This is a genomic window from Neorhizobium lilium, assembly GCF_004053875.1.
Classification (GTDB): Bacteria; Pseudomonadota; Alphaproteobacteria; order Rhizobiales; family Rhizobiaceae; genus Neorhizobium; species Neorhizobium lilii.
Map to the genome: position 1 here is coordinate 172,805 of NZ_SBIP01000005.1, position 55,864 is coordinate 228,668.

Here is a 55,864-nt window from a genome sequence, read left to right on the forward strand (position 1 = left end):
CCGCAAAGGGGTCGTAACCCGCTTCGCCGAGCATGCGCACGCCAATCACATCGGCCTGCAATTCCTGCTGGCGCGAGAAGGCGGCGAGACGCAGCTTGCCGCGCGCCAGCGCCTGCTTGCCGGCCAGATCGCTGGAGAGAACCTCTGCTACCACCCGGCTGGCGATGACTTCCGCTTCCTCGCGGCGCTGCCGCTCGATGCCATGGTTGGCGGTGACGTGTCCCATTTCGTGGGACAGCACAGCCGCCACTTCGGAGGCGTCGTTGGCAAGCGCCAGGAGACCACGGGTGACGTAAAGATAGCCGCCGGGCAGTGCGAAGGCGTTGATGGCTGGAGAATTCAGAATGGTGATGCGGAACGACTGGTTCGGATTTTCCGAAACGGCCGTCAGCGCACCTGCGATGCGGGCCACGAGCCGTTCCGTCTTCGGATCCTTGTACTCGCCGCCATAGCTCGCGACGATACGGGGATGTTCTCTCGCACCCATCTGCGCGCGGGGATCGTTCTTCTGGACTTCGTCGACGATCTGCGGCGAATCGGACGGTGCGACATTGGGCGTATAGGCTTGGTCGAATACGGACTGGCAGCCCGAGAGCAGAATGCCGATCAGAGACGCGGCAGCAGCCATGCGAAGGCGCGCGGTAGGGCGGCGGCCTGTCGGGAATCCCCGCGGCTTGCCCTCAGCTCTCCTCGTATCTCGCTCCATCATCTGTCGGCCTGCTTCCGGCATCGGTGAGGGTTTCTCCGCCGGCTTCATGCCTGCGTCTTGTCGGCTTAGCGATATTTGCGTCTGATGCACAGATAGTCTTACCGAAATATGTATTACCGTGCCGTTTGCCAAATGCCTTGAGGCAGACTTCCGCGATGCCATTCCGGAACGTCCAAATTGTGGCACGGAAAAGCGCGCCGGGTGGGCGGCAATGGCCGGGAGCAGGCGCCGCAGTCTACTCGTGATGGAACTGGGTGAGAGCGGGCATGTCCCGCTTGAGCAGGAAGTCGCTCTTCGTCCCCTGCCATGCGATCTGGCCGGCCTCGACAAAGATCACGTCGTCAGCAAGCCGCGCGACTTCGTGCGGATCGTGGCTGACGATCAGCACCGTATTGCCGGTCTCACGGTGAAGGTCGAGCAGGAGGTTGGACATGGAAAGTCGCAGACCCGGATCGAGCGCGGCGAAAGGTTCGTCCAGAAGCAGGACAGGTTTGTTGCGAACCAAAGCGCGGGCGAAAGCCACGCGCTGACGCTCGCCACCCGAGAGGGTGCCCGGCTTGCGCTTCTCGAAGCCTTCGAGCCCAATCCGGGCCAAAGCTCGAGTGATCGCCTGCCGGTCCGCAGTTGAAAGCCTGAGCGAAGGTGAGATGCCCAGGCCGACATTGGTGAAGACGTCGAGATGGGCGAAGAGATTGTTGTCCTGGAACACCAGCGATAGCGGCCGCTCCGACGGGTGACGTCCGGAAACGTCCTGTCCAGCGATCAGGATCCGGCCTTCGTCCGGGGTTTCGAAGCCAGCGACGAGGTTGAGCAGCGTCGATTTGCCGGCACCGGATGGGCCGATCAACGCCGTAATCGCTGCAGCAGGCGCTTCGCAATGAAACTCGAAAGCGTGGCTGCCCAGCCTCAGCTTGACGTTCTCGATGCCGATCCCGCTAGTCATGTCCCACCTCGCGCCGCCCCACTGTTCCGAGGATCGCCAAGCTCAGGCAGAGCATGGCAAGCAGCAAGGCCAGCCCATCGGCGTCATGGCTGCGGTAGCTCGACAGGCGGCTGTAGACAAGCCAGGGCAGGGTTGTCAGTTCGTTTGAACCGAACAGGGCCACTGCGCCCAGATCCCCCAGCGATAGCGCTATGGCGAACGATGTTGCGGTGAGAAGCGGTCTTGCGAGAACCGGCAGGTCGATTCGCCAGAGGCGCGCGAGACCGGAGATGCCAAGGCTTTCAGAAAGACGCGCCGTCCTCCGTCTATGTGTCTCAATGGCAGGCGCCAGCACCCTCATGACGAAGGGGAGCGCCATCAACGCATTGATGATGGCCACTAGTACCGGCGCAAAAGGGGCAACATCACCCCATGGCCGCAGAACAAGAAACCACCCGGTGCCGAGAACGACCGGTGGCACGAGCAGCACGAGAGCCGATGTTGCGGAAAGAGCAGCGGAGAAGCTGCGGGCAAGGGAACCCGGCCGCTTCATATCCGCCACGGCCTCCCGCCCGGTCAGAATGGCCAGAGACGCAGTGACCGCCAGCAGGGCTGCGATGGCTGCGATCTTCAGACTGGTCCACAGGGCCTTGAGGAAGGCCGGGCTCGTTACCAGCGTCCAGAGGTTCGCTTTGAAGCCGGCGGCGGCGATGGAGGCTAGCGGCAAGATCAGAAATATGGTGGCGAGCAGGATGGTGATGCCGTCGCCGGATCTCGCGGCCCAACCCTGCCCATCCAGACGCCGGACGCTCCGTCCCGCGGTCATGCCGGTTTCTTCGGGTGCTGGAAGAAAGGACATAGCCGCAAGGATCAGGCCGGTGACGCCGATCTGCAGAAAGGCAAGTGCGATGGCGCGGGGCGGGTCGAAGTCGAAGCGCAGCGACTGATAGATCGCCACTTCCAGCGTGGTTGCCGCCGGGCCGCCGCCCAGCACGAGGACGAGCGTGAAGCTGGTGGCGCAGAGCATGAAGATCAGCCCTGCAATACCCGGCGCCACCTGCCGTAGCGCCGGCCATTCCAAGAAACGGAAAACCGACAGGCGGCGCATGCCAAGCCCGCAGGACAGCAGCCAGTATTCCGCCGGCAGCCGCTCGAGCGCGGCGAGCATCAGCCGGGCGGCAAGCGGCATGTTGAAGAAGACATGCGCAAGCAGGATCCCGGACAGGCCGTAGATGCTGATCGGCGCGGCCCCCCCAGCCATTGCAAGCATGTCATTGATCAACCCCTGACGCCCCCAGATGCCAAGCAATCCCAACGCGCCGATCAGGACAGGCAGCCCCATTGGCACCGCCATCAGGCGGACGATCCAGACGCGGCCGGGAAAGCGCGGCTGTCGGGCCAGAGCCAGCGCAAGGAGAATGGCGAAAAGAACGGACAGGCCGGTGGACAAAAAAGCCTGCAGCAGAGTGAAGCGAAGGACGCGGGCGGTATAGGCGCTGAAGAGCCTCGCTTTCGTATCGCCTGCATCCCATGCCAACAGCGCCAGAACGGCCACGGCGACGAACAATGTCACGCCAAAAAGCGTGATGGCGCCGTAACTGAGGCCCCGCCGTCGTTCAGCCGCCGTCAGCATGCGCTATTTCGCGCTCATTGCGCTCAGCCATTCGTCGATCCAGGCCTGGCGGTTCTTCGCCACTTCGTCCGAGCCCATCAGGAAGGTGTTGGCCGGCTGGACCAGCTTGCCGAAAGCCTCCGGCAGGGCTTGCGAGGTCTTGGTCGCCGGCATCATCCAGTTCGTCGTCGGGATGATGTCCTGGAAGGCAGGCGACACCATGAAGGTGAGAAACTGGCGTGCCAGATCCTTGTCATGCGCGCTCTTCAGCATTCCGGCCACTTCGATCTGGATGTAATGGCCTTCGGAGAAGGAGGCAGCCTGATAGCGATCCGTCTTTTCCTCCACCATATGGTAGGCTGGCGAGGTGGTGTAGGAAAACACCATGGGCACTTCACCCTTGGTGAACAGGCCATAGGCTTCCGACCAGCCTGGCGTCACCGTCAGGATATGCTTGCTGAGCTTGGCCCAGGCTTCCGGTGCCTTGTCGCCGTAGACGGATTTTACCCATAGCAGAAGGCCGAGGCCCGGCGTCGATGTGCGCGGGTCTTCGATGGCGATCTTCTGGGACGGGTCGCCGTCCACGAGGTCCTTGAGGCTCTTCGGCGGGTTTTTCACGACCTGCGTGTCATAGATGACGGCAAAATGCGCGTAGTCGAACGGGATGAAGGTGTCGTCGCTGTAGTTTCCCGGCACCTTTATCGCCGCGGTGTCGATGCCGGATGCCTGAAACAGTCCGGTTGCCTTGGCTTCGGAAATCAGGTTGGTGTCCAGACCTAGAGCCACATCCGCTTTGGTATTGTCGCCTTCCAGCTTCAGCCGCGTCAGCAGGGCCACGCCATCCTCCACGCTGACGAAATTGAGCGTGCAGCCACAGGTCTTTTCGAATGCTTCCTTCACCTTGGGGCCGGGGCCCCATTCCGAGGTGAAGCTCTCATAGGTGTAGACGGTCAGCGTCTTCTGCTCGGCGCTTGCCGAAGATGCGAGGGAGAATGCGGCTAATGCCGCCAGAATGGAAATGATGGTGTTGCGCATCGGCGCTTCCTCTGTCGTGTTGCACGGGGAATAGGCGCTGATGAAGAGCCGTCTAATCCCTCCGCCGGTGTTAACCGGATCAGGTTCCGCGGGTTGGCGTTACGCCTCTCAGCTAAGCTTAAGAGCGTGTCAGGATCGAAAAGGAGCAATTCTCCCATCCACCTGACGCGCTTGAAGCAAAGCACCCCGTTAGATCGACTTGAGATGTAGCGGCCCTATGACGGGCTGGCAAGAGCCTCGTGTTCAAGCGTGGTTGTGCCGGAATACCCGCAGTTCCCGCGGGACAATCGCCATGCCGCCAAGCCGGTTTGCAATGGCATAGTCGATGGTCTTTTCCACGACCTGCGGCATGACCGGCTTGGTGAGGACACCGAGCAAACCTTCTACGCCGTCTTCCACGTCTTCCGGATTGGCGGTCATGAAGATCACGGTCACGCCGTACTGTTCCGCAAGCTCACGGCCGATCTCCGGGCCGGTGCGCCCATCGGACAGGTTGACGTCGACAAGAGCGATATCGGCAACGGCGCCGAGCGCAAGCGCATGTTTCCGGGCGCTGGCAAAACCTGCCACCTTCAGGCCCATGCTTTCGATCGTTTCCGCGACATCGAGGGCGATCAGAAACTCGTCCTCCACGATCAGCACTCGTTGATCCATCGCTTCACTGGCCAGCCGACGACGCATTACATTGGTCAGCATTGGACGCCCCTATTGATTGATCGGTTCCGAGCCGGCCGTTTCAGTCAAGCAGACATGTCGACCGTTATTTCCCCTCCGAACGACCCGTGGGACAGAATTGTTCCGGTTCGCGACAAATAAAATTGTGCATAACTATTTGTTAAGGTTAGCAAAATCTTAAAGTTAACCTTCTATCTCCTCTCGCAGCATTTCAAGCTCAAGCCACTCCTCTTCCATCTTGGCTATACTTGCGCGCAGCTTTTCCATCTCGGCGGCGAGCTTGTTGAAACCGGCAGGGTCTTTGGCGAAGAAATTGGGATCGGCCATCTTCTTCTCACGAATGGCGATTTCGGCCTCGGCCTTGGCCATCTCCTTTGGCAGGTTTTCGAGCGCGAACGTCTGCTTGTAGGAAAGCTTGCCTTTCCTCTTCGGCGCGTCGGCTGCAGGAGCGCCGGTGTCGCTCCTCGTCTTCTCGGCTTTTTCAACGCGGCGGCGTTCGTCGGCCGCACCCTTGCGCTGTGCAAGCATGTCCGTATAGCCGCCGGCATATTCGATCCAGCGTCCGTCGGGCGCATCCGGATTGGCGGGCGCGATGGTCGAGGTCACCGTGCGATCGAGAAAGTCGCGGTCATGGCTGACGAGGATGACGGTGCCGTTATAGCCGGCCACGATCTCCTGCAGCAGATCGAGCGTCTCGATGTCAAGATCGTTGGTCGGTTCGTCCAGGATCAGCAGGTTGGATGGCTTGGCCATCATGCGGGCCAGCATCAGCCGGGCGCGCTCGCCGCCGGACAGGTTCTTGATCGGCGTGCGGATCTGTTCCGGCTGGAACAGGAAGTCCTTCATATAGCCCGCGACATGCCGCTGCTCGCCGTTGACCAGCAGCGTCTCGCCCCGACCATCCGTCAGATAATGGGACAGCGTATCTTCCGGGTCGAGATCCTCGCGCTTCTGATCGAGGGTGGCGATTTCAAGATTGGTGCCGAGCTTGATCATGCCGGAATCCGGTACGAGTTGACCCGTCAGCATCTTCAGCAGCGTCGTCTTGCCGGCGCCATTCGGGCCGACCAGACCGATGCGGTCACCACGATGGACCCGGATGGAGAAGGGCGCCACGATGGCGCGGTCCTCGTAACTCTTGGTGATGTTTTCCGCCTCGACCACAAGCTTGCCGGACTCCCGGCCCTCGGTGGCTTGCGCCTGGATCGTACCCTGTGGCCCCTTGTGGCCGCGGTAGCTGGAGCGCATGGTGTGCAGATCGCCGAGGCGGCGCATATTGCGCTTGCGCCGCGCGGTGACACCATAACGCAGCCAATGCTCCTCGCGCTCGATCGCCTTGCCAAGCTTGTGCTGCTCCAGCTCTTCCGCTTCCAGCACCTCGTCCCGCCAGACTTCGAAGTGACCGAAGCCCCGATCCAGCCGGCGCGACGTGCCGCGGTCGAGCCAGACGGTGGCATTGGACACTTTCTCCAGGAAGCGTCGGTCATGGGAAATGACCACGAGCGCGCTGCGCGACTTGCGCAATTCGTCTTCCAGCCACTCGATAGTGGGAAGGTCCAGGTGGTTGGTCGGCTCGTCCAGCATCAGGATATCGGGTTCCGGCGCCATGACCCGCGCCAGCGCAGCACGGCGGGCTTCTCCGCCCGACAGGGTGTTCGGGTCTTCCTCTCCGGTCAGGCCGAGATGCTCCAGGAGGTAAGTGACACGGTATGGGTCGTCGCCCGGTCCGAGCCCCGATTCCGCATAGGCCTGCACCGTGGAATAGCTGCCGAAATCCGGCGCCTGCTCCAGGTAACGGATCGTCGCATTCGGATGTCGGAAGACTTCGCCGGACTGCGGCTCCACCATGCCGGCGGCGATCTTCATCAGCGTCGATTTGCCGGACCCGTTGCGGCCGACGAGGGAGATGCGGTCGCCCGGCTCCACCTGCAGGCCGGCGCCTGCGAGAAGGGGAGGGCCGCCGAAGCTCAGGAAGATGTCGTCGAGTTTCAAAATGGGAGGCGCCAAGGTCAAGCTCCGGAAAAGTCGTAAGGGCGGGCAAGCAGCATGGCTTTGCCGCTTTTCAAATGGATCTCCACCGGGCCTTCCGCAACGTTCGATACGGTGCGCGAAGAGCCGAAGGGAAGGTGGAAGTCGTTCAGCGGATAGCGTGCCCCAAGGATGTCGAGGCCTTCCAGCGCCGAGAAGCCGACGATCGAGAACAAGGACCCCTGGGGAAGGTCAAGTCTCACATGGCCGGGCAGTAGCGGCACCGCCTCCTCGTCTCCCGAGGTCAGAAGCACGTCCAGCCCTTTCATGGCGAGGCTGATCGCATGGAACAGATGCTGCAGCGCGTGATCGCTGCGTTCTCCGCCCAGGGCGCCTGCGAAAATCAACCGGTCAGCTCCGCGTGCAATCGCTTCGGCGGTCGCGATCTCGCCGTCGGTTTCGTTCTTGGCGGGCGGGTAGGGCTGGCGCGGCACGTCCGGCCATCGGGCAAGAAGCTCGCCGTCGGTGGAATCGAAATCCCCTACCCAGAGCTCGGGCACGGCGCCAAGCGCCGCCGCATGCCGCATGCCGCCGTCTGCGGCAATGAAGCGGCTGCCGGCAACGGCCTTTTCAAGGCGTTCGGTCAGGCGAAGCGCGCCGCCGAGAAGGATGGTGTAGGTCGATCGGATCATGGGCCCTGCCAATAGCGCAAAGCGGGGCCAAAGGGAAAGCATGGCTTTCACCCTCTCAAGGTTCCGGATGATTTTGCTGCCATTGACCTCTCGGGGAGCAAGGCTTATTTCTCTCCTCGTGAATTCCGTGGTGATTTGGCCGGCCGGCTTGCAGCCACGTAAAAAAAGTCGCTAAAGGGCCGCGAGAAGACGCCTTCCCACGGACCTGTCGCGATTTTTTGCCGGCGGTCTTTTCTTTGTTGGGTTGTGCCATGCCGATCAAGATTCCCGATACCCTGCCTGCCTTCAGCACCCTTGTGCAGGAAGGTGTGCGCGTGATGACCGAGACCGCCGCCGTGCGGCAGGACATCCGTCCGCTGCAGATCGGCCTTCTCAATCTCATGCCCAACAAGATCAAGACCGAACTGCAGATGGCGCGGCTGGTGGGGGCGACGCCTCTGCAGGTCGAATTGTCCCTCGTGCGGATCGGGGCCCACAAGGCCAAGAACACCTCGGAAGAACATCTGCTCTCCTTCTACGAGACCTGGGAAGAGGTGAAGCACCGCAAGTTCGACGGCTTCATCATCACCGGCGCGCCGATCGAGACGCTTCCCTATGAGGAGGTGAGCTACTGGGAGGAAATGAAGCAGATCTTCGAGTGGACGCAGACGAATGTCCATTCGGCGATGAATGTGTGCTGGGGCGCCATGGCGGCGATCTACCATTTTCATGGCGTGCCGAAATACGAACTGAGGGAAAAAGCCTTCGGCGTCTATCGCCACCGCAATCTTGCGCCCTCGTCCATCTACCTCAACGGCTTCTCAGACGATTTCCAGGTCCCTGTATCGCGCTGGACCGAAGTGCGGCGCGAGGACGTGGAAAAGCGCCCGGAACTTGAGATCCTGATGGAGTCGGACGAGATGGGTCTTTGCCTCGTCCACGAGAAGAAGGGCCGTCGCCTCTACATGTTCAACCATGTGGAATACGACTCCACGTCGCTGGCGGACGAGTATTTCCGCGACGTGAACGCCGGTATTCCGATCAAGATGCCGCATGATTATTTCCCGCACAACGACGATACGCTGACGCCGCTCAACCGCTGGCGCGGGCATGCCCATCTGCTGTTCGGCAACTGGATCAACGAGATCTACCAGACCACGCCTTACGACCTCGACAAGATCGGCACCGAAAGCGCCGCCTGAAACCGTGCTCCGAGAGCTTGCGAAATTTCAGCCGGCGCCGTTGCAGCTTGCCGGTAAATCGCGCAGTGTCCGCCGGTCATTTGGCGGAGGATTCTCATGGCGCATCAGGATTTCGAGGTTTTTGGCCGAACGGGCGAGGGCGAGCCGGTCTACCGCGTCGCCATTGCCGGAGGCGGGCTTACGGCCAAGGTCATCACCTGGGGCGCGATCATCCAGGATCTGCGGCTGGACGGCCACCAGCCGCCGCTGGTCCTGGGCTTCGAGACATTCGACGCCTATCCCGTGCATTCGCCCTTCTTCGGAGCGACGCCCGGCCGCTGCGCCAACCGCATCGGCGATGGCCGCTTTACCCTGGACGGCAAGGCCCACCAGCTGGAACTGAACGAAAACGGCGTGACCCATCTGCATGGCGGTGTGACAGGGCTTGGCCGCAGCAACTGGACTATTGTCGAACATGCGGCGGACACGGTCGTGCTTCGCATTACCGATCCGGACGGACGGGCCGGTTATCCCGGAAATTGTACCGTGACGGCAACCTACCGGCTTCTGGAAGGGGGCGTGCTTTCGGTGGTTTATGAATCAACGACCGATGCACCCACGCTCTGCAATGTCTGTCAGCACACCTATTTCAACCTCGACGGTCGCGAAGATGCACTCGGCCATGACATCATGATCGCAGCCGATCACCTCGTCACCGTGGACGAGCGGCAGATACCGACCGGTGAGCTCATGGCTGTAGCGGGTACGCCTTTCGATCTTCGGGAAATGGGTCCGATGAACCGCGTCCACGATGGCGAACAGGTTCTGTTCGACCATAATTACTGCCTGTCAACCGAGCGCGTCGCGAAACGGCCCGTGGCGCTGGCGCGCAGCGTTTATTCCGGCGTCTCGCTTGAAGTGCGCACGACGGAGCCGGGGCTGCAGCTCTATTCCGGCTTCAAGATGAATGTCCCGGTCGCTGGGCTGGAAGGGCGCCACTATCCGCCATTCGCGGGTTTCTGTCTGGAAACGCAAATCTGGCCGGATGCGATCAACCATCCCGGTTTCCCCAATGCCGTGCTGCGCCCCGGCGAAGTCCTGCGCCAGGAAACGGATTACCTGTTTTCAAAGGCTTGAAGCTTGAAGCTTGAAGCTTGAGGCTTAGGAGATGGCGGGGTCGGCCGGTGGGTTGCGCCTCGCGCCTCGCTTGAAGAGACAGCGGACCCATCGGCGACGCCGCTGCTGCTTCTCGGCAGCCTGAAAATCAGATTATTTCTGGAATTTGGAGCGGGCGAAGGGATTCGAACCCTCGACCCCAACCTTGGCAAGGTTGTGCTCTACCCCTGAGCTACGCCCGCTCATAAATCCACCGGTCCGGGGTAGTTCGCTGAACCGTGGGGTCAGTGGCTCGTTGCCGCCGACGGGCGCTATATGGCCCAGAGTTTTTTCAAATGCAACAGGGAAATGACGACGTGGCTGAAGAAAGTTTCCCACCGCGCCAGCGGCGTCCAGAGCGGGAGACCGTGCCTTGCCTCTCAGGGGGCAAAGCCGGCTGCGGGCCGATACAGGTCCTGTGGTTGCATCGGGTCTCACGATGTCGCAGCGCTGCCTTGGCCACCTAGGCCAATCTCTCTATAGTCCGGCCGCCATTCACCGGATCCCTTGATTGCCATGACCTCTCATCCCAAGACGCCTGCCGACCTCTTTGCCTTTCTCGACAGCCTTGAAATACCGCACGCGACAAAGACGCATCCGCCGGTCTTCACGGTTGCGGAATCGGAAAGCCTGCGCGACGAAATCCCCGGCGGCCATACCAAGAACCTGTTCGTCAAGGACAAGAAGGACCAGTATTTCGTGCTGACCGTGGAGGAACGGGCCAGCGTGGACCTGAAGACGGTCCATAAGATCATCGGCGCGTCGAGCCGCGTTTCCTTTGGCAAGCCGGAAAAAATGCTGGAATATCTCGGCGTCATGCCCGGCTCCGTCACCGTTTTCGGCGCGTTCAACGATATCGGGAACAATGTCACCTTCGTGCTCGACGAAGACCTGATGAAGCACGATATCATCAACGGTCATCCGCTTTCCAATGATGCCACCACCTCGATTGCCCGCGACGATCTCATCCGCTTCCTGGAAGCGACGGGGCACAGGCCGCTTGTCTTGAAAGTGACAGACTGACATACGATCTGTGAGCGAGATTTAGAACACGAACACCAAGCGATCCGGGAGAACATTCATGAGCGGTAGCGACAATCCTTATGGCGGCTCCTATGGCGGGCAGATGACGGCGTCCGCGAGTTTCGGTGCTGCGCCCGCCGCTCCCGGTTCGGCACCTGCCCCCGGTGGCACTTATGTGTCGGACACCAGCACGGCAGGATTTGCAAAGGACGTGCTCGAAGAGTCGCGTCGCCAGCCAGTGCTCGTGGATTTCTGGGCGCCCTGGTGCGGTCCGTGCAAGCAGCTGACGCCGGTTCTGGAAAAGGTGGTCAACGAAAGCGGCGGACGGGTCAAGCTCGTCAAGATGAACATAGACGACCATCCGACGATCCCCGGCCAGCTCGGCATTCAGTCCATCCCGGCAGTCATTGCCTTCCTTGACGGCCGCCCGATGGACGGCTTCATGGGCGCGGTGCCGGAAAGCCAGGTGCGGGAGTTCATCGACAAGGTCGCAGGGCCCGCCGGGGCCGATCAGGCGGCGGAAATCGAGTCGGTGCTGGTGGAGGCCGAGGCCTTGCTTGGCGGCGATGATGTTCAGGGGGCGGCGCAGCTTTACGGCGCGGTGCTGCAGGCGGATCCGGAAAATGCAAAAGCGGCTGCCGGGATGATGCAATGCCTGATCGCGCTCGGCGATACGGGCCGCGCCAGCCAGATGCTGGCTTCGCTTCCAGAGGATCTCGCCAAGGATCCGGCGATCCAGAGCGTCGCCCGCAAGATCGAGCAGATCGAGGAGGCGCGCAAGCTGGGTGATCCGGTTGCGCTCGAGCAGCAGCTCGCGCTCGACCCGGACGATCACGAGGCCCGCATGAAGCTCGCCAAGATCCTTAATGTCCAGGGTCGGCGCGAAGAGGCGGCCGAGCATCTGCTGATGATCATGCGCAAGGACCGCAGCTTCGACGATGACGGCGCCCGCCGCCAGCTTCTGGAGTTCTTCGAGGTCTGGGGTCCGAAGGATACGGCAACGATTTCCGCGCGCCGCCGGCTGTCCTCGATCTTGTTCTCTTAGAAGCGCTCTGGGTTTATCGCGCGGATAACCTTGCGTTCTTCGGCCGTTGCCCCACATAATCCGGAGCGGCGGATAAGCCGATTTTTGATCATGGTCTGGGAGGTGTCGGACCAATGAATGTGGGAAATGCCCGGTATCTGAAGCGGGAAGATATTCCGGAAATCGTGCCTGTTTTTCCTCTGACAGGAGCGCTGCTTCTGCCAGGGGGGCAGTTGCCCCTGAATATATTCGAGCCGCGCTATCTGGCGATGTTCGATGCGGCCCTTTCCGGCAACAGGCTGATCGGCGTCGTGCAACCATCGTTGACCGAAAGCGAAGACCAGCAGGATGCGTCGCGTCCGGCGCTCGCACCGGTCGGCTGCATCGGGCGCATCACATCCTTTGCCGAAACCGGGGACGGGCGCTACATTGCCTCGATCAGCGGCGTCTGCCGTGTCCGCCTGATGGAAGAGGTGGGAGCAGGGCATCCGTACCGGACCTTCAAGATTGCACCCTTCATGTCCGACCTCTCAGAAGACGACGATGAAGAAACGGTCAACCGGAACGAACTGCTGCGCGTCTTCCGCGCCTATCTCGACGCCAATAAACTGGAGGCAGACTGGGAAAGCGTCGAGCGCGCCGGCAACCGCACTCTCGTCAACTCCCTGTCGATGATGTCGCCGTTCGGCCCGGCGGAAAAGCAGGCCCTGCTGGAAGCGCCGGATTTGAAGACGCGGGCCGATACGCTTGTTGCCATTACCGAGATCTTTCTGGCGCGCGGCACCAACGATGCCGACACTATTCTTCAGTAAGGGGCCGGCATGGACGAGAGGTTGAGCAATGTCGATCCGAAGCTTCTCGACCTTCTCGTCTGCCCTCTGAGCAAGGGCCGGCTGTCTCTGGACCGGCAGACGAACGAACTGGTGTCGGAGAGCGCCAGGCTCGCCTATCCTATCCGTGACGGCATTCCGATCATGCTTGTGTCCGAAGCCCGCAAGATAGAGGATTGAACCCGCAAGGCTGCCCCATCCACTTCAGATGGCCTGTCCTGCCAGAAGCTTCGGTGCATCATCGTTTGCCTTGCCGGCGGCCTGATCGATGAAGAAGCTCTTTAGCTTCGGCATACGCTCCACAAGGCCCAGGCCGAAATCGCGAGCAATACGCACCGGCGTGATGTCGTTGGAAAAAAGCCGGTTCAGGACGTCGGTCGTCACGCCCATCCGGAAGGTGTCGAAGCGCCTCCAGGTCTGGTAGCGCTCCAGCACGTTGAGCGCGCCGATATCCAGACCCAGCCGGTCTGCTTCTACCACGGTTTCCGCCAGCGCCGCGACATCCTTGAAGCCGAGGTTGAGGCCTTGGCCCGAAATCGGGTGAATTCCGTGCGCAGCGTCTCCCGCCAATGCCAGGCGAGGGGCGACGAAGGCGCGCGCCAGGGTCAGCCCGAGCGGGAAGGCGCGCTTGGAGCCGACAACGCGCAGGTCCCCCAGCCTGTTGCCGAAACGGCGCTGCAACTCCTCCTCGAAGACAAGATCGTCGGATGCCACCAGCCGGTCTGCGTCTGCGGTCCGTTCCGTCCAGACGAGCGAGGAACGGTTGTCGGTCAGCGGCAGGATGGCGAAGGGGCCGGAGGGCAGGAAATGCTCTTCCGCAACGCCGTCATGCGGCCGCTCATGCGCTACGGTGGTGACGATGCCGGACTGGCCGTAATTCCAGGTGACCGTGCGGATGCCCGCCAGGTCACGAAGTTTCGATCGAACCCCGTCGCAGGCGACCAGAAGCCGCGTCTCGATGGTTGAACCGTCCGAAAGCGAGACAGTGGAGCGGGTGCTGCCCGTCTGGAAGGCTGTGGCCGAGAGGCCATGGCGGATGGCGATGCCGAGCCGCTCGGCTGCGCCGCGCAGGGCGCGGACCATGTCCACGTTCATCACCATATGCGCGAAAGGCTGGCCTTCCTCCGCTTCGCCGCCAAAGGTCAGGAAGACCGGCCGCACCGGATCCGAAGTCCGGCTGTCCGTAACGATCATCCTGTTGATCGGCTGTGCATTGGCCGCAATCTCGTCCCAGACGCCGAGGACGCTAAGCATGCGGCTTGCCGCCGCGATAATGGCGGAGGCGCGCTCGTCCTTCTCCCAGACACCGGCAGGCGCAGCTTCCACGACCTCCACCTGCAGATGCGGAGCGGCTTGCTTGACCGCGACCGCAGCCGCGAGCCCCACATATCCGCCCCCTACAACCAGCATGTCCAGCATATGCCTAAGCTCCCGTGAGACTTGAGAATGTCAGGTCACCCATATAGATCATCCAGCACCCGCTTCCTATCACCGGAGTTCGTCATAATGTCGCGCCCGCCCGAATCTTCAACGGCCATGGAAGACTTGCTTGCGATCCTCGATCTCGAAAAGCTCGAGGAAAACCTCTATCGCGGCACCAGTTCGCAGGTTGGTTGGCAGAGGGTCTTCGGCGGACAGGTGGTGGCGCAGGCGCTCGTCGCGGCACAGCGGACCGTGGATCCGAACCGCTTCGTGCATTCGCTGCACGCCTATTTCGTCCGCCCCGGAGACCCTTCGGTGCCGATCCTTTATCAGGTGGATCACATTCGGGATGGGTCGAGCTTTACCACCCGTCAGGTGCTCGCCATCCAGCACGGCAAGGCGATTTTCACTTTGTCCGCCTCTTTCCAGGTGGAAGAGGAAGGCTATGACCACCAGATTGCCATGCCCAATGTGACCGCTCCCGAAAAGCTGATGAGCGAACAGGAGTTCAAACAAGCTTTTCTGCAGCAGGCGCCTGAGGCCGTGCGTCGTTATTTCATGCGAGAGCGCCCGGTTGAAATGCGCCCGACCTCGCTTGTGCATTACATGACGAAGGACAAGCTGGAGCCGCGGCAGGATGTCTGGGTGCGCACGCTGGGTGAGGTGCCTGGCGACCGGCATATCCAGGCGGCGGTGCTCGCCTATATCTCCGACATGACGCTGCTCGACGCTTCGCTGTACCCGCACGGGACCTCGATCTTCGACCCGTCGATACAGGCTGCCAGCCTCGACCACGCAATGTGGTTTCATCGCCCGGCCGATCTGGCCGATTGGCTTCTCTACACCCAGGACAGTCCAAGTGCGTCCGGATCTCGCGGCATGACCCGCGGAAGCATCTATTCCCGTGCTGGAGAGCTTATCGCCTCGGTCGCCCAGGAGGGTCTGATTCGTAAAAAGGCAGATGAACGATAATTGTGCAAAAATTTCAATTTGCCCTTTATTTATTCATTTAAGGCGGGCCTTGGTGCCCGTTTTTTGATGCCTATCAGTTAAATCTTTTGTTTTCAGGGAGTTGCGGCGTTCATCCAATCTGGCACGGCCTTTGAATGTATCCGGCTAGTCGTTGTCATGATCCGGCGGCGATAAGGAGAGTCGGCTTTGGCCGAGACAATCAAAGGATGGGAAGCCAGATGAAAATCGTGATGGCCATTATCAAGCCGTTCAAGCTGGATGAGGTGCGCGAAGCCCTCACGGCGGTCGGCATCCAGGGCCTGACCGTGACCGAAGTCAAAGGTTACGGGCGCCAGAAGGGACATACGGAAATCTATCGCGGCACGGAATATGCGGTGAGCTTTCTGCCCAAGCTGAAAATCGAGATCGCCGTTCCGACGGACCTGGTGGAGAAGGCCGTCGAAGCCATCGCATCCGCTGCCAAGACCGGCCAGATCGGCGACGGCAAGATTTTTGTCTATTCGATCGAGCAGGCCGTGCGCATCCGTACCGGCGAAACCAACACTGAAGCGCTTTAAGCACGGCTGACAGGGGAGTCTTCAAACTATGCAATCCACTAAATTTTCCACTCTGGGACGGATCGGCGCCGCTGCTGCGGCCCTGCTCGCGCCCGTTGCCGCCTTTGCGCAGGATGCTGCCGCACCGGCGGCCGCGGCTGCAGCCCCGGCCATGACCATGGACAAGGGCGACAACACCTGGATGATGGTTTCCACCGTCCTCGTGCTGTTCATGACCATTCCCGGACTGGCCCTCTTCTATGGCGGTCTCGTGCGCGCCAAGAACATGCTCTCCGTGCTGATGCAGGTCTTCATGATCACCTGCGTCGTGATGATCATCTGGGTTACCTACGGCTATTCGCTCGCCTTCACCGACGGCGGCTCGCTGAACAGCTTCGTCGGCGGCCTATCCAAGATGTTCCTGGCCGGCGTCAACACCACGAGCCTTGCCGAAAGCTTTACCAAGGGCGTGGCCATTCCCGAACTCACCTTCATCTGCTTCCAGATGACCTTCGCCTGCATCACGCCGGCCCTGATCGTCGGCGCCTTCGCCGAACGCATCAAGTTCTCGGCGGTCATGCTGTTCGTCATCCTGTGGGTTACCTTCGTCTACTTCCCGATGGCTCACATGGTCTGGTTCTGGGGCGGCCCGAGCGCTTATAGCGGTCCGAGCGGCCTGATCTTCTCCTACGGCGCGATCGACTTCGCCGGCGGCACAGTTGTTCACATCAATGCCGGTATTGCGGGCCTTGTCGGCGCGATCATGCTGGGCAAGCGCACCGGCTACAAGAAGGACATCATGGCGCCCCACTCCATGACGCTGACCATGGTCGGCGCTTCCATGCTGTGGGTCGGCTGGTTCGGCTTCAACGCCGGATCGAACCTCGAAGCGAATTCCTATGCTTCGCTGGCGATGATCAACACCTTCGTCGCAACCGCCGCCGCCGCCGTCGCATGGTGCCTGGTCGAGACCTTCTCTCGTGGCAAGGCCTCCATGCTCGGCGCCGCCTCGGGTGCCGTTGCCGGCCTGGTTGCCGTCACTCCGGCTGCCGGCTTTGCCGGTCCGATGGGCTCGATCGTTCTTGGCCTCATCGTTTCCCCGGTCTGCTATTTCTTCGTGGACGTCGTGAAGAACAAGTTCAACTATGACGACTCGCTCGATGTCTTCGGCATCCATTGCGTTGGCGGCATCATCGGCGCCCTCGGCACCGGCATCCTCGTCAACCCGGCTCTGGGCGGTGCGGGCATCGTCGATTACTCGACACCGGACTTCGCGGCTTCCTATGCCGGCACTGCAACCCAGGTCTGGGCGCAGGCCAAGGGCGTCCTGACCACCATCCTATGGTCGGGCATCGGTTCGGCGATCCTCTACAAGGTCGTCGATGTCATCGTCGGTCTGCGTGTCACGGTTGAGGCCGAGCGCGAAGGCCTCGATCTGGCAACCCACGGCGAAGCCGCCTATCACTCCTCGTAATAGAGGCGGCGCCCCGGCGCCGTCTTCATGTTCAGGTTGTATCGTGAAGCCCGGATTTCGATCCGGGCTTTTCTTTTGTCAAATGCAGGGCCTGCTGGGCTCTTGTGGTTAAAGCGGTATTAACCATCGTCACGGTAGTTTTCGATCTGACGTGCGCGAGCAACCGGCAGCTGCCGATTCGCGCCGGATCTTGCGTTTCAGAAACGGCGGGCAGACACGATGGGCAGAAGCAGTTCGGCGGCGATGGCACACCATTCGACCCGCTTGGCACTCACCGCGTTTCTCTGGCGCCAGGCGCTTGCGCTTGGAGGCTTCGCCGTCTTCATCGCCCTTGCGCTTGCCGTTGCGGCCCTGGCGACCTGGAATGTCGCCGATCCCAGCTTTTCCTATGCCACAGACAATCCGCCGACCAATATTCTCGGCCATCCCGGAGCCGTCTTCGCAGACCTGGTGATGCAGTTCCTGGGGCTTGCCAGCGTTTTTGCGCTTCTGCCGGTGCTGGCGCTATCCCTGGCGCTGATTGCCGGGCGCCGCTATGACCGTATTCCGGCCCGGCTTGCGGCCTGGGGCGGCGGCACTTTGCTGGCCTCGGCAACCTTGGGATGCTTTCCTGCCCCGCAAACCTGGCCGATTCCCAACGGTATCGGCGGCGTCATAGGCGATATGATCCTGCGGTTTCCGGCGCTCTTCGTCGGCGCCTATCCGACCGGCATCGTTGCTATGGTGCTGGGCTGCATCTTCACCATCCCTTGCGTCTGGCTGATGCTGTTTGCATCGGGTCTCGTGGGGGAAGCTTTTCAGGACGAGTCCGAGGATGACGACCAGCCGGTCGCAGCGGCAAAGGGGCGCTCACGGCGCGACGAGGTCGAGGAAGAGGACGACGAGGACGGGCTACTCGCCCGTCTGTCCAACCTCCTGGCATTCGGTGCCATCACCCATTACTGGTATATCGCTCAGGCGCGTATGCGCCGGCTTGCGGGCATCAAGCCGCAGGCCCGGATCGGTTTCGACCAGCCCTATGATTTCAACGACGACGAATTCGGCACGCTGAACGAGCCGTCGCGTCCCAAGGCCGCGCCTTCGGGCCGGCGTATGGAACCCTCGCTCGATGGGCCGGCCGAGCAGCCTGTCGCGTCGCGCCGTGTCGTTGCGGCACCGCCTATCGCCGGCGGCGACTTCGACGATGACGATCCGCCCTTTGACATGGAGCGCCCGGCTGGAATTCTATCCGACGACGACGAGGATGCCCCCTTCGTCACCTCCCGTGTTCCGCCGTCTGCCGGTGGCGCCCGTAGCCAGCCGCGGGTGATACCAGCTGCCGCGCCGCCCAAGCCCAGCGCCCGCGTCGCCCGCGATGCACAGACTTCTCTGCTGTCGCCGGATGGCTTCCAGCTTCCGCCCATCCATTTGCTTGCCGAGCCGAAAGCGGTGGCGCGCGACACCTCGCTTTCCGCCGACGCACTGGAACAGAACGCCCGCATGCTCGAGGGCGTGCTGGAAGACTTCGGCGTCAAGGGCGAGATCATTCATGTTCGTCCGGGCCCGGTTGTCACGCTTTACGAACTGGAGCCGGCGCCGGGCATCAAGTCCTCCCGCGTCATCGGCCTTGCCGACGACATCGCCCGCTCGATGAGCGCGATCGCAGCCCGTGTCGCGGTCGTGCCGGGGCGCAATGCGATCGGCATCGAACTTCCGAACCGGACGCGCGAAACGGTCTATCTGCGCGAGATGATCGGCTCCAAGGATTTCGAAGGCAGCAAAGCCAAGCTCGCCATGGCGCTCGGCAAGACGATCGGCGGCGAGCCCGTGGTCGCAGACCTTGCCAAAATGCCTCATCTTCTCGTTGCCGGTACGACCGGTTCGGGCAAGTCGGTCGCCATCAACACCATGATCCTGTCGCTTCTCTACCGCTACACGCCGGAGAAGTGCCGCTTGATCATGATCGACCCGAAAATGCTCGAACTCTCCGTCTATGACGGCATTCCGCATCTGCTTTCGCCTGTCGTCACCGATCCCAAGAAGGCGGTGGTGGCGCTGAAGTGGACCGTGCGCGAGATGGAAGAGCGCTACAAGAAGATGTCGAAGATCGGCGTGCGCAATATCGACGGCTTCAACAGCCGCGTGGAGCAGGCGATCGAACGGGGCGAGGTGCTGACCCGTACCGTACAGACCGGTTTCGACCGCCAGACCGGCGAGGCGGTCTACGAGACGGAGGAGTTCGACCTCCAGCCGATCCCCTATATCGTCGTCATCATCGACGAAATGGCCGACCTGATGATGGTCGCCGGCAAGGATATCGAAGGCGCCGTCCAGCGTCTGGCGCAGATGGCGCGCGCGGCCGGTATCCATGTCATCATGGCGACGCAGCGCCCTTCGGTCGATGTCATCACCGGCACGATCAAGGCCAATTTCCCGACCCGCATCTCCTTCCAGGTCACCTCGAAGATCGACAGCCGCACTATCCTTGGCGAGCAGGGTGCGGAACAGCTGCTCGGCATGGGGGACATGCTCTACATGGCCGGCGGCGGGCGCATCCAGCGCGTCCACGGACCCTTCGTCTCGGATATCGAAGTGGAGGAGATCGTCGCCTACTTGAAAACTCAGGGGTCGCCCCAATATCTCGAAGCGATCACGGCCGATGAAGACGAGGATGGCGACGGCGCCGGACCGGCAGGAACCGTCAACCTCTCGGATTCGGAAGACCCATACGATCAGGCAGTGGCGATCGTGCTGCGCGACGGCAAGGCATCCACGTCCTATATCCAGCGCCGTCTCGGCATAGGCTACAATCGTGCAGCCTCGCTGATCGAACGCATGGAGAAGGAAGGGCTGATCGGGCCTGCCAACCATGCGGGAAAGCGCGAAATCCTCGTGCCGACCGAGGCGGATGTTCTGGAACGGTAAGAGCTTCGTGATCGAGCGCGGCTGTCATCAAGGCGCCGCGTTTCGTCGTCAAGAAGCAGGGAAGGAGACCTGAATGAAGAACCAGATACCTACCCTTTCCCTCGCCATTGGGCGCCGGCAGTTTGCGCTGGGCCTCGCAGGTCTTGCTGCGGCGTCGCTGGCGCCGACGCTGGGCCTTGCCCAGGGCGTCGACGGCGCTGCGGCACAGAAGATCGCCGACCATTTTTCTTCTGTAAAGACCATGATGGGCGAATTCGTGCAGTTCGGCCCGCGCGGCGAGCAGACCGGTGGCAAGTTCTTCATCGAGCGCCCCGGCAAGCTGCGTTTCAATTTCGAGGATCCTTCGCCGGTACGCGTGATTGCCGATGGCAACAATGTCGCGATCGGCAATACCAAGCTGAAGACCTGGGATCTCTATCCGCTCTCCAAGACGCCGCTCAGCCTGCTCCTGTCGAGCAAGATCGATCTCAGCAACCAGATGGTCCGCGACGTGAAGCAGGAAAGCGATCTGACGACGATCGTTCTCGGCAACAAGAGCGTGTTCGGCGATTCCACCATTACCATGATGTTCGACTCCAAGACCTTCGATCTGCGCCAGTGGACGATCACGGATGCGCAGAACAAAGATACGTCGGTGATGGTCTACAATGTCCGGGAGGGCGTGAGCATGGACGGCAAGGTCTTCGCCATCCCTTACGACGAGATTCGCAAGCCCGGCTGAGGATGATGCCGGTCAGGATTGAACTTTTCGCTTCTCATGCGGCATATAGTTTTTTAGAACCTCGGCGCTACAGCCGAGGTAAAGCATGACTTTCTCCATAACGACCTGGAACATCAACTCCGTTCGGCTGCGTATGCCGATCGTCGCGCAGTTCCTGGTTCGTCACAAGCCGGACATTCTCTGCCTGCAGGAAATCAAGTGCCAGGAGCACGAATTTCCCCTGCAGCCGCTGAAGGATCTGGGCTACCAGCACATCATCATTCACGGCCAGAAGGGCTATCACGGAGTGGCGATCGCTTCGAAGGTGCCGCTTCTTGAGGATCACCGCCAGAACTACTGCGGCGTCGGCGATGCGAGGCATATCTCGGCGATTTTCGAGCGTGGTTCGCGGCGCATACGCCTGCACAATTTCTATGTGCCGGCCGGCGGGGACGAACCCGATCGCAGCGTCAATCCGAAGTTCGGGCACAAGCTCGATTTCGTGGAGGAGATGAAGGCCCTGAAGGCGGACATGCCGGGTGTTTCTTCCATCCTCGTCGGCGACCTGAACATCGCTCCTCTGGAAAATGACGTCTGGTCGCACAAGCAATTGCTCAAGATCGTCAGCCATACCCCGGTGGAGACGGAAGGCATGAAGGACATCATCGCCAGAGGCGGCTGGCTGGACCTGATGCGGCACCATACGCCGGAACCCGCCAAGATCTACACCTGGTGGAGCTACAGGGCCAAGGACTGGGAAGCCGCCGATAAAGGACGTCGTCTCGACCATATCTGGTCGTCGCCGGATCTCGGGCCGTTTCTCGAGCGCATCGACATCCTGAAGGAGGCGCGGGGCTGGAACCAGCCATCGGACCACGTTCCGGTCACCGCCGTCTTCAAATTCTGAAGCTGGCTTGAAGATACAGCCGCTTATCGGAAGCGGTAGCCCATAGCCGCTGCGGCTTTCGCCAGATTGGAAATGTTGTCGCGGATGCGGCTTTCGATCAGGCGACCCACCTGCGGATATTCTTCCAGCAGGCGCTGAAAGAGCGAGCGGCTGATCTTCAAGGCTTCAGAGTCCTCGACCGCGATTGCCGTGAACTTGCGTTCCACCATGGTCACCAGCGCGAGCTCGGAGAGAAGCGTTCCAGGCCCGACCTCTTTTTCGGACCTGACGTTTCCCTCGCGATCCGTCACGTAAAGCTCAAAACGCCCCTTGGTGACGATGAAGGCTGCTTCGGCCGGCGAGCGCTCCCGGAACAGCTCCTGACCGGCGCCAACAACGCGGCGTTCGGCGCCGAACGCGATCAGCCGCAGTTGGTCGGCGTCCAACTCCTTGAAGAGCGGCACCTGCGACAGCAGCCTGATATCGTCATTGAGCGCCATGGGCCTGACTTACGGTACGATCTTGTAGCCGCCGTTCTCCGTGACGAGGATCTCGGCGCTGGATGGGTCGCGCTCGATCTTCTGGCGGAGGCGGTAGACATGGGTTTCGAGCGTATGGGTCGTTACGCCGGAGTTATAGCCCCAAACTTCTTCCAGCAGGACATCACGCGTCACTACTTTCTGGCCCGCACGGTAGAGATAGCGGATAATGGCCGCTTCCTTTTCCGTCAGGCGGATCTTCTTGCCGTCGTCGGTGGTGAGAAGCTTCTGGCTCGGCTTGAAGATATAAGGCCCGACCGTGAAGGTGGCGTCCTCGCTCTGCTCGAACTGGCGAAGCTGCGCACGGATGCGGGCGAGCAGCACCGCAAAACGGAAAGGCTTCGTCACATAGTCGTTGGCGCCGGCTTCCAGCCCAAGAACCGTATCGGAATCGGTATCGTGACCGGTGAGCATGATGATCGGCGCCTTGAAGCCGTTCTTGCGCATGATCTTGACGGCCTCGCGACCGTCCATGTCCGGCAGGCCGACGTCCATGATCAGGAGATCGACCTGAGCCGTCTTGGTCGTCTGCATGGCCTTTGCCGCATTCGGCTCCTGAAGGATCGAAAACTCGTCGTAGAACAGAAGCTGTTCCACCAGCGTCTCGCGCAGGTCCTCGTCGTCATCCACCAGGAGTATCGTACGCGCCATGCCGTTATCGCCTTTCATCTGTCGGTTTCAAGAGCCGAAACCTTGCACTCCTTCGAGCGCGCCAGGGCCTTCGACCTCATGTCTACAACATGGCCTGCGAAATCGAAACGGATTTCGAAAAGGTCCCGGTGTCGATCCACGTCTTGCGAAGGCCGCATCGGAATGGCGACGCGGGAACTTCCATCGTGCTATGGAATCAAACAAAATCACACTCAAAGCAAAAACATGTGAGGCCAATGCAGCATTCGCGTGACAGTCAGGTGAAGGGCAAAAGCATTGTCACTGTGAGAACGGCGCCGCGAGACCGATGCCGGGCCATCGTCAGCATCGGGGGCGTCACCCTAGTCGCCGCGCTCGGGCGCTCGGGTATCTCGGCCTTCAAGCGGGAAGGGGACGGTGCAACACCGATCGCGTCCATGCGCTTGCTTCACGGCTTCACCCGCGGGGAAAGGGTGCGCCTGCCGCACACGCCGCTCAGCATCCGGCGCATCGCCAAGCATATGCTCTGGTGCGACCAGCCCGAGCATCCGGCCTATAACCGGCTGGTCCGGGCGCCCTTCCGTCCCAGCCACGAGGAGATGATGCGTTCCGACGGGCTCTACGACATCTGTCTCGTGCTGGACTGGAACATCACCTCGCGAAAGCGACATGGCGGGTCGGCCATCTTCTTCCATATCGCCAAACCGGGCTACGAGCCGACCGCCGGCTGCATAGCCGTCAGCCTGCGCGACATGAAGCGCCTGCTGCCATTTCTGAAGCGCGGGACCATGGTCCGGGTTCTGGGGTAGATGTGGCGATCCCCCTCACTTGCGATTTCTAACACTTAGCTGAAGCTAAGATGTTGAAATCACTTTCTCTCCCACAAGGGGAGAGATGACCCGAGGCGAGCTCGGCGCCGCACCTCTCCCCTTGTGGGAGAGGTGACAAAATCATGATCTTAGCTTTAGCTAAGTCATAGATTTTGTTAGTGAGGGGATCGTTGATGCGCTACGCACCCGTCACTTCCACTCGCGGATATCGACGAAGTGGCCGGCGACCGCGGCTGCGGCGGCCATGGCCGGCGAAACCAGATGGGTACGGCCCTTGTAGCCCTGGCGGCCTTCGAAATTGCGGTTGGACGTGGAGGCGCAGCGCTCGCCGGGCTTCAGCCGGTCGTCGTTCATCGCCAGGCACATGGAGCAGCCCGGCTCACGCCATTCGAAACCGGCGTCCTTGAAGATCCTGTCAAGACCTTCGGCTTCCGCCTGTTCCTTGACGAGGCCGGAGCCCGGAACGATCATCGCGGAGACGGTCGGCGCGACAGTGCGGCCCTCGACTACCGCGGCGGCGGCCCGCAGGTCTTCGATACGGCCATTGGTGCAGGAGCCGATAAACACGCGGTCGATGGCGATATCGGTGATCTTCGTGCCCGGCTGCAGGCCCATATAGTCGAGCGCGCGCCATTTGGAGGTGCGCTTGTTCTCGTCCTGGATCTCGTCCGGGTTTGGCACGATGCCTTCGACGGAGATCACGTCTTCCGGCGAGGAGCCCCATGAAACGATCGGCGGCAGGTTGGCAGCGTCCAGCACCACGACCTTGTCGAAATGCGCGCCTTCGTCGGTCTGGAGTGTCTTCCAGTAGTCGAGTGCCATGTCCCAGGCGGCACCCTTCGGCGTGCGGGGCTTGTCCTTGATATAGGCGAAGGTGGTCTCGTCAGGGGCGATCAGTCCGGCGCGGGCGCCACCCTCGATCGTCATGTTGCAGATCGTCATGCGGCCTTCCATCGACAGCGCGCGGATGGCTTCGCCCGCAAATTCGATGACGTGGCCGGTGCCGCCGGCGGTGCCGATCTCGCCGATGATGGCAAGGATGATGTCCTTGGCGGTAACGCCCGGCGGCAACTGGCCATCGACGCGCACCAGCATGTTCTTCGCCTTCTTCTGGACGAGGGTCTGTGTTGCCAGAACGTGCTCGACTTCGGACGTGCCGATGCCGTGCGCCAAGGCCCCGAAGGCCCCGTGGGTGGAGGTATGGCTGTCGCCGCAGACGATGGTCATGCCGGGCAAGGTAAAGCCCTGCTCGGGGCCGACGATATGGACGATGCCCTGGCGAACGTCCTTCTCGGAATAGTATTCGACGCCGAAGTCATGCGCGTTCTGGGCCAGCGCTTCCACCTGGATGCGGCTTTCCTCGTTCTTGATGCCTTCGTAGCGATCCATTGTGGTTGGCACATTGTGATCGACGACCGCCAGCGTCTTTTGCGGCGCGCGAACCTTGCGGCCGGCGATGCGCAGACCTTCGAAGGCCTGCGGGCTCGTCACCTCGTGCACGAGGTGGCGGTCGATATAGAGAAGACAGGTATCGTTTTCGTCCTGGCTGACGACGTGGTCGTCCCAGATCTTGTCGTACAGGGTCCGAGGGGCAGAGTGCTGTGCGCTCATGGCTGCTATCCGTAAAGCTGAATGAAATTAGGAGAGGAGTTCGGCAGTCAAAGCTGCCACAGGCTGAACGGGTTCAGCGAAGTCGGTCGCAAAGCGCTCCAGATACACGCGCGAAAAATCGTGCCGGCAGACGCTTGTGGTCCTGCAGCACGATGAACTGGTTCGCGAGGCATCCGAATTTCGATCCCATGAATGGCTATATAGCATTTGCCGCGCAAAACGGCAATCGTCCAGATCGTGTCGCATGCTTGTCATAAAGCTTTTGCGCAAACATGCTTCATCTGGAAACACAAATGGAGAACTGCACGATGTCCGAACCCATGGAAGACCAGCTCAGCCGCATCAAGGAGGAAATCGCCGACAGTTTCGACGAAGAGTTGGAATTGCAGATGGAGGAGGACCGGCTGGACGATCTCGTCGCCGAGGGCATGTCCCAGCCCGCCGAAACGACGATCGACCGCCGCATCTATTTCCGCGAACTGTTCCGCCTGCAGCACGAGCTGGTTCGCCTGCAGGATTGGGTGCAGTACAAGAAGCTGAAAGTGGTCATTCTCTTCGAAGGCCGCGACTCGGCCGGCAAGGGTGGCGCCATCAAGCGCGTCACCCAGCGCCTCAATCCGCGCGTCGCCCGCGTCGTCGCGCTGCCGGCGCCGACCGAGCGCGAACGGAACCAATGGTATTTCCAGCGGTATGTGCCCCATCTGCCGACGTCAGGCGAAATGGTGATGTTCGACCGCTCCTGGTACAATCGCGCCGGTGTCGAACGGGTCATGGGTTTCTCCACGCCTGACCAGGTGGAGGAATTCTTTCGCGACGTGCCGGAATTCGAACGCATGCTGGTCCGTTCCGGCATCATCCTGCTCAAGTACTGGTTCTCGATCACCGACGACGAGCAGGAATTCCGCTTCAAGATGCGCATCCACGATCCGCTGAAACAGTGGAAACTCTCGCCGATGGACCTCGAAAGCCGTATTCATTGGGAAGACTACACCCGCGCCAAGGAAGAGATGCTGGACCGCACCCATATCCCGGAAGCGCCGTGGTGGGTCGTCCAGGCCGTCGACAAGAAGAGAGCGCGGCTCAACATGATCGCTCATCTGTTGGCACAGATCCCCTACGAGACCGTGCCGAAGGAACCGATCGTGCTGCCGGAACGCGTCCGCCACGCCGATTACATTCGCCATCCGGTGCCGCCGGAAATGTATGTGCCGGAAGTTTACTGAGGCAACACTGCACCTCGGCATGTCAGCCGAGGTGCTTTTGAAGTGCGGATGTGTTATTCCGCAGAAAGCTGAATAATCCACATTCGGTTGACTTTTTCGCATGCTTGCTGTTTAAGCCCCGCAATCTGCTGACAAGTCGAGAACTTGAAGCCGCCGACCGGGACCCGTCAAGGTATAAACAGATCCCGGAGGTCAACACCCGACAGCGCGTTGCGCCCTCGGGTGCTTTTTGGCTTTGCGCGTCTTTGGGTGCCTTGTTTTTGTCGCGGAAAGACCCGACGTTTCGGACGATCCCCCTCAAGGGAGATCCGAAGCGCGAGAAGGATGAAACGATGTTTGAGAACCTCCAGGACCGTCTTGGCTCCATTCTGAATGGACTGACAGGCCGTGGCGCATTGAGCGAAGCGGATGTAACCGCCGCCCTGCGCGAGGTTCGCCGCGCCTTGCTTGAGGCCGACGTGTCGCTGGAAGTTGTCCGATCCTTCACCGACAAGGTGCGCGAGAAAGCGGTCGGCGCGGACGTCGTAAAGTCGATCAAGCCCGGCCAGATGGTCGTCAAGATCGTTCATGACGAACTGGTTGAGATGCTCGGCTCCGAAGGCGTCGGCATCGATCTGCGCGCGGCCGCACCCGTCGTCATCATGATGGTCGGCCTGCAGGGCTCGGGCAAGACGACGACGTCCGGCAAGATCGCGCTGAGGCTGACCTCGCGCGACAAGAAAAAGGTGCTGATGGCCTCGCTCGATACGCGGCGCCCGGCAGCCCAGGAACAGCTGAGACAGCTTGGTGTCCAGACCGGCGTCGATACGCTGCCGGTCATCGCCGGGCAGTCGCCGACCGATATCGCAGCGCGCGCCGTGCAGGCGGCAAAGCTCGGCGGCCATGATGTCGTCATCCTCGATACGGCCGGCCGTACGCATATCGACGAGCCGCTGATGCAGGAAATGGCGGAGATCAAGCGCCGGTCCAATCCGCACGAGATCCTGCTTGTCGCGGATTCGCTGACCGGCCAGGACGCGGTGAACCTTGCCCGCAATTTCGATGAGCGCGTCGGTATTACCGGCCTGGTGCTGACCCGCATGGATGGCGATGGCCGCGGTGGCGCCGCCCTTTCGATGCGCGCCGTCACCGGCAAGCCGATCAAGCTGATCGGCGTCGGCGAAAAGATGACGGAGTTGGAGGAATTCCATCCCCGCCGCATCGCCGACCGTATTCTCGGCATGGGCGACATCGTCTCGCTCGTGGAAAAGGCCGTGGAGAATATCGACGCCGACAAGGCGCGCGCCATGGCTGAGAAGATGGCCAAGGGCAAGTTCGACCTCAACGATCTTGCCGATCAACTGCGCCAGATGAAGTCGCTCGGCGGCATGGGCGGGATCATGGGCATGATGCCGGGCATGGCCGGCATGAAGGACAAGCTCGCCGCCTCCGGCATGAGCGACAAGGTGTTCGACCGGCAGATCGCCATCATCTCCTCGATGACCAAGGCTGAGCGCGCCAATCCGGACATGCTCAAGCATTCGCGCAAGAAGCGCATCGCGGCCGGCTCCGGCACGGACGCTGCCGAAATCAACAAGCTGCTGAAAATGCACCGCCAGATGGCCGACATGATGAAAGCCATGGGCGGCAAGGGCAAGGGCGGCATGATGAAGCAGATGATGGGCGGGCTTGCCTCCAAGATGGGGTTGGGTGGCATGGGCGGCGGAATGGGGGGGATGGGCGGCATGCCGGACCTTTCCAAGCTGGACCCGAAGCAGCTCGAAGCCCTTCAGAAGCAGGCGGAAGCCGCGGGCCTCAAGCCGGGCTCGATGCCGGGCTTGCCCGGCGGCATGGGCGGAATGCCCGGTCTCGGCGGCAGGCTGCCGGGTGGTTTGCCGGGTCTGGGCGGCGGTTTTCCGGGGCTTCCCGGCATCCCGAAGAAGAAGTGATGGAGATGGTTCGTGGTTGATCCTGAGGTCAAAACCCAGCTTTCGAGCTACCGCCAGTCGATCGACAATATCGACGCCGCACTCGTGCATATGCTTGCGGAGCGTTTCCGCTGCACCAAGGAAGTGGGCATCCTGAAAGCCAAATACGATCTGCCGCCGGCCGACCCGGCGCGCGAGGAATACCAGATCGAGCGCCTCCGCCGCCTGGCGAAGGATGCTCATCTGGATCCGGATTTCGCCGAGAAGTTCCTGAACTTCGTCATCACGGAAGTTATCCGGCATCATGAAGCCATCGCCGCCGAACATGGCGGTACGAAAGAAACAGCATGACCGAGACCGCTTGACAGCGGCCTCAAACCAGAACCCGGACCACCGGATAGTGGCCCGCAGAAACCCAAGGAGTAATGCAATGTCCCTGAAGATTCGTCTCGCCCGTGGCGGTTCCAAGAAGCGTCCCTACTACACTGTCGTCGTTGCCGACGCCCGTTCGCCCCGCGACGGCCGCTTCCTCGAAAAGCTCGGCTCCTGGAACCCGATGCTTGCCAAGGACGATGCCAAGCGCGTCGAACTGAACGAAGAGCGCATCAAGCACTGGATCGCCAATGGCGCCCAGCCGACCGACCGCGTTCTGCGTTTCCTGGCGGAAGCCAACATCGCTACCCGCGATGTAAAGAACAACCCGAACAAGGCAAAGCCAGGCAAGAAGGCTCAGGAACGCGTTGCCGAACGTGCCCAGAAGGCTGCCGAGGTCGATGCCGCTGCTGCTGCGGAATAATTTATCATAGTTTTGTGAAACGGGCGGTGCGGCGACGCATCGCCCGTTTTGCTGTTTCCATGGGGCGAGAAACGCTCTAAATGAGCCCCGAAAGCAACTGGGATGGCCGCATGAGCAAGCTCAAAAACCCCATTCTGATGGCGACGATCGGAGCCGCTCAAGGGCTCAGGGGCGAAGTGCGCGTCCGCTCCTATACGGACGATCCTTCGGCGCTTGGCGAGTACGGCAATCTCCACAGCAATGACGGCCGCATTTTCGAGATCCTCGAAATTCGCGAAGCGAAAAACGTCGTCATCGTGCGCTTTCGAGGTGTCAACGACCGTGATGCCGCCGAAGCGCTGGCCGGGCTGGAGCTCTTCATCGAGCGCGACAACCTGCCGGACGACGAGCTCGACGACGACGAATTCTATTATGCCGATCTGGAAGGTCTCGATGCGGTCGATCCGGACGGCAAGAGCTATGGCACGGTAAGCGGCGTCTTCGATTTCGGTGCCGGCGATTTGCTGGAGCTGAAGGGGCCGGGACGCCGGCCGGCGCTCATTCCGTTTTCCGAGGCCGCGGTGCTGGAGATCGACCTCGAAAACGGCCGCATCATAATCGATCCTGTGGCGGCGGGTCTTCTGGACGACGAGGACGACAACGGTTTTGCGTCGGACTCGCCGGCGGACCCCAAGTGAGCATCGCGGCTTTCCGGGCGACTGTCCTTACGCTCTATCCTGACATGTTTCCGGGCCATCTCGGCGCCTCCCTTGCCGGCAAGGCGATGGAAAGGGGTGACTGGAGCCTCGATACGGTGCAGATCCGCGACTTCGCGACAGACAGGCACCGCACGGTGGACGATACGCCGGCCGGCGGCGGTGCCGGAATGGTGCTGAAACCCGATGTTCTCGCACGCGCGATCGATTCCGTCGCCGCCGATACCCGGCCTCGTCTGCTGATGAGCCCGCGGGGTCGGCCGCTGACGCAGAAGCGGGTGCGCGAACTGGCAGAAGGCGAGGGGCTTGTCATCGTTTGCGGCCGCTTCGAGGGGGTCGATCAGCGGGTTATCGACGCGCGCGGCCTCGAGGAAGTCTCGATCGGCGACTATATTCTTTCCGGCGGAGAGCCGGCGGCGCTCATCCTGCTCGATGCCATCGTGCGTATCATCCCCGGTGTCATGGGCAACGCATCCTCCGGCCTCAACGAGAGTTTCGAGCACGGGCTGCTGGAGCATCCGCACTATACCCGGCCGCAGGTCTTCGAAGGCGCCGAAATCCCTGCTGTCCTGACATCGGGCAACCATGCTGCAATCGAGAGATGGCGGATGGAGGAAGCGTTACGCCTGACCCAGGAACGCCGGCCGGATCTGCTGAGCCGGGATTAGGTTTTACGCGGTCACGAAGTAATAGATCGTCAGGGCCGTGCCTACAGCCACCACGCACCAGCGCAGCACCGCCTGCGGCACACGGCGCGCCATCCATACCCCGGAATAGCCTCCCGCCGCGCCCGCCGGGATCATCACCAGCGCCTGCGGCCAGGCGACCACGCCGCCGCTGATGAAGACGACGATCGCCACGGCTGCGATCAGCATGGCGAAGAGGTTCTTCATGGCGTTCAGCTGATGATAGGAGCCGCGCGTCGTCAGCCCCAGCACGGCCAGCATCATGATACCCATGCCGGCACCGAAGAAGCCGCCATAGATGGCGTTCAGGAACTGGGCGATGATGCTGGCAACCGATTTTTCCTCATGTTCGTCCGTCGCTTTCGGCTTCAGCCATGGCCCGGCTGCGAAAATGGCCGTCGCGGCTGCCAGCAGCCAGGGAACCAGCGCCCGGAAGGACGGATTGTCGAGCGAAAGCAGGATCAGCGAACCGACCAGGGCTCCGAATATGGAGACGATACCGAGCACCACGCAGGAGCGCCAATGCGTCGAAATCTCGTCGCGGTAGGCCAGCGTCGAGGTGACATAGCCGGGGAACTGGACGATGGAGGAGGTGGCGTTGGCGGAAATCGGCGGCAGACCGGCCAGCGTCATGGCGCCGAAAGTCAGGAAGGTGCCGCCACCGGCAATGGCATTGACCGCGCCCGACAGGAAGCCTGCCACAGCCAGAAGCACGATCATCGGGATCGTCATGAATTCCTCCCCAGGATTGCGGTGCCGTCATAGCCGTGGCATCGGGTTATGCGCAAGCGCCGATCTACTCTGGATCCTGCACCCTCGGCCCATAAAATTGCAGCCGATGGGATGACAAGCAGCGTGCTTTCGTGTATTGGCGCAGCCGGAAATGGGAAAATTTCCCGTCCACCAGCAAGAAAGAATGGCGAATCCGCTCTGCCCAAGGCTGGTCCCGAGGTTGATCCAAAGGACTATCGAGCGCTCTGGCTGTTTCAGAAGAACGAAGGTTAGAGACGATGAACATCATTCAGCAGCTTGAGGCCGAACAGGTCGCCAAGATCGAAGCCAAGCGCAAGCTTCCCGATTTCTCTCCGGGCGACACCCTCCGCGTCAACGTCCGCGTGACGGAAGGTACCCGTACCCGTGTGCAGGCCTATGAAGGCGTTTGCATTGCCCGTTCCGGCGGCGGCATCAACGAGAGCTTCACGGTTCGCAAGATTTCCTACGGCGAAGGCGTCGAGCGCGTATTCCCGGTTTGCTCGCCGATGGTCGAAGGCGTCGATATCGTTCGCCGCGGCAAGGTCCGTCGCGCCAAGCTCTACTACCTGCGCGATCTGCGCGGCAAGGCTGCCCGTATCGTTGAGAATACCGGCACGCGCGCCCGCAAGCTGAACGACTCCGAGCGCCAGGCCGTTGTCGAAGAAAAGGCACGTCTGGAAGCCGAAAAGGTCGCTGCTGCACAGGCTCTCGCCGCTGAAAAGGCCGCAGCAGAAGCCGCAGAAGCCAAGGCCGCTGCAGAAGCAGCCGAAGCCGCAGACGCTGCCAAGGCTGCAGAAGCTTCCGCAGAATAAGCCTCACGGCATACTAATCGAAGAAAAGGCGGCCTTGCTCGGGCCGCCTTTTTTGTTGCTTGGTTTTTGGCTCAGGGCTTCATTTCAGCGCCGGCCGACCGCCGAATTGGCCTGCGTCTTCTTGGCCAGGATCTGCCCGACAATGATGACGAGCACACCGGCCGTTGCCAGGCAGGCCGCCAGGAAGAACATCGGATAGGTGTTGCTGCCAGTCTTGTCGTGTATCCACGGCACGACGTTCTGCGCAACAAAGCCGCCCAGATTGCCGACCGAGTTGATGGCTGCGAGACCGGCTGCGGCTCCAGCCCCCTTCAGGAACCGGGACGGAAGGCTCCAGAACACGGGCTGGCCAGCGAAGATGCCGGCTGCGGCGGCGCACAGGAAGGCGAACTGCAGCACGGGCGAGGTCATGAGCACCGAGAGCACGAGGCAGATCGCCCCGACAAAGGCCGGAACCACGATATAAGGCGTCTTGTTTTCCGTCTTGTCGGCGGCGGATGGGACAACCCAGAGGGCGATCCCGACCGCGATCCACGGAAGGATGTTGATGAAGCCGTTCACCGTGTTGGAAACGCCGAAGCCCTTGACGATGGTGGGCAGCCAATAGCTGAGCCCGTAGGCGGCAAGCGGGAAGCCGACATAGCAGAGCGCCATCAGCATGACCGTCGGATTGATCAACGCTTTGAACCCGTTGTCGGAATGCTCGTCCATGCCGGCGTTTTCCCGCGCCAGCCTATCGGCCAGCCAGCGCTTTTCCTCCTCGGTGAGGAAATTTGCCTTTTGCGGCGTGTCGTTCAGATAAAAGAGGGTGATGATGCCGGCGATCACGGCCGGAATACCGGTCGCCAGAAATACCCATTCCCAGCCGGCCAGGCCCAGCAGCCCGTCGAGATCCAGCAGTGAGCCGCCGATCGGGGCGCCGATCGCATTGGCAATAGCGCTGAAGATCATGAACAGACCCACCATACGCCCGCGGTAATCCTTCGGGAACCACAGCGTCAGGAGGTAGAGAACACCCGGAAAGAAGCCTGCCTCGGCGACACCCAGCAGGAAGCGCAGGATGTAGAACATCGTCGCGTTCTGGGTGAAGGCGAGGGCGATCGTCACGAAGCCCCAGGATATCAGGATACGCGCGAACCAACGGCTGGCACCGAAGCGTTCGAGAAAGAGATTGCTCGGCACTTCGAACAGGAAATAGCCGATGAAGAACAGCGAGGCGCCCAGCCCATAGGCATATTCGCTCATGTTCAGCGCGCCGACCATCTGCAGCTTCGCGAAGCTGACATTCTGCCGGTCGATATAAGCAATAAGGTAAAGGATGCCGAGGAAAGGCATCATTCGCCAGGTAATCTTGGAAATCAATTTCTGTTCGGAAATCACATTCGTTCTCCCGGCCCAGTTAGGCCATCAAAGCGGACTTGAGTGAGAATTAGGTTTTTGCGAGGTGGAGGCAAGTGGGCCACCTGCTCCACGGCGGTCGGTAATGAATGTTTGACAGCCGGATCGGGAGGTTTGATATGCTTGTCGTCATGGATATCGACACCAAACTGCAGCCACAAACCCGCATCCAGCGGCTCAAGGCCTCGACCGATGGAACGCACCGGCAGCTGGACCAGCGCATCATGGGCGCCGATCCCTTCGCCAGCCGCGAGCGTTACGGCCTGTTTCTGCGGGTCCAGCACCAGTTTCATGCGGATGTCGCGCCGCTTTACCGCTCTACCGATCTCAACCGCATGCTGCCCGGACTTGGCGAGCGCTGCCGGCTGGAGGCACTGCGGCAGGATCTTGCCGATATCACCGGCAATGAAGCGGACTCCTTGGAAGGTCAGGCGGATGCGCTCGATCTGCCTAAAGCGCTGGGCTGGGTCTATGTGGCGGAAGGCTCCAATCTCGGAGCCGCCTTCCTGCTGAAGGAAGCGGAAAAGCTTGGGCTTTCGGAAGAGTTCGGCGCACGCCATCTTGCGGGCCATCCGGCGGGACGCGGGCTGCACTGGCGCAATTTCGTCGCGTCCTTCAATGCACTACCCTTGTCGGAGGCCGAGGAAACCGAGGCTGCGGAAGGAGCCAGGGCCGCTTTCCGCCGGGTGCATGGTCTGGTGGACGACATTTTCGGCTGACGTAGCAAGGTCCTCTCGCCGGGCAGACGCCCGGCGGCTGGATCCCGGCTCAGGGCCGGGATGACGGAGGAGAGGGCGGCCCGGGTGTTGGTGGCTCAGGAGCGGGTGGCTCAGGAAGAGGCGGCGGTGGAGGCAGGCCACTGGTAATTGGAGCCACTTTCGGCCATATACGCCAGAGACCAGGGCGTCAGCCCGCAGAACGGATCGGTGCCATGGCAGAGCAGGTCGAATTCGCGAAGATGAACGGGCTTGGCAACAAGATCCTCGTTGTCGATATGCGCGGCCGGCCTGACAAGGTGACGCCGGAGGCGGCGGTCGCGCTCAATGCTGATCCGGCAACGCAGTTCGATCAGATCATGGCGATCCACGATCCCAAGGCGCAAGGGACGGATGCCTGGATCGATATCCTCAACTCGGACGGATCCAAGGCGCAGGCCTGCGGCAATGGCACGCGTTGCGTGGTGCAGGCGCTCAGTTCGGAAACCGGGCGCAAGACCTTCACCTTCCAGACCGTTGCCGGCATCCTGAACGCCGAGGAGCATGAAGACGGCACGATCTCGGTCGATATGGGCCGCCCGGTGTTTGCCTGGGACAAGATCCCGCTTGCCGAAGAGTTCTTCGATACAAGCCGTATCGAGCTGCAGATAGGTCCCATCGATGCACCTGTGCTGCATTCGCCGGCGGCCATGTCCATGGGCAATCCGCATGCCGTCTTCTGGGTGGATCGGGACCCGATGGCGTTCGATCTGGAGCGCTTCGGCCCCATGCTCGAAAATCATCCGATGTTTCCGGAAAAGGCCAATATCACGCTGGCGCAGGTCACCTCGCCATCGTCATTGCGCACCCGCACATGGGAGCGTGGCGCCGGACTGACGCTTGCCTGCGGTTCTGCGGCTTGCGCTGCTGCGGTTTCCGCCGCGCGCACCGGCCGCACGGGCCGTACGGTCACCATCGACGTCGCCTCCGCGCCCAGCCGCCAGCCGCTGACCATCGACTGGCGGGCCGACGATCATGTCGTGATGACCGGTCCTGCCGAATGGGAATGGTCCGGCAAGCTCTATCCGCAGACGGGGTCTTTCGTTCGCGACGAAGAGCTTCGGCATGGGGATCAGGGAGCTCGCGCAAGGTGAGCGGCGTCGAGGTCATCACCTTCGGATGCCGGCTCAACACCTACGAGTCGGAAGTCATGCGGGCGCAGGCCGAAAGGGCCGGGCTCAACAATGCCGTGCTGGTCAATACCTGCGCCGTCACTGGCGAAGCCGTGCGCCAGGCCCGCCAGGCGATCCGGCGGGCGCGGCGCGACAATCCCCATGCCCGCATCATTGTCACAGGCTGCGCGGCGCAAACCGAAGCTCAGGTCTTCGCCGACATGCCGGAAGTGGACGCCGTGCTCGGCAATGAGGAGAAACTGCGCAGCGCCTCCTACCGGGCGCTGCCGGACTTCGGCGTTTCGGCGGAAGAGAAGCTGCGCGTCAACGACATCATGAGCGTGCGCACCACAGCCCCGCAAATGGTCAAGCATATCGACGGGCATGTGCGCGCCTTCATCCAGGTGCAGAACGGCTGCGATCACCGCTGTACCTTCTGCATCATCCCCTATGGCCGTGGAAACTCCCGCTCGGTGCCCATGGGGGCAGTGGTGGAGCAGGCGCGGAAGCTCGTCCAGAGCGGCTACCGCGAGATCGTTCTGACCGGGGTGGATGCCACCAGCTACGGCGCCGATCTTCCCGGCCAGCCGTCGCTTGGCACGCTTGCCAAGACGCTGCTGCGGCAGGTGCCCGAGATCCTGCGGCTGAGGCTGTCCTCCATCGACGGCATCGAGGCGGACAGGCATTTATGGGACCTGATCGCCGACGAGCCACGCTTCATGCCGCATCTGCACCTGTCGCTGCAGCATGGTGACGACCTCATCCTCAAGCGGATGAAGCGGCGCCATGCCCGCGCCGATGCACTCGCCTTCGTCGAGCAGGCGCGGCGCCTGCGGCCCGACATCGCCTTCGGGGCGGACATGATCGCAGGTTTTCCGACAGAGACGGACGACATGGCCGAAAATGCCGCCACGCTTGCGGAAGAAGCCGGCATAGCGTTCCTGCATGTCTTTCCTTATAGCCCCCGTCCCGGCACGCCGGCCGCCCGCATGCCGCAGTTGGACCGGACGGTGGTCAAGGAACGTGCCGCCAGACTGCGCGTGCGGGGCGAAGCGCTGCACCGCTTGCATCTAGACCGGATGGTCGGCAGCGAGCAGACCGTCATCGTCGAGATGAACGGCATGGCGCATACGGAAAACTTTTCACTGGTTGCCGCACCCGGGCTTATTCCCCGGGAGATGCAGCGCGTTATCATTACCGGCCATAACGGCAGGCATCTCGACATGCGGGTTGCTGCCGCTCAGCCTTCGCGGGCAGCATAACCGGAACGGATTTTTCATGGCATTGAGTTTCATCAAGCGCGTCTTTACCTTCGACAAGCCCGCCGGCGAGGCGGAGCAGGACGCATTGCGGCGTCATGAGGCTTCCGTAGTCGACGCGGAGCTTGAGCCGAAATCCCGCCTTGAGGACCTGCCCGTTGCGCCGGTCGATCCGGTATCTCTGCCGGAAATTGAGACCGCTGGCGGCCCTGCCGATGATGCCGTCATCGAAACGTCGGAGCCCCTCAGGCCCGTCGTAGCCGAGAGCCCGCTTGCCGAAGAGGAGGCGCCAGCCATCCTTCCGGGGGTGGAAGAGACCGCCGAGCTTGGCGTCGTGCCTTTGTCCTTGCTGCAAGCCGAGGCGGCGGCCGAGGTGGAAGAAAACACCCCCCCTGACCTGCCGGTCATCCCCCCCACAGGTGGGGGGACGGGCAAGGCGTTAACTCCCGGCCAACAAAGTCAGGCAGAGACTTCCGAAAGGGCCTCGACGATAGGGGAATCGGCTTCTCATCCGCTCCCAACAGCAGACGGAGCCGAAGACGGTGCCACAGGTCTCCCCCCACCTGTGGGGGGGATGGCCAGCAGGCCAGGGGGGGTATCTGTTCCCGTCGAGCCCGTCCTCCCCAAGGGCTTCTCGACCGCTCGAGCGGCGCCGGAAACCGTCACCATCGTGCCGCCGGCGCCGCTTTCCTGGTTCCAGCGGCTTCGCGCGGGCCTCGCCCGTACGTCATCCCAGTTGACGGGCCAGATCACGGCGCTGTTTACCAAGCGCAAACTGGACGACGAAACCCTGGAAGAACTGGAAGACCTGCTGATCCAGGCGGATCTGGGCGTCGAGACTGCCATGCGCATCACCGGCGCGCTCTCTTCCGAGCGTTACGGCAAGGACGTGTCCGGAGACGACGTATCGCGCATCATGTCGGGTGAGATCACCAAGGTGCTTGCACCCGTCGCGAAGCCCCTGGCGCTGGATCTCAACCACAAGCCGCATGTGATCCTGGTGGTTGGCGTCAACGGCACCGGCAAGACGACGACGATCGGCAAGCTGGCGGCGAAGCTTTCGGGCGCCGGGCTGAAGGTGATGCTGGCCGCCGGCGACACCTTCCGTGCCGCCGCCATCGAGCAGCTGAAGATCTGGGCGGACCGCACCGGCTCGCAATTCATCGGCACCAAGCTCGGCGCCGATGCGGCTGGCCTTGCCTATGACGCTTTCGAGCAGGCGCGGGAGAACAAGTCCGACGTGCTGATCATCGACACGGCCGGCCGGCTGCAAAACCGCACCGAGCTTATGGCCGAACTTGAAAAGATCGTGCGGGTGCTCGGCAAGCTCGACCCGGACGCGCCGCATACGGTGCTGCAGACACTCGATGCGACGACTGGCCAGAACGCCCTGCAACAGGTGGAGATCTTCCGCAATGTGGCGGGCGTCAGCGGCCTCATCATGACCAAGCTCGACGGAACGGCGCGCGGCGGCATCCTTGTCGCCATCGCCGCCAAGCACAAGCTGCCGGTCTACTTCATCGGCGTGGGCGAGGGCGTGGACGACCTGGAGCCCTTCGAAGCAGAGGATTTTGCGCGAGCCATTGCGGGTTTGACGCATTGATGACACAGAAAGACGGTTCGGCTTCGGCCATTGTTTCATAAGTTGACGAGTTGGAACCCATGCAGACCATCGAAAGCGACACCACGCCGACCCAGGAAGAAAAACAGCACCCGATGCTGAAGCTTGCCCTGGAGCTCGGGCCGCTACTGGTGTTCTTCTTCGGAAACTTGCGGGGCGAGTGGCTGGTCGGGAAGATCCCGGCATTGTCGTCGGTCGGTGGTCCGCTTCTTGTTGCAACGGCCTTGTTCATGGCCGCGACCGTGGTGTCGCTCGTCGTCTCGAAGATCGTCTTCCACCACCTGCCGGTCATGCCGCTGGTGTCGGGCGCCGTCGTTCTCGTCTTCGGGTCGCTGTCGATCTGGCTGCAGGACGAGACCTTCATCAAGATGAAGCCCACCATCGTCAACACGCTGTTCGGCGCCACGCTTCTGATCGGGCTGCTATTCGGCCGGTCGCTGCTGGGTTATGTCTTCAATGCCGCCTTCCAGCTGGACGAGACCGGGTGGAGGAAGCTCACCCTGCGCTGGGGTCTGTTTTTCCTGGTGCTGGCCGTGCTCAACGAAGTCGTCTGGCGCAATTTTTCCGATGCTGCCTGGGTAAACTTCAAGGTGTGGGGCACGATGCCGATCACCATTCTCTTCACGCTGTCGCAGATGCCGCTGATCATGCGGCATACCATTGCCGAACAGACGCCCGAGGCGAAGAAGTGACGAGCGCGACCGGAGTGACTGCCGGCACCTCTGGCAAGCGGTGGCTGCTTGTTGCGCTGGTGCTATTTTGCGCGCAGATCGTCATCCTTCATTTCATGGGGCGCGTTTGGATCTGCGAATGCGGCTATGTCAAACTGTTCGAGCCGGTGGTGAACTCGCCGGGCAATTCGCAGCATCTGGCGGATTGGTACACACCGTCGCACATCATCCACGGCTTCCTGTTCTACGGGCTCGGATGGCTGATCCTGCGTCGTGCCCCGCTCTCGGCGCGGTTGTCGCTGGCGGTGCTGATCGAGGCAGCCTGGGAGCTTGCCGAAAACTCGCCCATGGTCATCGACCGCTACCGGACAGCGACGATGGCGCTCGGCTATTCCGGCGACAGCATCATCAATTCGGGCATGGACACGGTGTTCATGGCGCTCGGTTTTCTTGCTGCCTCGCGCTTGCCGATCTGGGCAACGGTTGTGATTGCGATCGTCTTCGAGCTGTTCACTGGCTGGCTGATCCGCGACAATCTCACCCTTAATGTGCTGATGCTGGTCTGGCCCGTCGAGGCGATCAAGACCTGGCAGGGCGGCGCCTGAAGGCCTTCAGCTCTTCGCGCCGCTGGCTTTCTCGATCAACGGCATAAGGTCGCTGCCGATGCTGCGCTCGTCGAAAGGGCCGACGCGCTTGTAGAGGATGGTGCCGTCGGGGGCGACGAGATAGCTTTCCGGAATGCCGTAGACGCCCCAGTCGATTGCGGCTTTGCCGTTGGGATCGATGCCGATTGCGGCATAGGGGTTGCCGAGTTCGCCCAAAAAGCGGAGCGCGTTGTCGCTCTTGTCCTTGTAGTTGATGCCGACGATGGTGAGCCGCTTGTCCTTGGCAAGCTCCTTCAGCAGCGGATGCTCCTGCCGGCAGGGCACGCACCATGAGGCGAAGACATTGACCAGCGTCAGCTTGCCCTGGATCGCCTGATCGCTCAGGGCAACGGTATTCGAGCCCTCAAGCGGTTGCAACGACAGCAAGGGGGCCTTCTTGCCGATCAGCGCCGAGGGTATGGCGGAAACGTCGCGGCCGTTGATATCCTGATCGTAGAGCATCTTGCCGGCCACAGCGGCAAAGCCGAGAAATATCGCAAGAGGAATGAGGCCTACGAGGTAGCGGGATGCACCGCGGCGCGGGCCGGTCTGGTCTTCGCTGCCGGTCGTCACGCTTTCGTCTCCCGGCCGTTGCTTGGCGGAGCAGGTTCGGTCTTCGGCTGGAACGAGCGGCGGCGGATGCCGGATGCTTCGAGCTCCGCCAGTTCACGGCGCCGGGCTCGCCCATCGAGCCAGACCCAGGCGATCAGACAGAGCGTCATCGCTGCCGCGACACCATACGAAGTCAGGACGTAAAAGGCATAGTTCATGCGGCATCCTGGCGGCTGGCCATGCGCGCTGCCATTCGCCGTTGTGCCGCCACACGCCGTCGCAGGATCTCGTTGCGCATGGCAGCCAGATGCAGCGTGAAGAAAAGCAGCGTGAAGGCCAGCGCCATGACCAGCAGCGGGCGCAGGAATTCCGGATCGATGGTCGGTCCGTCCAGCCGCAGCACGCTCGATTTCTGGTGAAGCGTATTCCACCACTCGACCGAGAACTTGATGATCGGGATGTTGACGAAACCGACCAGGATCAGGACGGCGCTGACACGGGCGGCCCGAGAGGGATCGTCGATCGCCCGGTTGAGCGCGATCAGGCCGAGATACATCAGGAAGAGGACAAAGACGGAGGTGAGCCGGGCGTCGCCCCAGGTCCACCAGGTTCCCCACATAGGCTTGCCCCACAGCGACCCGGTGATCAGTGCGAGCAGCGTGAAGGCGGCGCCAAGTGGCGCGGCAGCCTTGTGGCTGACATCGGCAAGCGGATGGCGCCAGACGAGCGTCCCGACCGCCGACAGCGCCATGACGGTGTAGCACATCATCGCAAGCCAGGCTGCCGGCACATGGACATACATGATGCGCACCGTATCGCCCTGCTGGTAGTCTCCTTCCGTCGTGAAGCTCAGATAGAGCCCGATTGCGAAGAGCAGGGCCGTGACAGCGGCCAGCCAGGGCACGAGGCGCCCGACCAGCGCCATGAACCGGGTGGGGTTGGCAAGGTCGCTCAGTTTGGTGATCGCGAGACTTTCGGTCATTTATGCCTTCTAAGCATCTGTGGCGGCATTGGCTTGACCTCAGGGTGAGGACTCAATCATGTTGTGGAAATGGCGCGGTGAACGGCAATGATATGCGAGGAGAAGCGCGCACGGATGGGTTCCAGACCCATTCAAGCGCTTCGACAAAGCAGATCGCAGCCGTTCGCGTGTCCTTCGGATGTGGGCGCTCCGGCGAGCTGCGTCGTTGAAAAGCCTCGCCGATGCGCCAAGCATCGTCTGCGTTTTTCGCCTCGTATCTCATCCGGATCGCCTCACACCATTTCAACAAGATGATTAAGTCCTCACCCTAGTCAATCGTCCGCATTTCGCAAAGCCAATGCGGCCCCGAATGGGCCGAGCACGGCAAAAAACATCGTGATGGCCACGAGGATCAGGAATGGCGGCAGGAAGGGAGCGGGTTCCTCTACCGCCGCGTAAGTGGCGCTGACCCCGAAAATCAGAACGGGGATGGCAAGCGGCAAGACGAGGATGGAGACGAGCAGCCCGCCCCGTGGCAGGGCGACGGCGACTGCGGCGCCGACCGCGCCGATGAAGGTGAGCGCCGGGGTGCCGACAAGGAGCGTCGCCATGGTCGCGCCGATCGCGGTTTCTTCCATGTTCATGAAGAGGCCCAGCAGCGGCGAGGCGATGACCAGCGGCAGCCCATGGCCCAGCCAATGCGCCAGACATTTCATGAGAACCGTCAGCGCCAGCGGATGCTCCTGCATCAGCATGAGGTCGAGCGATCCATCTTCGCGGTCGGTCTGGAACATGCGGTCGAGCCCGAGCAGGGCAGACAGCAGCGCGCCGATCCAGACGATGGCGGGGCCAATGCGGGAGAGGAGGTTGAGATCCGGTCCGACGCCGAAGGGGACGACCGCAACGACGGCGGTGAAGAACAGCACCCCGATCAGCGCACCGCCGCCGGCCCGGACAGAGAGCTTCAGGTCGCGGAGGAGGAGGGCGATCATGATTTGACCTCTGGGTGGGGTTTACCCCCCTCTGCCCTGCCGGGCATCTCCCCCTCAAGGGGGGAGATCGGCCAGCCGCCGAATCCCCGCCAAACGTTGACCGTCGGGGGAGCGCAGAGCATAGATTTCGCACCGGTGGCGGTACTTATGCTGGTGGCGGCATATCGAGACATAACTTGGGAGCAGGACGGCAGTTCCATCCGATCTCCCCCCTTGAGGGGGAGATGCCCGGCAGGGCAGAGGGGGGTGGCAGGCGAAAGACGCATCACCACGCCTCCTCACCGAGGCCCGCAAATCCGGTCATCGCCAATTCCTGCGGATTGTCCAATCCAAGCGGCTGATGGGTGGCGGCCATGATCATGCCGCCGCCGTGGAGATGGTCCTTGATGAGATCGGTCAACACGCTTTCCGCGGCCGAATCGAGGGCCGCCGTCGGCTCGTCCAGCAGCCAGACAGGGCGATAGCTCACCATCAGCTTGGCAAAGGCCATGCGGCGCTGCTGGCCTGCAGAGAGATAACCAAAGGGTAGATGCACGATGCCGCCAAGGCCGACGGCATCTGCCGCCTCGCCGACCGACAGTCCGTGGCCGCCTTCGAAATCGCCGAAGAAGCGTTTCCAGAACAGGAGGTTCTCCCGCACCGAAAGCTCGGGCTTCATGGCATTGCGATGACCGAGATAGTGGCAGGCTTCGCAAGCACGCGTGCCGACCTCCGCGTCTTTGGAAGACCATCGCACTGTACCGGTCTCGGGACGCAGTAGCCCCGCCACGACGCGCAGCAGGGTTGATTTGCCCGATCCGTTGCGGCCCGTGACCACCAGTGCTTTGCCGGTGCCGAGTTCGAAAGAGACGTTCCTGAACAGCAGGTCCTCCCCGCGTCTGGCGCTCAGATTTTCGGCGGTCAGGTGCATGCTGCAACCTCTGTTAAGATTTTAATCATCCCGACGACAAAAAATGTTCGAGATGGCGCTTCATTCGTCTGGAACGCTTCTTAGAAATTATCTATAAGCTCTGCAACCACGCCAGCGGCCGGCGTGATTTCCCATATAGCGCCGAACCTGAAGACCAAAATCTTCTCGTGCGGACAGCGGAAATGGTCGTACCCGCATCCTGATGTGCATGAAGTGCATAGGCGTCCGCACGCGCGTGTAGGCTCTTACATATCAGCGGGGTTATCCATCCGTGGCTAAATCTATCGACAGCTTCAATTGTCGTTCGGTCCTTACCGTTGGCGGCAAGGACTATGTCTATTACAGCCTTCCCAAGGCCGAGCAAAACGGTCTTCCAGGCGTCTCCAAGCTGCCCTTCTCCATGAAGGTGCTGCTCGAGAACCTGCTTCGCTTCGAGGACGGCAAATCCGTCACCAGGGAGCAGATCCTTTCGGTTGCCGAATGGCTCAACAACAAGGGTCTGGCCGAGGCTGAAATCGCCTATCGCCCGGCCCGTGTCCTGATGCAGGACTTCACCGGCGTTCCGGCTGTGGTCGATCTGGCCGCCATGCGTGACGGCATCAAGGCTCTTGGCGGCGATCCGGAAAAGATCAATCCGCTTGTCCCCGTGGACCTCGTCATCGACCACTCGGTCATCGTCGACGAGTTCGGCACGCCGACGGCTTTTGCCCGCAATGTCGAGCTGGAATACGAACGCAACGGCGAACGCTACCGCTTCCTGAAATGGGGCCAGCAGGCCTTCAAGAACTTCCGTGTCGTGCCGCCCGGCACCGGTATCTGTCATCAGGTCAACCTCGAATATCTGGGCCAGACGGTCTGGACCAACGAGGAAGACGGCGAAACGACCGCCTATCCGGATACCTGCGTCGGCACCGATTCGCACACCACGATGATAAACGGCCTTGGCGTGCTCGGCTGGGGCGTGGGCGGCATCGAGGCCGAGGCCTCCATGCTCGGCCAGCCCGTCTCGATGCTCCTGCCGGAAGTGATCGGCTTCAAGCTGACCGGCAAGCTCAAGGAAGGCGTCACCGCGACCGACCTGGTGCTGACCGTCGTGCAGATGCTGCGCAAGAAGGGCGTCGTGTCCAAGTTCGTCGAATTCTTCGGCCCGGGCATGGACAACATGCCGCTGGCCGACCGTGCGACGATCGGCAATATGGGGCCGGAATACGGCGCGACCTGCGGCTTCTTCCCGGTCGATGGCGAAACCATCAACTACCTCACCATGTCCGGCCGTACCCTGGAGCGGATCGCGCTGGTGGAAGCCTATTCCAAGGCGCAAGGGATGTGGCGCGAGGGGGATGGCTCCGACCTCGTCTTCACCCACACGCTGGACCTGGACCTGAACGACGTCGTGCCTTCGATGGCCGGCCCGAAGCGTCCGGAAGGCCGCATCGCGCTTGAAAACATCGCGTCCGGTTTCGCCGGTTCGCTGGACACCGAGTACAAGAAGCCCGGCCAGCTCGACAACCGCTATGCGGTCGAGGGCACCGACTTCGATCTCGGCCATGGTGACGTGGCGATTGCCGCCATCACCTCCTGCACCAATACGTCCAACCCGTCGGTTCTGATTGCAGCCGGCCTGCTTGCCCGCAACGCCGTGGCCAAGGGCCTGAAGACGAAGCCCTGGGTCAAGACCTCGCTGGCACCGGGATCGCAGGTAGTCGGCGAATATCTGGCGAAGTCCGGTCTACAGACCGATCTGGACAAGCTCGGCTTCAACCTCGTCGGCTTCGGCTGCACGACCTGCATCGGCAATTCCGGCCCACTGCCGGCGCCGATCTCCAAGACGATCAACGACAAGGGCCTGATCGTTTCGGGCGTGCTGTCCGGCAACCGCAACTTCGAAGGCCGCATCTCGCCGGACGTGCAGGCGAACTATCTGGCGTCGCCGCCGCTCGTGGTCGCCTATGCGCTCGCCGGCACCGTCCAGAAGGACCTGACATCGGAACCGCTCGGTGAAGACCAGAACGGCAACCCCGTCTACCTCAAGGACATCTGGCCGACCTCTCACGAGGTTCAGGAGTTCATCCTGAAATACGTGACGCGCGAGCTTTACGAGAGCAAGTATGCAGACGTGTTCAAGGGCGACGAACACTGGCAGGCGGTTCAGATTCCTCCGGGCCAGACCTATGCCTGGGACAACAACTCGACCTATGTCCAGAACCCTCCCTACTTCGTGGGCATGGGCAAGACGGGAACCGGCCTCAAGAACATCAAGGGCGCTCGCGTGCTTGGCCTGTTCGGCGACAAGATCACCACCGACCACATCTCTCCTGCCGGTTCGATCAAGGCTGCGTCGCCTGCCGGCGCCTATCTGACGGAGCATGGCGTCGGCGTTGCCGACTTCAATCAGTACGGCACGCGCCGCGGCAACCATGAAGTGATGATGCGCGGCACGTTCGCCAATATCCGCATCCGCAACTACATGCTCGGCCCGAACGGCAAGGAGGGTGGCTACACCTTCCACTATCCGTCGAAGGAAGAGATGTCGATCTACGACGCCGCCATGAAGTACAAGGAAGAGGGCGTTCCGCTCGTCATCTTCGCCGGTGTCGAATACGGCAATGGATCGTCGCGCGACTGGGCGGCAAAGGGCACCAACCTGCTCGGCGTCAAGGCCGTGATCGCGCAGTCCTTCGAGCGTATCCATCGCTCCAACCTCGTCGGCATGGGCATTGTCCCGTTCGTCTTCGAGGAAGGCACGACCTGGCAGAGCCTTGGCCTGAAGGGTGACGAAACCGTCTCGATCGAAGGCCTGGAAGGCGACATCAAGCCGCGCGAGTGGAAGATCGCCAGGATCACCTACGGCGACGGCACGGTGAAGGAAGTCAACATCCTTTGCCGCATCGATACGCTGGATGAGGTCATCTACATGAACAATGGCGGCATTCTGCAGACCGTTCTGCGCGATCTCGCAGCTTAAAGACCATATCGAGCGCCCGCCGGAGGTAACTACTCCGGCGGGCGCTTTTTCACGTTGCCATGGCCGCAGCCCGGCATCCGGCGCACAGCAGTTGCTATTACGTGCAACCCGATCAATTATCCGGTCCTCACCCCTTCGTTACTTCCGCTTGAACCCTGAGCCCGGTTAGGTTTCGCGCACAAGGGCTCGAGCCCTCGATCTCCGCGAGCCCTCGTGGAAGAGAATGCCGATAAAGGTCCGCCAGATGTCATTTCCCATCCGCCTCGTCACGATGTTTGCGAGCCTGCTCTTTGCAGGAAGCGTAATGGCCGACGATGTGCGCGAGCCGAAGGGCGTGGTGGAGCTCTTTACCTCGCAGGGCTGCGCCTCATGTCCACCGGCCGATGCCACTTTGGGACAACTGGTGGCGCAGGGCGACGTGGTGGCGCTGTCCTATCATGTGGATTACTGGAATTATCTCGGCTGGGCCGACACGCTGAGCTCCAAGGAGAATACCGAGCGTCAGTACGGGTATGCCAAGACCATGGGCCGCAGCGGCGTCTACACGCCCCAGGCCGTCATCAACGGCCGCGACCACGTCAAGGGCGCGGATCTGGCGGGGATCAACTCCAAGGTCGAAAGCCTGAAGCAGGGCGGTCAGGGACTGGTCGTGCCGGTAACGGCAGCGATGCGCGGCGACGAGATCGAGATCGAGATTGGCGAGGGAAAGGGTGCGGCGGATGTCGTGGTCGCCTATTTCACCAAGCGCGAGCAGATCGAGGTCACCAAGGGTGAGAATACCGGCAAGAGCATGGACTACTGGCACAGCGTCTACGATGTGCAGTCGGTCGGGATGTGGAACGGCAAGAGCATGAAGTTGACGCTGCCCGGAAAAATCATGGGCAAGTCCAAGAAGGACGGTTGCGCGATCCTGCTGCAGTCGTCAGGGCCGAATGGCGAGCCTGCGGCCATACTTGGCGCGACCGTGCTGATGGTCGGCCACAAGAAAAACTGATCATCTTAAATTTCTTCGGGGTTGTCGGCGGCCCGGCCCGCGCATTGGGGGGCTGGGGGTAAGGGTCAATGCGGCAGACCGGACCTTATGGCGCAAAATCTGCGCCAACCAACAATGAGACTATCGGCGAGAAATCAGGCGTGGTTTTGTCCGAAATCAGGCAAGATTAAAAACTTGGGCGACAGGGTCTTCGGCTTGCAATTTCGCGACGCTTGGGCACACTGTCATATATCCGACATTGATGATTGGGAGTTTTTATTGTCCGATCAGCCTGATTTGCCCGGTAGCGGGAGATCGCAGGACGCAGCCGTCGTCGTCAGCCTCAACGAGTATCGGCAGAACCGGGATCCGGCGCCCGTCACCTTCCACCGGCGCGAGCTAGACGCCATTCTCAAGATCTATGGCCGCATGGTGGGCGAAGGCGAGTGGAAAGATTACGCGATCGATCATCTCAAGGATCGCGCCGTGTTTTCCATCTTCAAGCGGTCGGGCGAGATGCCCCTGTTTCGCGTGGAGAAGAATCCGAAGCTCGCCAGCAAACAGGGTGCATACAGTGTGATCAATACCGATGGCCGAATACTGAAGCGCGGCCAGGAACTGCCTCAGGTGCTGAAGGTGTTCGACAAGGCGCTGAAGCTGATCGACTAAGCGTCGACCTGTCGGACGCAGCTCTATTCGATGAACAAGCTGCCGGGATAGGCGGCCATGTCAGGCGCTGTGTCGGTTCCTTCGCCAAGCCCGATTTGCATGATCACCGTATCCAGCCATTGCCCGTGCTTGAAACCGGTGCCTTTCAGCGTGCCGGTGATGGCAAAGCCGAGACCTGCATGGAGAGCGACCGAAGCCGGGCTCGCGCCGCCGATGACCGCCACCATCTGCCGGAAGCCCAGAGCTTCGCAGCGACGCAGGAGCTCCTGCAGCAGAGCTTTGCCGATGCCTTGCCCGCGCGCCTCCGGTGCCAGATAGATGGAGTCTTCCACCAGCCAGCGATAGGCAGGACGTGTCCGGAAGGCGGAAGCATAGGCATAGCCGAGGATGCTTCCCTCCTCGTCTTCGGCCACGATATAGGGATATCCTTTCGAGGCGATCGCTTCGAAGCGCGTGGTCATTTCTGCTTCGTCCGGAGGCTTGATCTCGTAGCTGGCGCAACCGTGCAGGACGCTGTCCCGGTAGATCCCGGTGATCGCGGAAAGATCGGCAAGGGTGGCGTCGCGGAGGTGAAATGTCATTGGCCGAATCTGCTGTGAAGCTCCGTCACTCCTACGATTCGGCTTGCTTTCCGGCAACAAAAAAGGCGGCCCGGTGAGGCCGCCTTTCCGTGGATAGTCTTCCTGCCGATTAGTTGTTCCGGTTGCCCATGAACTGCAGAAGGAAGGTGAAGAGGTTGATGAAGTCGAGGTACAGCGTGAGGGCGCCGAGGATCGCCTTACGGCCCATGACGGCGACATCGTCGGCTTCGAGATACATTTCCTTGATCTTCTGCGTGTCATAGGCGGTCAGGCCTGCAAAGATCAGAACGCCGATTGCCGAGATGGCAAAGCCAAGTGCGGACGACGCCAGGAAGATGTTGACCACGGACGCGATGATCAGACCGAACAGGCCCATCACCAGGAAGGATCCCATCGCGCTCAGGCTACGCTTGGTCGTGTAACCGTAGAGCGACAGCGCGCCGAAGGAAGCTGCCGTCACGAAGAAGGTCTGGACGATGCTCTGGCCGGTGAAGATCAGGAAGATCGACGACAGCGACAGGCCCATCAGGGCTGCATAGACCCAGAAGGTCGCCTGTGCAGCCGCGACACTCATCGTATTGATGCGGAAGCTCAGAAAGAACACGACGGCAAGCGGCGCCAGCATGACAACCCAGCGGAGCGGGCTTCCGAAGAGCACCTGTCCGAACTGGGTGAGTTGGCCGTCCTGCACCGCCATCTGCCATGTGACGAAGGCGGCCACGCCAGTGATGGCCAGGCCGAGCGCCATCAGGTTGTAAACCTTCAGCATATAGGTGCGCAGGCCCTGGTCGATCATAGCACCGGACTGGGCGCGACCCCATGCGGCTCTGTTCTGATTATTGTTGAAGTCAGCCATTGGTTTCCTCATTAGCTCCGGAAATATTCACGGTGTCGGGCCCCCTTTAATCCAGACCCAGGCGCCGCTGCGGAGCTACAGCTAGCCTGTGTCAAATATGATGCCAGAGCGGCTGACATACAAGAGCGCCTTCTCCGAAAAGCGATTCGCTCCAATGAGGGTAAACGCTGCCCCTGGCATAGGTTTTCCAACCAAGGCGGCGGCTGTAGGCCGCCTCCAGTCCACTGCCGGGTTACAATTCCCGAAGCACCGGGCCGGCCTTCTGGCCTAGGATGCGCCAGGTGCCGGCGAGGCCGATTCCCACCGTCAGCACCAGCGAGATCGCCAACGTGACGAGCGCCACATCTGGGAGGAAGGCAGACTGCAGCTTCATGATCCGGCTGACGACGAACCATGCGGAAATGCCTCCTGCAAACAGGGCGAAGATCGCCGTAGCGGCACCGAGGATCAGATATTCATAGGTGAAGGCGCGTATCAGCATGCCGCGCGTGGCGCCCAGCGTCTTCAGCACCACGGCATCATGGGTGCGTGCCCGGTTGCCGGCCGCAAGTGCACCGGCCAGAACCAGAACGGAGGCGATGAGGGCAACGGCCGCTGCGGCGCGGATTGCCGTCGCCAACTGACCGAGAAGTTGATCGATGATGGTGATGGCGTCCTTCACTCGGACACTGGTGATCGTCGGATAGGCATTGGTGACGGCGCGCAGGACGGCTGCCTCCTGCTGGGGCGTTGCGGCAGGGTCGCTCAGCGTCGCGAGCCACGCATGCGGCGCGCCGCTGAACGTATTCGGCGAAAACACCATGACGAAGTTGATCGACAGAGACTGCCATTCCACCTTGCGGAGATTGGCGATGCGGGCAGTAATGTTGCGGCCGAGCACGTTGACGGTGACTGTATCGCCGATCTTCAGGCCGAGCTCGCCTGCTTCCTCCGCCGAAAACGACACGAGCGGTTCGCCTGCATAGTCAGCCGCCCACCACTTGCCCTCCACAAGCGTCGAGTTGCTCGGCAGGCTTTCCTCGTAGGTGATGCCTCGGTCGCCGCGCAGCACCCATCGGCCGGCTGCCGGCACGTTCATCTGGTTTACGTCCTTGCCGTTGAAGGCGAGGATACGGCCCCGCAGCATCGGCACCTGGGTCACGGTTGCGTCCGGCAATTGTTGCTTCAGGACGTTGACGAAGCCTTCGCGCTCGGGACCCTGAATATCCACGAAGAAGAAATTCGGCGCCCGCTCAGCGATGGTGCCCGTCAACTGGCGGCGCATATTGCCGTCGATCAGGGCGAGCGTAACCAGCAAGGCCAGTCCCAGGCCCAGCGATAGGACGACGGAGGGTGTAAGGGCGCCAGGGCGATGGATATTGCCGATGGCGAGCCTCAAGGCCGGCGAGTGAACGCGAGGGCTTCTGCGCGCCAGTGCCGCAATCAGCACGGCAACCAGCCGCAGAGCCAAGAACGCTCCGGCAACCGCCGCCAGGAAGACCGCCGCGACATATCGGTCTTCCGCGGAAAACACGGCAAGTGCGCAGAGCAACGCAAGCGCAGCACCAGCTGCCAGCAGATAGGGCCAGGAGGGTAAGCGGCGGGTCTCGAAGCCCTGTTCGCGGAAGAGGGCCGTTGCCGGTACTTCCCGTGCATGGCCGAGAGGCAGGACAGCGAAGGCGAAGGTGATGATCAGGCCGAACAGGGCAGCGAGAAGAAGCGCCGAGGGGAAAATTGCGACATCTTTCGGAACCGGCAAAACGCCTTCCAGAAAGTGCAGGGCGATGAAGGGTGCAACTGCGCCGAGCACGAGGCCGATGGCAGTTCCGGCAAGGCCGAGCAACATGATCTGGATAAGGTAGATCTGCGTGACGACAGCGGCCGGTGCGCCGAGGCATTTGAAGGTCGCGATCGTGGTGCGTTTCGCATCGAGGAAGGCGCGCACCGCGTTGGCGACGCCGACGCCGCCAACGATCAGCGCTGTAAGCCCGACCAGGGTCAGGAATTGCGCGAAGCGATCGACATTTTCCGTCAGCGAGGGCGCGGCACGGTCGCTGGTGCGGACGGACCAACCCGCGCTCGGGAACTCGCGATTGGCGCGGTCGGCAAGGGTGCCGCGAATAGCCGGATCGTTGAGCTTGATCTTGTAGGCATGTTCCACAAGACTGCCGGTCGTGATGAGGCCGGACGCTTCCAGGGCATCGCGCCCGATCAACAGGCGTGGTGCAAATCCAAACCCGTCAGATACGGCATCGGGCTCGGCGGTGACGTTACCGGAGATCACCAGTGACGTGTTGCCGAGCAGCAACCGGTCGCCGGGTTTCAGGCTCATCCGGTCCGCCAGCAAAGGCGCCGCCAATGCGCCGAACGCGCCGCTGCTCTGCGAAGCGAGCAGTTCCGGCAGAGGCGAAGCAGGATCGGATTCCAGTGTCCCATAGAGTGGGTAGGTGTCGTCTATGGCCTTCACTTCCACAAGGGCCTGGTCGCTGCCATCCGGCTTGCGGGCCATGGAGCGGAGGCTGGTGGTGACCGAAACAGTGCCGAGGCTTTTGAGGAAGGCAAGCTCCTGCGCCGATGCCTCGCGATTGTTCAGTTCGAACCGCACGTCGCCCGCCAAAAGTTCCTGGCCCTGGCCGGCGATCGCCGTGGTGATGGCGCGTGAGACGGAATTGACCGCACCGATCGCGCCGGTCCCGAGCGCGATACAGGCGAGAAAGATATAGAAGCCTCTCAGGCCGCCCCGCATTTCCCGAAGCGCGAGGCGGAGCGAAATGGGAAGCCGAGAGAGCGCCGTCATGCGGAAACCACGTGCGGCTTGAGCCCGGAGACGCCGTCATCGACGATTTCGCCGGAGCGCACGCGGATCTGCCGCGAGCAGCGGGCGGCAAGCGAAACGTCGTGAGTGACGAGAAGCATGGTCATGCCGCGCTCGGCCTGTTTCGAAAACAGAAGGTCTGCAATCTGGCGGCCGGTCTCCGTATCGAGATTGCCGGTGGGCTCGTCGGCAATGAGGACGGTCGGGGAGGGAGCGAGAGCCCGGGCAATTGCCACGCGCTGTTGCTCTCCGCCGGAGAGCTGGCCCGGATAGTGGTCGAGCCTTTCGCCGAGGCCGACTGCCGTCAGCTCCTGGCGCGCAATGTCGAAAGCATTGCGGACATTGGCCAGTTCCAGCGGCACGGCCACGTTCTCGAGCGCCGTCATATTGGCGATCAGGTGGAAGGACTGGAAGACGATGCCGATGTTCTTGCCGCGAAAATCGGCAAGCGCATCTTCCGACAGGGAATGCAGGGGCGCATCGGCTATGACGATCTCGCCGCTATCCAGACGCTCCAGGCCGGCAAGCACCATCAGAAGCGTCGATTTTCCCGAGCCTGATGGTCCGACAATGCCGACGGATTCGCCCGCCCTGATGTCCAGATCGATGCCTTTCAGCACATGCACCCTGGCCGCTGCGCTGCCGAGGGTCAAATCGGCCTTCTTCAGCGTGATGATGGTTTTAGTCAAAACGAAGCGTCCTATATAGCGTGCACAAGCCCATGCCGCATGGCAGTACGGGGACATCTAGGAGACGGACCATGCGTTTTAAAGCGAGCCTGCTTCACTTCATCGTCATGTCGGGGCTGGCGCTCACTGCTCTGCCGGTCCTGGCGCAAGATCGCGTGGTGCAGCTCGTCGGTTTCGGCGACAGCCTGATGGCCGGCTACCAGCTCGCGCCGACGGAATCCTACACCGCCCAGCTTGAGGCTGCGCTGAAGGCGAAGGGCAAAAACGTGGTCATCGCCAATGCGGGCGTTTCCGGAGATACGACGACGGGCGGGCTGTCGCGGATCGACTGGTCGGTGCCGGACGGGACCGACGGCGTCATTCTGGAACTCGGCGCCAATGACGCCCTGCGCGGCATTTCCCCGGAACAGACGGAGAAGAACCTCGACACGATGATCGGCAGGTTGAAGGAGCGTGGGATTGCCGTCATCCTGATGGGCATGCTGGCGCCGCCGAACATGGGCGGCGATTATGCCGAGCGCTTCAACCCGCTCTACGACCGGTTGGCAAAGAAGCATGGCGTGCCGCTCTATCCCTTCTTCCTCGACGGCGTCGCCTCTGTATCCTCCCTGCAGCTTTCGGATGGCATGCACCCCAATCCGAAGGGCGTCGAAACCATGGTGGAAAGGTCGTTGCCGGCGGTCGAAAGCTTCCTGGTGGACATCGGGAACCGGGCAAAATAAGCGCTTGCGCGGAACGCCTTTGCATGTTCCGCTGTTAGCATCTGCAATAGATTCGAGGAGGTCCCCATGCCGAGACTTTTCACCGCCCTCGAAATTCCGCGCAATCTCGCTCTTAGTCTCTCGCTGCTGCGCGGCGGCCTTCCCGGCGCCCGCTGGATAGACGTTGAAAACTACCACATCACATTGCGCTTTATCGGTGACGTTGATGGCCGCACGGCCGACGAACTCGTGAACCGTTTCGACCGGATCGACCGGCCGGAATTCCAGCTGTCCCTGAACGGCATCGGCTCCTTCGGATCGAAGAAGCCGCACTCAATCTGGGCAGGCGTTGCGCCATCCTCAGACCTTTCCGCGCTTCAGGGCGAGATCGAACGTATCTGCCAGAGGATCGGGCTTGCGCCGGACCCGCGAAAATTTACCCCGCACGTCACGCTTGCCCGGCTGAAGCACTGCCGGCTGGATGACGTTGTGCATTACCTCTCGGGCCGCGGCAATTTCTATGCGACGCCCTTCACCGCTCCACGTTTCGTGCTGATGTCGTCCAAGGAATCGGTCGGCGGCGGTCCTTATCTGACGGAAGAGATCTTCCCGCTCAGGGATATCAGCTTCAGTTCAGCCTACGAAGCTGAAGCGGAACAGGCCAAGAGCTTTTTCTGACGGATGCGCTGGCATGGCTTATCGGCTTCTCGATCCGGCGGCAGTTGAGAGAGAACTTACAGTACTCGACGGCTGGGTGTTGAGTGCTGACGGCAAGGCTATCGGCAGAGATTTTGCCTTCCGCAGCTTCATCGAAGCCTTCGCCTTCATGACACGTTGCGCTCTGGTGGCGGAGAAGCTCGACCACCACCCGGATTGGTCCAATAGCTACTCTAAAGTCCAGGTCAGCCTGACGACGCATGTGGTGAAGGCACTGACCGACCGGGATTTCAAGCTCGCCAGCGCTATGGATGCAGCCTTCCGGGGCCGAGATTGAACTTCGGCCAGTGACCCCTATATGGAAATGGCTGTTCATAAGGAGGAGCGACCTTGGACGACGTGAAAATCGGCGAGATCCTGCTTCCCGGAGATGAGGAAACGCAGGCGAAGCGGGAACAGAAAGTGCGGGCGCGGTTCTGGCCCACGTTGAAAAAGGCCGTCCGGCATGTGCCTTTCAGCCGCGATGTGGTTGCCGCCTATTATTGCGCGCTGGATCCGCGCACACCGAAACGGGCGCGCGGTTTGCTTCTTGCGGCGCTCGCCTATTTCGTTATGCCTTTCGACGTCGTCCCCGACGTCTTTGCCTTTGTGGGCTTTACAGACGACATCGCCGTTCTGGCGGCGGCCTTGCGCATCATTCAGGGCCATATCACCGACCAGCATTACGATGCAGCTGACAAAGCGCTTGCGGATCATCCTGACGTTGCTGCCGAACCGAGACCGCAATAGCCCGGCTGGCAGGCTCCGCAGGGGAAGGAGCGCGCTGTCGGCGGCAGAGGTTGGATAAGAACAAACTCTTGCCTGAATCCTTGTGTCACTGGTTGACGCAAGACAGGAATTCCCACGCAAACGATCACGATCTTCACGATTAAGCGTCTCGCCGACAGGCCGGAGGATAGCTATCAGCCTCTCTCTTGTGGTGTTGACGCTTTGGTAACCAGAATTAAGTCAAAATGAACCTATCCGTGACGACGCCTGACAAGGCTTGCCCGCCCGGGCACCTCAAATACCAAAACTGGCAGGAGATCATGTCTGTAAGAACGATCGCGACCGCATTGGCCCTCACCTTGGCAAGCGCCGGTCTGGCACAGGCCCAAGCGCCAAAGAACACCGCTCAGGCAAAGCCGCAGCAGACCCAGACGGTGGCACCGGCACCCACCCGCATCCAGCAGTTCAAGGCCTGGGGCGCCTATTCCTACAAGTCCGGCGCCAGCACGGTCTGCTATGTCCTTTCCGTTCCGACCACCAAGGAACCGGCAAGCGTGGATCATGGCGACATTTTCTTCATCGTCTCGCAGCGTCCCGGCCAGAACATTTCCTACGAGCCGCAGGCGATGATGGGTTATACGATGCAGGCCAACTCCAAGGTCACAGTGACGATCGATAAAAAGAACTTCACGATGTTCACCAAGGACAAGGCGGCATGGGTGGAGAACGCTGCCGAGGAGCCGGCGCTTGTCGCTGCCATGAAAACCGGGCACGCAATGAGCGTTGCCGCTGTTTCCGGCCGAGGCACGAAGACGTCCTACAACTACTCGCTCCAGGGTATCGGCGCGGCGCTCAAGCAGATCGAATCCTGCAAGTAACGGATCGTCCATTGCACGTTCGAAGGCCGGTCATCGACCGGCCTTTTTGCTTTTGAAAGAATAGTGACGTGGCCGGGATTTAATGATAAAGGCTGCGCGCAAAGGCTTTGGCGCAGGGCGCTTATCAGGCCAGTCGTAATTTCACAAAAGACATGCCCATCCCTGCGTTACCCAGCGCGCGATGGACGCATGCTCGGATGGGATAAAAGAATGTCTGTCATCGAGGCCCTCGCGCCCGCCGTCGTAAAAACGCCTCTCGTGGCCAATCCGGACCTGT

Annotated in this window: 56 protein-coding genes, 1 tRNA gene, 1 pseudogene and 2 riboswitches (2 of these 60 cut by a window edge); of the genes and pseudogenes, 35 read left to right on the forward strand and 23 right to left on the reverse strand. The window is 61.5% G+C overall.

Features of this window, described 5'->3' with window-relative positions; translation table 11 throughout:
• The 7 genes from EPK99_RS21635 to EPK99_RS21665 form a co-directional block, all read right to left on the reverse strand.
• On the reverse strand, window positions 1–628 hold the 5' portion of the coding sequence (locus EPK99_RS21635; protein WP_128445171.1) for a M48 family metalloprotease. Its footprint begins 824 nt before the window's first position; only the first 628 of its 1,452 coding nucleotides appear in the window; it begins with the start codon at window positions 626–628; the stop codon falls past the left edge of the window.
• A gap of 316 nt (window positions 629–944) precedes the next feature.
• Window positions 945–1,652 carry a thiamine ABC transporter ATP-binding protein gene (locus tag EPK99_RS21640; RefSeq protein WP_128445172.1) on the reverse strand — a complete coding sequence of 236 codons (708 nt, stop codon included), beginning with the start codon at window positions 1,650–1,652 and terminating at the stop codon, window positions 945–947.
• Window positions 1,645–3,264 carry a thiamine/thiamine pyrophosphate ABC transporter permease ThiP gene (locus tag EPK99_RS21645; protein ID WP_128445173.1) on the reverse strand — a complete coding sequence of 540 codons (1,620 nt, stop codon included), beginning with the start codon at window positions 3,262–3,264 and terminating at the stop codon, window positions 1,645–1,647. Before EPK99_RS21645 ends, EPK99_RS21640 begins: the two co-directional genes overlap by 8 nt.
• Window positions 3,265–3,267: 3 nt before the next feature.
• Window positions 3,268–4,278: a thiamine ABC transporter substrate binding subunit gene (gene thiB / locus EPK99_RS21650; protein ID WP_128445174.1), complete on the reverse strand. Its 1,011-nt coding sequence runs from the start codon at window positions 4,276–4,278 to the stop codon at window positions 3,268–3,270.
• Window positions 4,279–4,317: 39 nt separating this feature from the next.
• A riboswitch (TPP riboswitch) is annotated at window positions 4,318–4,477 on the reverse strand.
• Between the two features lie 44 nt (window positions 4,478–4,521).
• Window positions 4,522–4,974 (reverse strand): response regulator, encoded by a 453-nt coding sequence (locus EPK99_RS21655; protein ID WP_128445175.1) that lies wholly within the window; start codon window positions 4,972–4,974, stop codon window positions 4,522–4,524.
• A 162-nt stretch (window positions 4,975–5,136) separates the two neighbouring features.
• Window positions 5,137–6,960 carry an ABC-F family ATP-binding cassette domain-containing protein gene (locus EPK99_RS21660; RefSeq protein ID WP_128445176.1) on the reverse strand — a complete coding sequence of 608 codons (1,824 nt, stop codon included), beginning with the start codon at window positions 6,958–6,960 and terminating at the stop codon, window positions 5,137–5,139.
• Between the two features lie 2 nt (window positions 6,961–6,962).
• The gene (locus tag EPK99_RS21665) at window positions 6,963–7,613 is read right to left on the reverse strand and encodes a thiamine diphosphokinase (RefSeq protein WP_128445177.1); all 651 of its coding nucleotides are present in this window, start codon (window positions 7,611–7,613) and stop codon (window positions 6,963–6,965) included.
• A 117-nt stretch (window positions 7,614–7,730) separates the two neighbouring features.
• A riboswitch (SAM riboswitch) is annotated at window positions 7,731–7,808 on the forward strand.
• Between the two features lie 56 nt (window positions 7,809–7,864).
• Here EPK99_RS21665 and metA point away from each other — a divergent pair.
• Both metA and EPK99_RS21675 read left to right on the forward strand, forming a co-directional pair.
• Entirely contained in the window at window positions 7,865–8,794 is a 930-nt protein-coding gene (gene metA / locus EPK99_RS21670; protein ID WP_128445178.1) for a homoserine O-acetyltransferase MetA, read from the forward strand.
• 96 nt (window positions 8,795–8,890) lie between these two features.
• Entirely contained in the window at window positions 8,891–9,910 is a 1,020-nt protein-coding gene (locus EPK99_RS21675) for an aldose epimerase family protein (RefSeq protein WP_128445179.1), read from the forward strand.
• A gap of 146 nt (window positions 9,911–10,056) precedes the next feature.
• Here EPK99_RS21675 and EPK99_RS21680 read toward each other — a convergent pair.
• Window positions 10,057–10,131 (reverse strand) — tRNA-Gly (locus EPK99_RS21680).
• 313 nt (window positions 10,132–10,444) lie between these two features.
• Here EPK99_RS21680 and EPK99_RS21685 point away from each other — a divergent pair.
• From EPK99_RS21685 to EPK99_RS21700, 4 genes are all read left to right on the forward strand, one after another.
• Window positions 10,445–10,951, forward strand: a complete 507-nt coding sequence (locus EPK99_RS21685; protein WP_128445180.1) for a prolyl-tRNA synthetase associated domain-containing protein — start codon at window positions 10,445–10,447, stop codon at window positions 10,949–10,951.
• Between the two features lie 58 nt (window positions 10,952–11,009).
• The gene (trxA, locus tag EPK99_RS21690) at window positions 11,010–11,996 is read left to right on the forward strand and encodes a thioredoxin (RefSeq protein ID WP_128445181.1); all 987 of its coding nucleotides are present in this window, start codon (window positions 11,010–11,012) and stop codon (window positions 11,994–11,996) included.
• A 113-nt stretch (window positions 11,997–12,109) separates the two neighbouring features.
• On the forward strand, window positions 12,110–12,787 hold the full coding sequence (locus EPK99_RS21695; protein WP_128445182.1) for an LON peptidase substrate-binding domain-containing protein: 678 nt from the start codon (window positions 12,110–12,112) through the stop codon (window positions 12,785–12,787).
• 9 nt (window positions 12,788–12,796) lie between these two features.
• On the forward strand, window positions 12,797–12,985 hold the full coding sequence (locus EPK99_RS21700) for a Trm112 family protein (RefSeq protein ID WP_128445183.1): 189 nt from the start codon (window positions 12,797–12,799) through the stop codon (window positions 12,983–12,985).
• 24 nt (window positions 12,986–13,009) lie between these two features.
• Here the strand turns inward: EPK99_RS21700 and EPK99_RS21705 are convergent.
• A pseudogene (locus EPK99_RS21705) lies at window positions 13,010–14,230 on the reverse strand (ubiquinone biosynthesis hydroxylase); the annotation flags it as partial.
• Window positions 14,231–14,311: 81 nt separating this feature from the next.
• Between EPK99_RS21705 and tesB the strand changes: the two are divergent.
• From tesB to EPK99_RS21735, 6 genes are all read left to right on the forward strand, one after another.
• A complete protein-coding gene (tesB, locus tag EPK99_RS21710) occupies window positions 14,312–15,199 on the forward strand; it encodes an acyl-CoA thioesterase II (RefSeq protein ID WP_128445185.1) in 888 nt (295 codons plus the stop codon).
• 206 nt (window positions 15,200–15,405) lie between these two features.
• Window positions 15,406–15,756, forward strand: coding sequence for a P-II family nitrogen regulator (locus EPK99_RS21715; RefSeq protein ID WP_164901838.1), 351 nt, complete (start codon window positions 15,406–15,408; stop codon window positions 15,754–15,756).
• Between the two features lie 28 nt (window positions 15,757–15,784).
• Window positions 15,785–17,209 (forward strand): ammonium transporter, encoded by a 1,425-nt coding sequence (locus EPK99_RS21720; protein ID WP_128445187.1) that lies wholly within the window; start codon window positions 15,785–15,787, stop codon window positions 17,207–17,209.
• Between the two features lie 219 nt (window positions 17,210–17,428).
• Window positions 17,429–20,113, forward strand: coding sequence for an FtsK/SpoIIIE family DNA translocase (locus tag EPK99_RS21725; protein WP_128445188.1), 2,685 nt, complete (start codon window positions 17,429–17,431; stop codon window positions 20,111–20,113).
• 73 nt (window positions 20,114–20,186) lie between these two features.
• Window positions 20,187–20,834 (forward strand): outer-membrane lipoprotein carrier protein LolA, encoded by a 648-nt coding sequence (locus tag EPK99_RS21730; protein WP_128445189.1) that lies wholly within the window; start codon window positions 20,187–20,189, stop codon window positions 20,832–20,834.
• 85 nt (window positions 20,835–20,919) lie between these two features.
• A complete protein-coding gene (locus EPK99_RS21735) occupies window positions 20,920–21,720 on the forward strand; it encodes an exodeoxyribonuclease III (protein WP_128445190.1) in 801 nt (266 codons plus the stop codon).
• Between the two features lie 23 nt (window positions 21,721–21,743).
• On the opposite strand, the gene EPK99_RS21740 is transcribed toward EPK99_RS21735, so the two are convergent.
• Entirely contained in the window at window positions 21,744–22,199 is a 456-nt protein-coding gene (locus EPK99_RS21740; RefSeq protein ID WP_128445191.1) for a cyclic nucleotide-binding domain-containing protein, read from the reverse strand.
• 9 nt (window positions 22,200–22,208) lie between these two features.
• The gene (locus EPK99_RS21745) at window positions 22,209–22,889 is read right to left on the reverse strand and encodes a response regulator transcription factor (protein ID WP_128445192.1); all 681 of its coding nucleotides are present in this window, start codon (window positions 22,887–22,889) and stop codon (window positions 22,209–22,211) included.
• Window positions 22,890–23,125: 236 nt separating this feature from the next.
• Between EPK99_RS21745 and EPK99_RS21750 the strand changes: the two genes are divergently transcribed.
• The gene (locus EPK99_RS21750; protein ID WP_128445193.1) at window positions 23,126–23,677 is read left to right on the forward strand and encodes a L,D-transpeptidase family protein; all 552 of its coding nucleotides are present in this window, start codon (window positions 23,126–23,128) and stop codon (window positions 23,675–23,677) included.
• A 210-nt stretch (window positions 23,678–23,887) separates the two neighbouring features.
• On the opposite strand, the gene leuC is transcribed toward EPK99_RS21750, so the two are convergent.
• Entirely contained in the window at window positions 23,888–25,309 is a 1,422-nt protein-coding gene (leuC, locus tag EPK99_RS21755) for a 3-isopropylmalate dehydratase large subunit (protein WP_128445194.1), read from the reverse strand.
• A 308-nt stretch (window positions 25,310–25,617) separates the two neighbouring features.
• On the opposite strand from leuC, the gene ppk2 reads away from it, so the two are divergent.
• From ppk2 to trmD, 6 genes are all read left to right on the forward strand, one after another.
• Window positions 25,618–26,532: a polyphosphate kinase 2 gene (gene ppk2, locus EPK99_RS21765; protein WP_128445196.1), complete on the forward strand. Its 915-nt coding sequence runs from the start codon at window positions 25,618–25,620 to the stop codon at window positions 26,530–26,532.
• A gap of 332 nt (window positions 26,533–26,864) precedes the next feature.
• Complete coding sequence (ffh, locus tag EPK99_RS21770; RefSeq protein ID WP_128445197.1) at window positions 26,865–28,460, forward strand: signal recognition particle protein; 1,596 nt, start codon at window positions 26,865–26,867, stop codon at window positions 28,458–28,460.
• Between the two features lie 12 nt (window positions 28,461–28,472).
• Window positions 28,473–28,790 (forward strand): chorismate mutase, encoded by a 318-nt coding sequence (locus tag EPK99_RS21775; protein WP_128445198.1) that lies wholly within the window; start codon window positions 28,473–28,475, stop codon window positions 28,788–28,790.
• A gap of 79 nt (window positions 28,791–28,869) precedes the next feature.
• Window positions 28,870–29,235, forward strand: coding sequence for a 30S ribosomal protein S16 (gene rpsP, locus EPK99_RS21780; RefSeq protein ID WP_128445199.1), 366 nt, complete (start codon window positions 28,870–28,872; stop codon window positions 29,233–29,235).
• Between the two features lie 110 nt (window positions 29,236–29,345).
• The gene (gene rimM, locus EPK99_RS21785; protein ID WP_128445200.1) at window positions 29,346–29,912 is read left to right on the forward strand and encodes a ribosome maturation factor RimM; all 567 of its coding nucleotides are present in this window, start codon (window positions 29,346–29,348) and stop codon (window positions 29,910–29,912) included.
• Window positions 29,913–29,914: 2 nt separating this feature from the next.
• The gene (gene trmD, locus EPK99_RS21790; protein WP_128445307.1) at window positions 29,915–30,598 is read left to right on the forward strand and encodes a tRNA (guanosine(37)-N1)-methyltransferase TrmD; all 684 of its coding nucleotides are present in this window, start codon (window positions 29,915–29,917) and stop codon (window positions 30,596–30,598) included.
• Between the two features lie 3 nt (window positions 30,599–30,601).
• On the opposite strand, the gene EPK99_RS21795 is transcribed toward trmD, so the two are convergent.
• Window positions 30,602–31,348 carry a sulfite exporter TauE/SafE family protein gene (locus tag EPK99_RS21795; RefSeq protein WP_128445201.1) on the reverse strand — a complete coding sequence of 249 codons (747 nt, stop codon included), beginning with the start codon at window positions 31,346–31,348 and terminating at the stop codon, window positions 30,602–30,604.
• Window positions 31,349–31,626: 278 nt separating this feature from the next.
• Between EPK99_RS21795 and rplS the strand changes: the two genes are divergently transcribed.
• Window positions 31,627–32,181: a 50S ribosomal protein L19 gene (gene rplS / locus EPK99_RS21800; RefSeq protein ID WP_128445202.1), complete on the forward strand. Its 555-nt coding sequence runs from the start codon at window positions 31,627–31,629 to the stop codon at window positions 32,179–32,181.
• A gap of 84 nt (window positions 32,182–32,265) precedes the next feature.
• Here the strand turns inward: rplS and EPK99_RS21805 are convergent, their stop codons facing one another.
• Entirely contained in the window at window positions 32,266–33,561 is a 1,296-nt protein-coding gene (locus tag EPK99_RS21805) for an MFS transporter (RefSeq protein ID WP_128445203.1), read from the reverse strand.
• Window positions 33,562–33,698: 137 nt separating this feature from the next.
• On the opposite strand from EPK99_RS21805, the gene EPK99_RS21810 reads away from it, so the two are divergent.
• From EPK99_RS21810 to EPK99_RS21835, 6 genes are all read left to right on the forward strand, one after another.
• Entirely contained in the window at window positions 33,699–34,298 is a 600-nt protein-coding gene (locus EPK99_RS21810; RefSeq protein ID WP_128445204.1) for a biliverdin-producing heme oxygenase, read from the forward strand.
• Between the two features lie 212 nt (window positions 34,299–34,510).
• Entirely contained in the window at window positions 34,511–35,428 is a 918-nt protein-coding gene (gene dapF, locus EPK99_RS21815) for a diaminopimelate epimerase (RefSeq protein WP_128445205.1), read from the forward strand.
• Complete coding sequence (gene mtaB / locus EPK99_RS21820; RefSeq protein ID WP_128445206.1) at window positions 35,425–36,708, forward strand: tRNA (N(6)-L-threonylcarbamoyladenosine(37)-C(2))-methylthiotransferase MtaB; 1,284 nt, start codon at window positions 35,425–35,427, stop codon at window positions 36,706–36,708. The genes dapF and mtaB overlap by 4 nt, the downstream gene beginning before the upstream one ends.
• 16 nt (window positions 36,709–36,724) lie before the next feature.
• A complete protein-coding gene (gene ftsY, locus EPK99_RS21825) occupies window positions 36,725–38,308 on the forward strand; it encodes a signal recognition particle-docking protein FtsY (protein ID WP_128445207.1) in 1,584 nt (527 codons plus the stop codon).
• Between the two features lie 59 nt (window positions 38,309–38,367).
• Complete coding sequence (locus EPK99_RS21830; protein ID WP_128445208.1) at window positions 38,368–39,018, forward strand: septation protein A; 651 nt, start codon at window positions 38,368–38,370, stop codon at window positions 39,016–39,018.
• Window positions 39,015–39,602 carry a DUF2585 domain-containing protein gene (locus EPK99_RS21835; protein WP_128445209.1) on the forward strand — a complete coding sequence of 196 codons (588 nt, stop codon included), beginning with the start codon at window positions 39,015–39,017 and terminating at the stop codon, window positions 39,600–39,602. Before EPK99_RS21830 ends, EPK99_RS21835 begins: the two co-directional genes overlap by 4 nt.
• 6 nt (window positions 39,603–39,608) lie before the next feature.
• Here EPK99_RS21835 and EPK99_RS21840 read toward each other — a convergent pair whose 3' ends face one another.
• From EPK99_RS21840 to ccmA, 5 genes are all read right to left on the reverse strand, one after another.
• On the reverse strand, window positions 39,609–40,214 hold the full coding sequence (locus EPK99_RS21840) for a DsbE family thiol:disulfide interchange protein (protein ID WP_128445210.1): 606 nt from the start codon (window positions 40,212–40,214) through the stop codon (window positions 39,609–39,611).
• Window positions 40,211–40,411 (reverse strand): heme exporter protein CcmD, encoded by a 201-nt coding sequence (gene ccmD / locus EPK99_RS21845; RefSeq protein WP_128445211.1) that lies wholly within the window; start codon window positions 40,409–40,411, stop codon window positions 40,211–40,213. The genes EPK99_RS21840 and ccmD overlap by 4 nt, the downstream gene beginning before the upstream one ends.
• Window positions 40,408–41,175, reverse strand: coding sequence for a heme ABC transporter permease (locus tag EPK99_RS21850; protein ID WP_128445212.1), 768 nt, complete (start codon window positions 41,173–41,175; stop codon window positions 40,408–40,410). Before EPK99_RS21850 ends, ccmD begins: the two co-directional genes overlap by 4 nt.
• 311 nt (window positions 41,176–41,486) lie before the next feature.
• Window positions 41,487–42,146 carry a heme exporter protein CcmB gene (ccmB, locus tag EPK99_RS21855; protein ID WP_128445213.1) on the reverse strand — a complete coding sequence of 220 codons (660 nt, stop codon included), beginning with the start codon at window positions 42,144–42,146 and terminating at the stop codon, window positions 41,487–41,489.
• Window positions 42,147–42,411: 265 nt separating this feature from the next.
• Window positions 42,412–43,056 carry a heme ABC exporter ATP-binding protein CcmA gene (ccmA, locus tag EPK99_RS21865; RefSeq protein WP_128445214.1) on the reverse strand — a complete coding sequence of 215 codons (645 nt, stop codon included), beginning with the start codon at window positions 43,054–43,056 and terminating at the stop codon, window positions 42,412–42,414.
• A gap of 271 nt (window positions 43,057–43,327) precedes the next feature.
• On the opposite strand from ccmA, the gene acnA reads away from it, so the two are divergent.
• From acnA to EPK99_RS21880, 3 genes are all read left to right on the forward strand, one after another.
• A complete protein-coding gene (gene acnA, locus EPK99_RS21870) occupies window positions 43,328–46,021 on the forward strand; it encodes an aconitate hydratase AcnA (protein WP_128445215.1) in 2,694 nt (897 codons plus the stop codon).
• A gap of 223 nt (window positions 46,022–46,244) precedes the next feature.
• Window positions 46,245–47,015 carry a DUF1223 domain-containing protein gene (locus EPK99_RS21875; RefSeq protein ID WP_425374230.1) on the forward strand — a complete coding sequence of 257 codons (771 nt, stop codon included), beginning with the start codon at window positions 46,245–46,247 and terminating at the stop codon, window positions 47,013–47,015.
• Window positions 47,016–47,273: 258 nt separating this feature from the next.
• Window positions 47,274–47,663, forward strand: coding sequence for a DUF2794 domain-containing protein (locus tag EPK99_RS21880; RefSeq protein WP_128445308.1), 390 nt, complete (start codon window positions 47,274–47,276; stop codon window positions 47,661–47,663).
• A gap of 23 nt (window positions 47,664–47,686) precedes the next feature.
• Here the strand turns inward: EPK99_RS21880 and EPK99_RS21885 are convergent, their stop codons facing one another.
• The 4 genes from EPK99_RS21885 to EPK99_RS21900 all read right to left on the reverse strand — a co-directional run bounded on the left by EPK99_RS21885 (window position 47,687) and on the right by EPK99_RS21900 (window position 52,583).
• Entirely contained in the window at window positions 47,687–48,244 is a 558-nt protein-coding gene (locus EPK99_RS21885; RefSeq protein ID WP_128445217.1) for a GNAT family N-acetyltransferase, read from the reverse strand.
• A gap of 109 nt (window positions 48,245–48,353) precedes the next feature.
• Entirely contained in the window at window positions 48,354–49,100 is a 747-nt protein-coding gene (locus tag EPK99_RS21890) for a Bax inhibitor-1/YccA family protein (RefSeq protein WP_128445218.1), read from the reverse strand.
• A 232-nt stretch (window positions 49,101–49,332) separates the two neighbouring features.
• Window positions 49,333–51,876 (reverse strand): ABC transporter permease, encoded by a 2,544-nt coding sequence (locus tag EPK99_RS21895; protein WP_128445219.1) that lies wholly within the window; start codon window positions 51,874–51,876, stop codon window positions 49,333–49,335.
• Window positions 51,873–52,583 carry an ABC transporter ATP-binding protein gene (locus EPK99_RS21900; RefSeq protein ID WP_128445220.1) on the reverse strand — a complete coding sequence of 237 codons (711 nt, stop codon included), beginning with the start codon at window positions 52,581–52,583 and terminating at the stop codon, window positions 51,873–51,875. Before EPK99_RS21900 ends, EPK99_RS21895 begins: the two co-directional genes overlap by 4 nt.
• A gap of 71 nt (window positions 52,584–52,654) precedes the next feature.
• Between EPK99_RS21900 and EPK99_RS21905 the strand changes: the two genes are divergently transcribed.
• The 6 genes from EPK99_RS21905 to rlmN all read left to right on the forward strand — a co-directional run.
• Window positions 52,655–53,305: an arylesterase gene (locus EPK99_RS21905; RefSeq protein ID WP_128445221.1), complete on the forward strand. Its 651-nt coding sequence runs from the start codon at window positions 52,655–52,657 to the stop codon at window positions 53,303–53,305.
• 66 nt (window positions 53,306–53,371) lie between these two features.
• Entirely contained in the window at window positions 53,372–53,962 is a 591-nt protein-coding gene (thpR, locus tag EPK99_RS21910) for an RNA 2',3'-cyclic phosphodiesterase (protein WP_128445222.1), read from the forward strand.
• A gap of 13 nt (window positions 53,963–53,975) precedes the next feature.
• The gene (locus tag EPK99_RS21915) at window positions 53,976–54,278 is read left to right on the forward strand and encodes a 4a-hydroxytetrahydrobiopterin dehydratase (RefSeq protein ID WP_128445223.1); all 303 of its coding nucleotides are present in this window, start codon (window positions 53,976–53,978) and stop codon (window positions 54,276–54,278) included.
• Between the two features lie 53 nt (window positions 54,279–54,331).
• Complete coding sequence (locus EPK99_RS21920) at window positions 54,332–54,730, forward strand: YkvA family protein (protein ID WP_128445224.1); 399 nt, start codon at window positions 54,332–54,334, stop codon at window positions 54,728–54,730.
• A 299-nt stretch (window positions 54,731–55,029) separates the two neighbouring features.
• A complete protein-coding gene (locus EPK99_RS21925) occupies window positions 55,030–55,587 on the forward strand; it encodes an invasion associated locus B family protein (protein WP_128445225.1) in 558 nt (185 codons plus the stop codon).
• Between the two features lie 210 nt (window positions 55,588–55,797).
• Window positions 55,798–55,864, forward strand: partial view of a dual-specificity RNA methyltransferase RlmN gene (rlmN, locus tag EPK99_RS21930; protein WP_128445226.1) — the 5' end (the start) only. The gene runs 1,172 nt beyond the window's last position; 67 of the gene's 1,239 nt are visible here — the first part of the coding sequence; its start codon is at window positions 55,798–55,800; the stop codon falls past the right edge of the window.

What these genes read in the sequence shown, in the direction of transcription:
- EPK99_RS21850 (WP_128445212.1), bottom strand. Translation starts at nt 41,175, where the DNA reads ATGACCGAAAGTCTCGCGATCACCAAACTGAGCGACCTTGCCAACCCC.
- trxA (WP_128445181.1), top strand. Translation starts at nt 11,010, where the DNA reads ATGAGCGGTAGCGACAATCCTTATGGCGGCTCCTATGGCGGGCAGATG.
- rpsP (WP_128445199.1), top strand. Translation starts at nt 28,870, where the DNA reads ATGTCCCTGAAGATTCGTCTCGCCCGTGGCGGTTCCAAGAAGCGTCCC.
- EPK99_RS21890 (WP_128445218.1), bottom strand. Translation starts at nt 49,100, where the DNA reads ATGGCTGACTTCAACAATAATCAGAACAGAGCCGCATGGGGTCGCGCC.
- EPK99_RS21750 (WP_128445193.1), top strand. Translation starts at nt 23,126, where the DNA reads ATGCAGCATTCGCGTGACAGTCAGGTGAAGGGCAAAAGCATTGTCACT.
- EPK99_RS21700 (WP_128445183.1), top strand. Translation starts at nt 12,797, where the DNA reads ATGGACGAGAGGTTGAGCAATGTCGATCCGAAGCTTCTCGACCTTCTC.
- EPK99_RS21795 (WP_128445201.1), bottom strand. Translation starts at nt 31,348, where the DNA reads ATGACGATCCCGATGATCGTGCTTCTGGCTGTGGCAGGCTTCCTGTCG.
- EPK99_RS21735 (WP_128445190.1), top strand. Translation starts at nt 20,920, where the DNA reads ATGACTTTCTCCATAACGACCTGGAACATCAACTCCGTTCGGCTGCGT.
- EPK99_RS21875 (WP_425374230.1), top strand. Translation starts at nt 46,245, where the DNA reads ATGCCGATAAAGGTCCGCCAGATGTCATTTCCCATCCGCCTCGTCACG.
- EPK99_RS21715 (WP_164901838.1), top strand. Translation starts at nt 15,406, where the DNA reads ATGGGAAGCCAGATGAAAATCGTGATGGCCATTATCAAGCCGTTCAAG.
- EPK99_RS21915 (WP_128445223.1), top strand. Translation starts at nt 53,976, where the DNA reads ATGGCTTATCGGCTTCTCGATCCGGCGGCAGTTGAGAGAGAACTTACA.
- EPK99_RS21905 (WP_128445221.1), top strand. Translation starts at nt 52,655, where the DNA reads ATGCGTTTTAAAGCGAGCCTGCTTCACTTCATCGTCATGTCGGGGCTG.
- EPK99_RS21675 (WP_128445179.1), top strand. Translation starts at nt 8,891, where the DNA reads ATGGCGCATCAGGATTTCGAGGTTTTTGGCCGAACGGGCGAGGGCGAG.
- thiB (WP_128445174.1), bottom strand. Translation starts at nt 4,278, where the DNA reads ATGCGCAACACCATCATTTCCATTCTGGCGGCATTAGCCGCATTCTCC.
- EPK99_RS21645 (WP_128445173.1), bottom strand. Translation starts at nt 3,264, where the DNA reads ATGCTGACGGCGGCTGAACGACGGCGGGGCCTCAGTTACGGCGCCATC.
- ccmB (WP_128445213.1), bottom strand. Translation starts at nt 42,146, where the DNA reads ATGATCGCCCTCCTCCTCCGCGACCTGAAGCTCTCTGTCCGGGCCGGC.
- EPK99_RS21655 (WP_128445175.1), bottom strand. Translation starts at nt 4,974, where the DNA reads ATGCTGACCAATGTAATGCGTCGTCGGCTGGCCAGTGAAGCGATGGAT.
- EPK99_RS21730 (WP_128445189.1), top strand. Translation starts at nt 20,187, where the DNA reads ATGAAGAACCAGATACCTACCCTTTCCCTCGCCATTGGGCGCCGGCAG.
- dapF (WP_128445205.1), top strand. Translation starts at nt 34,511, where the DNA reads ATGGCAGAGCAGGTCGAATTCGCGAAGATGAACGGGCTTGGCAACAAG.
- EPK99_RS21895 (WP_128445219.1), bottom strand. Translation starts at nt 51,876, where the DNA reads ATGACGGCGCTCTCTCGGCTTCCCATTTCGCTCCGCCTCGCGCTTCGG.
- EPK99_RS21745 (WP_128445192.1), bottom strand. Translation starts at nt 22,889, where the DNA reads ATGGCGCGTACGATACTCCTGGTGGATGACGACGAGGACCTGCGCGAG.
- EPK99_RS21695 (WP_128445182.1), top strand. Translation starts at nt 12,110, where the DNA reads ATGAATGTGGGAAATGCCCGGTATCTGAAGCGGGAAGATATTCCGGAA.
- EPK99_RS21830 (WP_128445208.1), top strand. Translation starts at nt 38,368, where the DNA reads ATGCAGACCATCGAAAGCGACACCACGCCGACCCAGGAAGAAAAACAG.
- metA (WP_128445178.1), top strand. Translation starts at nt 7,865, where the DNA reads ATGCCGATCAAGATTCCCGATACCCTGCCTGCCTTCAGCACCCTTGTG.
- EPK99_RS21640 (WP_128445172.1), bottom strand. Translation starts at nt 1,652, where the DNA reads ATGACTAGCGGGATCGGCATCGAGAACGTCAAGCTGAGGCTGGGCAGC.
- ppk2 (WP_128445196.1), top strand. Translation starts at nt 25,618, where the DNA reads ATGTCCGAACCCATGGAAGACCAGCTCAGCCGCATCAAGGAGGAAATC.
- EPK99_RS21665 (WP_128445177.1), bottom strand. Translation starts at nt 7,613, where the DNA reads ATGATCCGATCGACCTACACCATCCTTCTCGGCGGCGCGCTTCGCCTG.
- EPK99_RS21740 (WP_128445191.1), bottom strand. Translation starts at nt 22,199, where the DNA reads ATGGCGCTCAATGACGATATCAGGCTGCTGTCGCAGGTGCCGCTCTTC.
- rplS (WP_128445202.1), top strand. Translation starts at nt 31,627, where the DNA reads ATGAACATCATTCAGCAGCTTGAGGCCGAACAGGTCGCCAAGATCGAA.
- ccmD (WP_128445211.1), bottom strand. Translation starts at nt 40,411, where the DNA reads ATGAACTATGCCTTTTACGTCCTGACTTCGTATGGTGTCGCGGCAGCG.
- leuC (WP_128445194.1), bottom strand. Translation starts at nt 25,309, where the DNA reads ATGAGCGCACAGCACTCTGCCCCTCGGACCCTGTACGACAAGATCTGG.
- EPK99_RS21810 (WP_128445204.1), top strand. Translation starts at nt 33,699, where the DNA reads ATGCTTGTCGTCATGGATATCGACACCAAACTGCAGCCACAAACCCGC.
- rimM (WP_128445200.1), top strand. Translation starts at nt 29,346, where the DNA reads ATGAGCAAGCTCAAAAACCCCATTCTGATGGCGACGATCGGAGCCGCT.
- ftsY (WP_128445207.1), top strand. Translation starts at nt 36,725, where the DNA reads ATGGCATTGAGTTTCATCAAGCGCGTCTTTACCTTCGACAAGCCCGCC.
- thpR (WP_128445222.1), top strand. Translation starts at nt 53,372, where the DNA reads ATGCCGAGACTTTTCACCGCCCTCGAAATTCCGCGCAATCTCGCTCTT.
- EPK99_RS21925 (WP_128445225.1), top strand. Translation starts at nt 55,030, where the DNA reads ATGTCTGTAAGAACGATCGCGACCGCATTGGCCCTCACCTTGGCAAGC.
- EPK99_RS21725 (WP_128445188.1), top strand. Translation starts at nt 17,429, where the DNA reads ATGGGCAGAAGCAGTTCGGCGGCGATGGCACACCATTCGACCCGCTTG.
- EPK99_RS21885 (WP_128445217.1), bottom strand. Translation starts at nt 48,244, where the DNA reads ATGACATTTCACCTCCGCGACGCCACCCTTGCCGATCTTTCCGCGATC.
- ccmA (WP_128445214.1), bottom strand. Translation starts at nt 43,056, where the DNA reads ATGCACCTGACCGCCGAAAATCTGAGCGCCAGACGCGGGGAGGACCTG.
- ffh (WP_128445197.1), top strand. Translation starts at nt 26,865, where the DNA reads ATGTTTGAGAACCTCCAGGACCGTCTTGGCTCCATTCTGAATGGACTG.
- tesB (WP_128445185.1), top strand. Translation starts at nt 14,312, where the DNA reads ATGTCGCGCCCGCCCGAATCTTCAACGGCCATGGAAGACTTGCTTGCG.
- EPK99_RS21685 (WP_128445180.1), top strand. Translation starts at nt 10,445, where the DNA reads ATGACCTCTCATCCCAAGACGCCTGCCGACCTCTTTGCCTTTCTCGAC.
- EPK99_RS21720 (WP_128445187.1), top strand. Translation starts at nt 15,785, where the DNA reads ATGCAATCCACTAAATTTTCCACTCTGGGACGGATCGGCGCCGCTGCT.